Below are 57671 nucleotides of genomic sequence, written 5' to 3' on the forward strand. Positions count from 1 at the left end.
ATAATATTAAAAATTTAGGTAGGTATTTAAGCACCTACTTCAAAACAATATTAGCCTTACCTACTATTTAAAAATATTTAATTTTGCAAACAGCTGATTGATGTACTGCGCTCCCCAAGGAAGATATTCGGCAATAGTTAAACCAACTAGAGAATAATTATCTTGTAGTTCAGACATAACCTCTTGGAGATATGCTGGTGACATTTTACCAGCAGAAGCTGGGAAATCTTTACGTCCAGGTTCTGCAAAATAAACATCTTGGAATAATACCGGACTTAGCACATCTAAATCTAGGTGAACAGCTAAATGGGTAAAACCATTTTGCTCAACCCAAGCTTTTATTTGCTCTACACTTAACATTTGTTGATCTTGTACTTGATAATCAATACCTAATCTTGCTAACTCTTGCACCTCATTTTCAAGTAGAGGCTGTAGACCTACATATAGAATTTGTTTAGCTGTTAAAGGATTTTTAACCAAGCTCGCAACTTCTGGATCACCAGCCTGTAAAAGATTACCTAATACCATTGCATGCTCATTGAAAAAGTACTGCGGTGTAGTGACATCTGGATGAGTATCAATCCAAATAACTCCTAATTTGTCACCGTACTTACCACTTAAGTAATCAAATGGAGCTTGAGATACTAAGCAACTACCTCCAAAAGTAATTACTTTACTCGGTTGTTTTTGCGCTAATAAGTCACTAAATTCGCTAATATACTCTTTGAGCTCTGCTTGCGCATTTACTCCATTTTGTTGTTGCACTGGTGCATCAACAGGTTGAGTTTTTACGGTTACCGTTTCTTGATTAGCATTCTCAGGAGCTAAAAATGCTAAAAGATTTGCTCCTAAAGTATACAGTGGGTTATTACCACCCTGCCAATCTGGCACAATTACTCTTAAAGTTTTATCCGTTGAATCTTTAACGCCTTTATCCATGATTAAGTCTCCTAAGTTTATAATTCCAAGAGATATACAATCTAATACTATATCTCTGCAGGTACGAGATTATACAACATAGTCAAATGAGAAATAAATACACGATTATAATCAAGTTATATGAATAACCAGCTTTAGCCCAGCTTAAGGTTAACTTTAGCTTAGCCTAAAATCAACTTTATCTCAAGATCAGCTTTAGCCTAAAATCAACTTTATCTCAAGATCAGCTTTAGCCTAACTTAGCTCAACTTAGCTTAACTTGCACTAACGCAATCTCGTTAAAACAAGGGCAATGAGGCGCATGAGGATTTACTACCCCAACAGCCTCTAAAAAAGACTGCACCGTTGTCGTACCGACAAACTTAAAGCCCCATTTTTTTAATTGACGACTCATCTGTAAGATAATGTCAGATTTAACTTCAAGCTGAGGAACAAAATCTACCTGTTGCCATACCCAAGTAGCAAAATCAATCCCTTGCTTTTCTAAGGCAATAAAGGCTTGGGCATTAGTACGCATCGCTTTAATCTTGCCTAAATGACGAATAATTTCCGGATTAGCCATTTGCTTTTCCATGTACTCTTCGCTCATTTGCGTGAGTGCTTGGCAATCCCAATTAAAGAATGCTTCATTTAAAGCTTGCTCTTTACGGAGAATTATCTCCCAGCTTAAACCAGCTTGCCAGCACTCCAGCATTAACATAGCAAACATATCTTGCTTATTGGTTATTGCTCTCCCCCAGCGTTGATCGTGGTAGGCTTTAGCAGTGTCAGACATTTTCATGTCACACCAATATTTTTTATCTGTGGTCATTTTGTAATGGTACCTTGGGCAATTTCAAATTGCATCTAAATATGAAAAAAAGAGAAAGCTATTTAGCTTTCTCCTCATGCTTATATTATAAATTGAATGGAAATTCCTTCAATTTATGATGAAATTAATAAATCTTGCTTGATAATAGTTTGAACTATTAGTTAAAAACTGTACGTAATTCGTCACGTAATTTTTTGCTAACAACTTCAATCTCGTCATTACCGTCAATTTTTAAGAAACGAACTTTACCTTGTTTCGCTAAATCACGGTAGTAACTTACTAAAGGAGCTGTTTGTGTGTGGTACACTTCTAAACGTTTAGCAACAACTTCTTCAGTATCGTCTGGACGAGTTACTAAAGGTTCACCTGTAACGTCATCTTTACCTTCTTCTTTAGGTGGATTGAATTTTACGTGGTAAACACGACCTGAAGCAGGGTGACTACGACGACCTGTAATACGTTCAACGATTACTTCATCAGGAACATCAAACTCAATTACTAAGTCTAAATCTAGGTTAGCTTCTTCTAACGCGTGTGCTTGCGCTAAGTTACGTGGGAAACCGTCTAATAGGTAACCTTCTTTACATTCAGGTTTAGCTACTTTTTCTTTTACTAAACGAGTTACGATCTCGTCTGAAACTAATTGACCTGATTGCAAGATGCTAGCTAATTCTTGACCTAGTGCAGAACCTGATTTAACTTCAGCACGTAATAAATCACCTGTTGAGATTTGTGGAATGTTAAATAAGTTCATGATCATTTGTGCTTGAGTACCTTTACCAGCACCTGGAGCACCTAATAATAGAATACGTTTCATAATTCTTTAACTCTCATTATAAAGTTTCACTACCGATCATTTCTTTTAATTGATCAGCTTGGAACTCTTGGATAATCGGTGTAATTAATTGATCAAGGTTACCATCCATAATATCGTCAAGACGATATAAGGTTAGGTTAATACGATGATCTGTCACACGTGATTGTGGATAGTTATATGTACGGATTTTATCCGAACGGTCACCCGAACCTAAAAGGTTACGACGTGTCTCTGATACCTCTGCATTACGTTGGTCAATAATGCCTTGTTGGATACGTGAAGCTAGCACTGATAAAGCTTTAGCTTTATTTTTGTGCTGTGAACGTTCATCTTGACACTCTACCACAATACCTGTTGGTAAGTGGGTAATACGTACCGCTGAGTCAGTTTTGTTAATGTGCTGACCACCCGCACCAGAAGCACGGAAAGTATCGATACGTAAATCAGCAGGGTTGATATCTGGCATTTCTGCTTCAGGAAGCTCAACTAGCACCGCTACTGTACACGCTGAAGTATGGATACGACCTTGTGATTCAGTTTTTGGTACACGTTGTACACGGTGACCGCCTGACTCGAATTTTAAGTTAGAGTACACCATGTCGCCAGAAATGTGCATTACGATCTCTTTGTAACCACCTTGATCTGATTCAGATGAAGAGATTACTTCGTAACGCCAACCACGACGTTCACAAAAACGTGAATACATACGGTAAAGATCACCACAGAAAATAGCAGCTTCATCACCACCTGTACCTGCACGAATCTCTAAGAATACGTTGTACTCATCGTTTGGATCTTTTGGAATTAAGTGAACTTGTAAAGCATCTTCCATCTTCGCAAGCTCTTCTTGATTTTGCTCAATCTCTAATTGAGCTAACTCAGCCATATCTGGATCAGCTAGTAACTCTTGAGCTCCCTCAATATCACTTTTTAGCTGTTGCCAATGCGTAAAGTCTTTTACTACTGGCTCTAAGTTAGAGTACTCCTTTGAATAAGCACGGAATTTATCTTGATCACTAATAACTTCAGCATCACCTAGTAACTGCTGTAATTCTTCATAGCGCTCAACTAGTACTTGGAGTTTTTCAACTAAACTTTGTTTCATAGAAAAAATAAAAAATCAGGTATGCCAAACTAACTAAAGTTTATTACTTGATAAGCATACACAAAATAAAAAGTTAAACCGTTTACTAAGTCTAATATTATAGCATAAGCCTCAAGAAAATGATAAAAAAGCAAGAAGTCCATGGTGAGAAATTACCATGGACTTCTTACTTAATTTAGTGATTAGTTGAGAGACTAATCTCGCTTCTCAAACTGCGCTGTACTGCAAACCATACAGCACCTCAAAAAGCACTGTACTGCCAACTATACAGCACCGCAAACTGCACTGTACTGCAAACTATACAGCAACGCAGATATTTACTTCTAGCTTAAGTAATTAAACTTTGAAGTCTTTATTGTCGACACGTAGAGGGTTAAAGCTTTGCGCTGTTGGCATTACTTCTAGAGCATTAATATTAACATGCTCTGGTAAGTGTACTAGGTAAGAGACAATATCAGCAATATCTTCCGGAGTAATGTAAGCAATATTTTCATAAACTTTACTTGCTTTATCACTATCCCCACGGAAACGTACCACAGAGAACTCTGTATCACCACATAAACCTGGTTCAAGATTTGTCACTCGTACCCCTGTACCAACTAAATCCGCACGTAAGTTTAAACTAAACTGACGGACAAAAGCTTTAGTTGCGCCATAGATATTACCGCCTGGGTAAGGGTAAGTACCAGCAATTGAACCTAAGTTAATTACATAGCCACGATGATTTTCTACCATTTTTGGTAATAAAAGATTAGTTAAAGAAACTAGTCCTACTACATTGGTGTTAATCATTGTTTGCCAATCCGCAAAATCAGCTTTGTATGCTGGCTCTAAACCTTTAGCTAAACCAGCGTTGTTTACTAGGACATCAATATTGTCACGTAATTCTGCAGGTAAGCTTGCTAATGCTTGCTTAGTCGCCTCATGATCTTGTAAATCAAAAACTAATGGGGTAAAAGTTTCTGGATAAGCTTGAGCAATTTCTGCAAGTTTTTCTAGACGACGTCCAGTACCAATAACTTTATGTCCTTCTTTAAGTAAGCGTAAAGAAATCGCTTTCCCAAAACCAGCGGTTGCCCCAGTAACAAAAATAATCATTTTTACCTCCTGTTTTTTTATTTTAACCTAGGTATTTACGACCAAAACTTGCTAAAAATTGTTTATAGTTTTTCTCATCGAGAGGATTAGCTGTTGCACGGTTATACTCTGCTTTGATTTGTTGTGCTTGCGCTAAATCTTCAGCAGTGTCTACACCAACAAAGCCACGACCTTCAATCATCATTAAAGCAATCTTGTAACCATGTTCAAGAACTTTTAATTGCTCTAAAGATTCTGCTGTAGCTAGAGGAGTCATAGCTAGAGCTTTGTACTCACGTACAAATTTAGCACGATAAACATACACCCCTGCATGTTTAATGTACTTAATCTCATTTTGATCTACTGAACGTGGGTATGGAATTGGATTACGTGAGAAGTAAAGTGCTAAACCATACTTGTCCGTTACCACTTTAACTGCATTTGGTGAAGTTACCTCTTCACCTTGCGCTAGTTGACCAATGGTCGCCATTTTTATACTTGGATCTTTTGCTTCAACTTCAACAAAGTGCGCAACTAGATCATTAATAATTTGGGGATTAAAAAATGGCTCATCACCTTGGACGTTAACAATGATTTCATCATCGTCAAGTGCAAGTTTATCAATCGCTTGAGCAATACGTTCAGTACCATTTTCTAATGCTGAATCAGTTTGCACAACTGTAACTCGATCTTTTACTTGTTGTTGCGTAGCAAACTCGTTAATTGAATCTTCGATCTCTTGCGCATCAGTAGCTACTACAACTTCTAAACCAGTTTGCAGAGCCGAGTAAACTACAGTATTAATTAAATTCCAATCATCAATTTTAGCTAAAGGTTTATTTGGTAAACGGGTAGAAGCTAAACGTGAAGGAATAACAATACGGTAATTGATTTTACTTGAAAGTAAACGGAAGATTCCGTTTTCAATTAAGTAAACATGAGTTTTATCAGCTGTAGCAACGTGAGTTTCATCTAGTTGATATAAAGGTTGCTTGGTAATGGGACAAACTAGCCCAGAAAGTTTATTCATATTTTACCCCGCTTGTGTAAATGTTAACTAATTTATCCTTAAGACTATCTAACCAACGAGTGTGTTCGTCAAAGTAACCTTCACGCTCAAGGAAAAATGTCATTGGCGGTAAATCTAATGATGCTAGTTTAATCGCATCTTTTTCCGTAACTAAAATAGGTAAATCTGCTAATTCAGGATGCTCTTTTAGCAATTTATCTATGTCTTCTTGTTTAAATTGATAATGATCTGGGAAAGCGAAAATTGCCTCAACCGTAAAACCAAGATCAGTTAAAGTTTTCTTGAAGCCCTCTGGGTAACCTATAGCACACAGAGCGACAACTTTAGGAAAGACTTTTTGCATACACTCTACGAGGATATGCTCTGATGAAATTAATGAGCGAGATTTAGCCAGTAAGTATTTTGAAGAAAAGACTGTCGGTGGTATTTGACTATCAAGGTAATCTAAAAACTCTTCAGCACTCTCAAAGTTGTGATGACTTTCTAGCTCTAAAGCTTGTTGTGATTGAGTTACTGTTTGAGCTTGAGTTTGTGCTTGAGACTCTACTTGAGCGTGTGCCTGAAGATGTTCCGAAACATTAACGACATCTTTTTCTTTAGCTAGGTTATTTTCTTTAGCTACCTCATTGTCTCTAGTAGCCTCTTCCTCTTTAGCCAAAACATTTTCTTCAGAAACTTCTTTTGCAACAACGTTTTCTTTAGAAACTTCTTTTGCAACAACGTTTTCTTTAGATAATTCACTTTCTGTTGCCATATCTGTACTAAACAAAATACTATCTTGTTCAGTAACTGGAACGCCAACAACTTCAAACGGAGGCGTTTGTTGCTCTTGAGAAGCTTGTACCTGTACAGCTTCTTGCGATTGTTGCGTAGAATTAACAACAGTTTGCTCTTGTTCTAATTGAGCGCCTCTAGCTACTTCTGTGTTTACACTTGCTTCACTTGCGTTCGTAGCATGACTAAAGAGCTTAGAAGAATGTTTCTCTGTTGCTTTGCTTTCAGATTTGCCTAACTTATGTACAACCTTTTGTAACTCTTCCGGTGTTAAAAGATGCACATGCTCTTCAATTTTTGCCAGTAATTGAGGATCATCAGGATCAAGCTCACCTAGAGTTGGAGAGCTTTGGCTGTTTGTAGTTGCTGAAGAATTATTAGCATCAGTAGCATTAGCTTGATTAGCAAGATTTACTTGCTGCGCTAATTGCTCTGGAGTAATTTGCGCTGCTTGTAAATCGAGTACTTGTTCAGGACGATTAAACTCTGCAGTTAAATACTCTTTACGCGTATCTAAGGTAAAAGGAGCATAATGAGTTTCTAACTCGGCAATAAAAGCAGGATGGTGCTTGATATACTCTTGCCAAATAATTAAACTTTGCGGAGCTTGTTGCTGTAAAAAATTATCCCAGTTTTGCAAAACTGAGGTAATATTTTGCGCAACCTCACCAACTTGGTTTATTGCCTTAACTGGTAAAAATCCAAGATAAGCGTGCTTCATTTTATACACACCAAAATCTGGATTATCTGAGTTATTAATTACAAAATCTACTTTACGTAAACGTTTTGCTTCTTCACGTAAAGGACCTGCCGGAATAAATAATTTGTTACCTAAAGCTAGAGGACCAACCACTGCTATTTCAAGATGACGTGGTAAAGCATAGTGCTGTAAACCATCATCAGAGATAATAAAGTTACAACCTAATTCTTGGGCTTTTAAAGCTGCTTGAATACGCTCACGACAGACAACAAATTCAACATCATGTAACCCTTGACGTTGGCAGTAGGCAAACTGCATAGCTACTTCATCACCAACAGTTAAAGCAGTGTCTTCAGCTGTTACATGATGTACCCCTTTGTAATTACCACCGTAACCACGGCTAATTACCCCAACTTTAAATCCCATTTCACGTAAGTAACGGAAAAGAAAACGCACCATTGGCGTTTTACCAGTACCACCTACGGTAATATTACCCACAACAATTACAGGAACTTGTAATTGTTGTGCTGGGGAGTTAGGGGCACTTAAAGAATTTAAGTCTTTTGCATACTTGCGGTAAGCAAGCTTTTTATAAAGTAAACTCAAGGGCCAAAGTAAAGCCGCCGTAAAAGTTACTTTAGGTTTATACCAAAACTTCATTTTTACTTTTTTACAACCTGTTTATTTACAACAAAGGCATATTTTGCTAAGCAACTGACGTTGCTTTGCACAATCTATAATATTTTTTAAGCTGATGATATAATAAAAAATTCAATGGTAATTACCGTTATAATTGTAATCACACTGATATTATACAGGTTTTTATGAGTTTACAAGCATATAACACTGAACACGTGCCTCTGGAGATTCTCTACGCAGATCAGGATATAGTTATAGTTAATAAACCTTATGGTTTACTCTCTGTTCCCGGAGTTGATGAACGCCTCCAAGACAGCGTTGTCACTCGTGTTGCCAAAGACTATGAGTTTGTTGAAGCTGTACATCGCCTCGACATGGCAACTTCCGGCATTATCGTCCTCGCAGTTTCCAAACTTGCCGACTCCGAATTAAAAAAACAGTTTCGCGAACGCGAAACTAGTAAAGCTTACTATGCCATTGTGAGAGGTATAGTAGAGCGTGACCACCAATTTATTGAACAACCTCTCGGTTGTGATTGGCCCTTACGCCCTCGTCAAAGAGTTGATTATAGTGCGACGGGCAAATATGCCTTAACCGAATGCACAGTGCTCGAAAGAAACCTAGACAACAATACTACTTTAGTTAAGCTAACTCCGCATACTGGACGTTCACACCAATTACGTGTTCACATGCAAAGCTTAGGGCATGCTATCCTTGGGGATAAATTCTACGATGTTGAATTTAAAGCTAATCCTTACTTTAGATTATGCTTACATGCTGGGCACTTAGGTTTTTACCACCCACGTACAAAAGAGTATATGGAATTTAGTGCGGAGCCCAACTTTACACTGGATTATCAAATTCCGGAGTTTGTTGAAAACCCAGAAAACTAATTGGGGAAAGAAAAGCAAGCTAACAGAGAATGAGAATTGCAAATTGGGAATTGCAAGCTAATGGAGAGTGAGAATATAAATGAGAATGTAGTTGGAAAGTTTTGCTACCTTTTCTTTCTCCATTTCTACGTAATCTCCACATAATTTCCACATAACTCAAGTTTTTATTAGCCGAGATCAAGCTATTTTCAATAGCTTGATCCTTTTTTAAAACTTTTAAGCGATAACTCGGTCTAAATAAGAGTAAAAAAGTATTTACATAATTTAAACCTTGCCCTAAGTTTACTTTATCTTTGAGCTCAAACCTAGGATAAACCTAGGTAACAACTTTAGGATTAACCTTAAGCCCAACTTAGCAGGCAATTAGCACACTTTGTCGGATTGTTTTTTAGTTTATTCTGGGGTTAAGAAATATTTTTTGACCACTTTCACTCCCAAAACAAGCCGATTTTCCTTACACTCGCTCATAAAATGTCTAATTTCTCCCTCACTAAAGTCGAGAAGTTAGGCGGAGAAACGATTTATAAATTATAATATAAGTAACTACGTTATAAATTTGAGTGTAACTTTTAATTACGCAGAATTTCTATGGAATATCCATACCTATCTCAAAGCCTACAATTAAGCTTTGTCGGCTTTTCCCAGATTATTTCTTATCTAATTAATGCGCAAAAGCAATTAGATACTAAAGAGCGTTACACCCGTTTAAATCCGCACCAAGATTTAAGTGAGTTAGCTTACGCTCCACCAGACCCAGAGGCTCATTTAACCTCTCAAGAGTTCAACTCTTTAATAGGGAAAACACCTGCCGAAATTTTTAACGTTGATGCCTTAAAAGCAAACTTTGCTTCTTATTTAAGTGATTCATCAACACCAATTCCGGTAATGTCAAATCCGGGTCTTTACAGTATTCAAGTTATCGATCTACGTAAGCTCCCAGTTTTCCAACTAATTTTAACCACGCCAAAAATGGGTTTAAACTTACTTAACTCAATTTTTGGATTTGATAAATTCGATCGTAACGCTACAGTTCACCCTGCGGTGTTAAATCTCTTATCAACTACGGTTAGAGAAGAGCTTAATCAGTATCTCGAAAAACAAGTACCAAATGAGCGCGCTAAAACTATTGCCGCCCTTGATGGACTTTACCGCTTAACCCAATTAAATCTGCAAGTTATTGCATATGGGCAAGCACAACTTTATGATCATGCTTTAATTATCGATCCAACTGTAAGTTTAGTTTCAGACTGGAGTTACAAACTTAACCACGTTATCAACTTTGCTGAGCAACAAGAAGAAAGCTACGGCATGGTGAACTTTGGTTATTTTGAAAGAGATAGCCGTGACTTTATGTCACTTGACTACTTACGCGATCAGCTTGGTCTAAAAATTGAAGAACAGCTAATGTTCCACTTCCAAGAGCAAAAACTATTAAACATCGATAAATTCGATGAGCAAGTATTTGCTACTTGGCAAGAAGATCCAAGTAAAATTGGTTCAAGTTTCATGTTAATGCGTGGGCAGTTAAATGAAACTAAACCAGATGGACGTGGATCAACTGGTTATGTGCTTAACTTAGCAGCATTACGTAAGCTAGGCAAAAAAGAAGTTAAAATGACACCATTTACTTCAATTAACCCTACTGCTAACGTACAAAAAGCTTTACAGTTCTCTCAAGCTAATTCAAAAAACCAAGGGGAAATTTCTGGCTCGAGCCTAAAAGGCGATAGTCAATTTAACTCTGCTTGGGAAAAATTAAAAGTTTTACTAAATTGGAATATGCTGGAGGTAATGTCTCCGTCTTTCCCATTAGTTGCTAAAGTTAACGCTAACATTTTCGGGATTAACCGTCCTTTACTAAACTACTCGCAACAGATCTTTATTTACACCAAAAAACCACATTTCTATGTGAGTTTTTACAATGTAAGACAACACCGTAACTTAAAGTCATTCTTAGGAGCAACTCCAAGTAATATTACTTGGTACTTACGTCCATTACTTACTTTAAATGACTATAATCTTGAGTATCGTGAAGATCACTTCGAGGATTACTACCGTAATCTTAGTCCAGAGTTAGTTGAACTAACGCTAACGGTTAAAGATCTCTTTAAACGTATTCTAGAAAATAAGCGTATTAAAGAAGACGATTACATCTTTATCACCAATACGCATCAACAACTACCGGCAAATGTTTTTCAGTCAGTAGAAAACTTCCTGACTAAAGGACAGGCAGAGCCTGCCTTTAGAACTCCATTAAGTATTGCCAACAGCCACTTAACGCACGTAAATACTTATGGTAGTCTGGCAGTTGCAAGTAGTGAAACTTTTGAAACAAAAACACGTTTAAGTCGTAAAAAACGTCAACAACTTGAGGCGCAACAACTTAATCAAACTTTTAATCAAAAGCTTGAGCAAGCGCTAGAAGCTTTAGAGAAAAACTCTGCAAGCAAAACTAGCAAAAAAGAACCAAGCCAAGAATTAAAAGTTGAAGACTTTACGCATAATGAAGAATTATCTTTACTTGAGCTCATTAAGCAACAAGATGAAAAAGATAAAGCTCACTTTAAAGCAAATCTAAATACTAAAGTAGATAACAGCTTAGTAAGAACTGCTAACTTAGGGCAAATCATTGAGCAAAGTCTTGACCCGCAAGCAATTAAAAAGCATATTACGGGAATTGAAGCAGCTGTTCCATTAATAGTTGCTGATGGTTTTACTGATCTTGATTTACTAGATTTAGTAAACAAAACACAAATACCTTCTTGGAAAAACAACCGTATTGTTTATCCTCTAGTTCGTACTAACACCTTGTTAGGCGTACCTAACTTTAGTAAGGTAATTACTCAAACTAATTACCAGATTACGACCAAGGTAGCTACAGGTAGCGACGGTAAAGCCCAAGCTGCATTTATTCGCATGCTTAACCATACTAATGTGTTAACCGCTAATGAAAAAGAACAGCTTGAGCACTTTTTAAAGGTACAAGTGGCAAATAACGAAAAAGCTTCAGTTGAGTTTGATAAATTTGCTTTCGTTCCTGCAGACCTCTGGCAAGCTTTAAAAGCTTCGCAAAAAGAACTGATCAAAAATGCTTACCGTGCAAAACAAAGCATTCAGTTTATGGACGAGGAGATTAGCAAAGAAGATATCTACTCTCTTGAAGATTACGAACACTTTGATTCGCAAAAATACTTTGAACTTGCGCAAGAACTCGGCATGGAACACTTTATCACGCCTATGTCTTCAAAAGTTGAAAGTTACCTTGCGGAAATCTTTAAAAAGACTAACCGTAAGTATGGTCCATTCCCTTATCAGTACATTAAAGATAGTAAAATCAACCATGCTGAACAAGAGCGTATTCAACAAGTACGTAATTGGGCAAAAGAAAATAACTATCGTGTTGTTGGCTTAGGGCAAAGACTTTACTTTGCTTCTCCTGATGCGCTTGAAGGGGTTAAATTACTGTTCCAATTTGCTAAGTTCTACCAAATTCAGAAGTATAAAACTTTAAATGAAGGACTTACTGATGGCGCAGTAGTTCAAGAAGATTTAAACTACGATAACCTAGCTATTTGGTTAGACTACAAGAAAGTTTACACCCAACCAGTAATGGCGAACATTGCCCTAGTTAACCGTAACCTGTTAGCTAAATGCTATCACTACGATGTTACTAGTCCAAAAGATCTCAACCGCATGCTCAAATTTATGACAGACGAAGGCATGCGTGGAGATGAAATGTTCTTTGGTGGCTATAACCGCTACTGTCCAATTGGTGGGTTAGCGCGTCCATATGTTGCTAATCTCCTAGTACCGGTACAAAGTGATCCATACATCAAGTACCAAGAAAAAGCTGCAGCTCTTGAGCTTCTAACTCAAGCGCCTCTGACAGCTTCAAACCAAGAGTTCCAATACTTAGTTGCTTGCCAACAAGCAATTCAACCTTGGAGCAACAAAATTAGCTTCTTAGCTAACGGTTACCGCTATCCAACGGTGCAACTACCACTGTTTGAGCAACTACAAAGTAAATATCGTCCACGTATTGACCAAGCTAACCGCACTATGGTTGCCCAAGTACGTCAGTACTACCTCAACCACCATCAATTACGTGACGATGTTATCTTACTAGATAACGTTGCTTGTGTACCTCAAGGTAGAGCCTTAACTCTACAAAGTGGTAATGACTGTTTAAGTCATCGTAAAACACCAAGCACTTGGATTATTAGTAAAAGTTTAATTCGTCAAAGTGCGCCTATCTGGCAAGAATCTGATTGGCATTTAGGTAAACTATATCTACTTGTTTCAGCTAACCAACGTATTGGCTTTATCAACCAAAGTGGAGTAGAGCCATTACCGCTTGAACGTATTATTGATCATGGCGTAGTTTATGATCAACAAAGTAATACCCCAAGCATTGCTAGCCTCCTTAACTGGGGACGAGAAAATAAATTTGCTAGTCAAACAGTTTCGCAAATCCAAGATAACCAGCAAGAATACCTTGAACATATTTCTAAGGCATATGAGCATACGCCTAAGTATCCAAAACCACAGAAACAAGTTCAAGTTAATGTTGCAGAATTTAACGAAGGTAAATTCTTCTTAGAGGATGAGGAAGAAAGCGGTCTATCTTTAACTACCGGTTTCCGTGACGAAATCTTTGACGAACAAGAAAACTTCCATGTGGTACAAACTACTTCTTTCTATAACGAAGAAGATAGTGAGCAAACAGACCAAAATTCTGACGCAAATAATAAAGCGCAAAAAGCTCCACAGGAAAAAGTTACAGTTGAGCCTCCTCGTAAGAAAGGAGCTTGGTGGAAATTTGGTTTCTTCTCTGATGAGGAAGAGCCTGAACCAGAAAGAAATGTTGATAAAAGCAAACATGGTACTCCAGTAAAAGCCATGAGCTTCGATGTCAATAATCGTAATGTCCAAGTTAATTCTCAAAGTAATAAAACTAAAACTTTTGATGATTTAAACATAGGTTCAGATTTCCAAACCTCAACTAAACAAATTCAAACGCAAGCATTTGCCTTTACTGCAGGAATTAAAGCTAAACCTGAAGAAATCATTGCTGAGGCAAAACCTGTCTTTGGTGGTAGTACGCTAATTCAGCGTGCGCAACACTATGTAGCGCGTAAGCTCCAACAAAATGAAGCTACTATCTTTGCTAAAGGCATGGCAACCACCACTAACTTTGATCTCGGGGTTAAAGTAAGTCCTGCAAATGACTATGCTAAATACTTAAAACGTGTTTATCGTCAACTAGCAAATGAGCAAGGTCATGACTTAAAAGCCGTTGAGCAACAAATGCTGGGTGACTTAAATAATCTTGTTCACTCTTCAGCATTTGCAATTTATCCAAGTCTTGAACAACAAGCGAGTGATGTCGGTTTAATTACTTACAACCGCAATACCCCGCAAACTTTAAGTAAACTTAAAATTAAAGTTCTGAACTTAGATACCCAATTCTACCGTTGGGAGAAAATGCTCAACCAGTTAGAGGACTCTTCTGTTGCCTCAATCCAACGTATTGATGGTATTCGTGGAGAAGAGCTCAGTGCTGAAGTTATTAAAGAGAACTTTGCGCAAGACAAGTTCATTCGCTATAACCATCGTTTTGCAACTCCAAGAGAAATCGGGATTGCTTTAGCTCACCGTAAAGCTCTCTTAAGTGCACTATACGATGAAAGCATTGATCACAATGACTTTGTCCTCATCTGTGAAGATGACATTATCTTTAGTCCTGAATGGCAAAGACGCATGGCGCGTATCTTGCTCCAAGCAAGTAACGAGCCAATCGATGCAATTAACTTACTGCATCCAAAAATTCTTTCTAACCTAGTGTCACCGTTAGAGTTACATCATGCCCGCGTGCTTAACTTATCAAGCTGGCATTATGTTGCAACTCCTAACTTACCACAACTAGTTAGCTCACCAAGCTACCAACCTCTAACTTCATCTTGCTACCTTGTACGTAAAAGTGCAATTGCCAATGCCGTACAAAAAGGAGTTTTAGATCAAGTTGGGGCTTCAGCTAGCGACTTAGTGAACTTCCTAGAAATTTGGCCAGATAGAATTCGTACAGCAGTGCCAACCTTAGCGCACCTTAACCATGAAGTTAATACTATGGATTCAATCCTGCATAATGTAAGAAAAGCGGGTGCTATCTATAACTTCGGTTATCGTCGTATTAAGTGGACTAATAGATAACGCCAATTAGTCTAGACAATGGCGTTTTTGTAAGAATAATTTTTAATTCTTTATTATTTTTATCTTGTACTTGGATCAGGTTGCTTAGGCAACCTGATCTTTTTTGTACTAAAATAGTCAACTTTATCCTCTTAGGTCTCTAGAATTATCTAGCTTAGCTTGCATTAGCAAGAGCTAATCTTCTTAACCGCCAAGCTCTATCTTCTCAACAGCAAAGCTTTATTTTCTTAACAGCAAAGCCCTATTTTCCCAACAGAAAATCTCCCTCTTCTTCCCTGCATTCGCAAAATTTTCTCCTCATCTACTATTACAAACTTCCTCTGATCTATCCCTAGTTACCACTTCCTAGTAGCACAAGACTACTAACTATTTAGGTGGTATCCTGCATTTGTCAAAAAGTTTAGCTATAATATAAAACAGTCTTAACGAAATTTTAAAGGAAGACAAACATGGCAAAATCTAAATTATTTACTCCGGTAACAATTGGTGCAAATACTTTTAAAAACCGCGTATTTATGTCACCTATGTGTATGTATAGTGCAGAACCTCATACAGGTTTACTAAATCAAAAACATTTTGATCACTATCTTAGCCGTGCCTTAGGAGGCGTTGGTGCTATTATTGTTGAAGCCACAAGCGTACAACCTCAAGGTGGGATCTCTAAACTAGATTTAGGTCTGTGGAACGATGAACAAGCACGTGCTTTTTCAGGCTTAACTGCAGCTGTACATAGCTATAATTGTAAAATCGGTATTCAGTTATCACATTCAGGTCGTAAAGGGCAAGACTGGGAAGTAGTATATGCTCCTTCAGCAGTTGGTGCTTTTTCTCCTGAATACAAAGAACCAGTTGCGTTAACTACTGAACAAGTAGAAAAATTTATTGAGGATTATCTCGCCGCTGCTAAACGTGCAGAAATGGCTGGTTTTGATTTTATTGAAATTCACGCAGCACACGGTTACTTAATTAACCAATTTTTATCACCGATTACTAACCAACGTGATGATCAATTTGGTGGTTCATTAGAAAAACGCTATGAACTTCTTGGTCGTCTTATCCGCGGAATTAAAGCTAATACCTCTTTAGATGTGTATGTGCGTTTTTCTGCAAATGAGGTTGAAGAAAGTGGTAATAGCTTTGAAGAAATGCAAATGCTGTTACATCTAGCTTACGCTGATGGTGCGGTATTCTTTGATATCTCTTCAGGTGGCATTACGCCAACATCTCCAGAAGTATTCCCTGGTTATCAAGCATTATTATCAGCAGAGTTCTCTAAAGCAGGTTTACCAGTAGGTGCAGTTGGTTTACTAGATACTCCAGAATTAGCAGAGTATGTTTTACGTGCAAATCATGCGCAAGTAATCTTTATTGGTCGTGGTTTACTAACTAACCCTAACTGGGCTTTAAACGCTGCCCATAAACTGCACGCGCTTGAGCAATATGATTTTGCTATTGACTCTTATAAACGTGGTATTAAGTAAATATACCTCTAGAGTTAATTGCAACCTTATTAATATGCAACCTTATTAATAAAGGTTAATTCTTTTACTTTCTTAGTTGATTGCATACAAATAACTAAAGAAATGGACAAAAAATAAGTTCAGTAAATTCTTGATTTACTGAACTTATTTTTTTATCTTTCTCTTTTTGACAGTGGTAAAATATGCTTTATTATTGCAAGGTAATTTAACCAGAGCTTAAGAAATTTACCAAGAGAAAAGACAAGTTAATCATAAGCTAATTACAAGCTAGAGAAGGAAGAACGAAATAATTACTTTAACAAGAGCACAAGACACATAAACTCATCTTGTCGCTATAAGCTCGATCTAGCTTAGGCTAAAATTACCCATTTTTAAGTAAATTCCCCAATGCAATAATTGATTTTTGGTTTTTAATTATTTTTTAGTAGAGACGTTTTAGAATTTATATGAAAGTTATCGCTTTTACCGGAGCAGGAATTAGTAAACAGTCTAATATTCCTACTTTTATGGAATGCCCAGAAGTAAGAGACAAGTTACACCGTTGTTTTGCCCAAAATAATCCAGAGGAGTACCGCAAAACTATCTCGCAGTTAAAGCACAACATGCAAAACGCTTTTCCTAATCCGGCTCACTTAGCTTTAGCTCAATATCAAATTCCAATTATTACCATGAATATTGATGGTCTACATACTTTAGCTGGTAGTAAAAAAGTGTTAGAGCTTCATGGAGGCTTGCCAAATGAAGAAGAACTTGCGTACGCAGAGCAACTACGTAATAAACCAGTTCTTTACGGTGATCCTGCGCCTAACTACGAGAAAGCTTTTGATATGGTAACCCAATTAGATGCTAATGACATTTTTATCGTTGTCGGTTGCTCTTACCATACAGCTATTGCTAATGACCTACGTCGTATTGCTGAAAATATTGGCTGTCGTATCTATGAGATACAAGATGACGCAGCGCATAAAGTTCCTGCATTACTAGAAAAACTTTTTGGAGCAACAAATGAGTGATCTCAGTAAAGGGATTATTTTGGTTTGTATTTCAGCGCTTGCAAGTGCATTTATGGCACTGTTTTACAAGTTAATTAATACCGACATCTCTATTTACGAAAAAGTATTTGCCCGTGGCTTATGCAGTACAATTGTTGCTTTTAGTTTAATTGCTCATCTACGTAAAAAACTAAATAAGAAAAAAGCTCTTGGCACTTTAAAAGCAGATGCAATTTACCCTGCTTTTATCTGCCAACCAGGCAATGCGAAGTTAATGCTCCTCCGTTGCCTAATGGGAGCTTCAGGAATTATTACCTATGTGTACATGGTAAACTACATGAGTTTAGCTGACGCAGATATGTTCACTAAGCTAACCACAGTGTTTATCATAATTCTCGGTTTATTTTTCCTTAAAGTAGACAAACTCAATGCAGTGCAAGTAGTTGTCGTGGTTATTAGTTTAATCGGAGCAGCGCTAATTATTAAACCAAGTTTTAATAACCCTTTACTATTAGGTTATTCAATTGGTTTACTGCAAGCACTCTTTGGTGCTCTAGCTTATATTGCCATTCGCTTTCTCTTAACGCAAAGTAAAAACAAAGAGCATCCTCTAACAATTGAAAGCGCTTTAGCTTTAACTATTTTGCTCTTTTCAGCATACCCAGCTATGCAAACTTTTACTGCATATAATGGGCATGAGTTAAATTATCTATACTTAGCAATTGCAACAGTTTCTGCTTTAGTAGCCCAATATACTTTCTCTTTTGCCTTAAAGTATGCTCCTGCTGTCGAAGTTAATGTTTACCAATATTCTTCTTTACTTTGGAGTAGCTTATTTGGCTTTATCTTCTTTGCCTTTATCCCTGACTTAATGTCATTAACCGGTTACTGCCTAATTGTTTGTGGTGGCTTACTTCTCTACTTCCACAATCTTAAAGTTTACCGTAAACAGCAAAAGCTAAAAAAGCTTGCACAAGAGGCAAAATAAGAGAAAAAAGTAAGTAGTAAACAACTCAACCTATAGCCATAACATGGCTATTCTGGTTATTTTGAATTTCCGATTTTCGATTTTCGATTTTCGATTTTCGATTTTCGATTTTCGATTTCACTCCTAATAAAAAAAGAGTAGGCAACAGCCTACTCTTTTTGCGTTTGTACTTTTTTGCTTTTTGCTCTTATGCGCTTTGAGCTTTGAGCTTTGAGCTTTACTTTTTTGCTACAGTGTCTTTACTTACACCGGAAAATCATCAAGATTAGCTAGTAAATTCTCAATAGCTTTTTTCGGAATCCCTAGTTCTTTTAACAGTACTTCAGGATTTGCTGAACTACGTAGTTGCGTAATGATTTCTCCGGTATTACCAAAAGTAGCATAAAGACGTTTAATACTAGTTGCCCCTAAACCAGGAATTGCTTCCAGCATTTCTTTACCAGTTACTAAGCCAGAATCACGTTTTGCTTGACGCTTACGATTCGCGTAATTATGCGCTGCATCTCTTAGTTTAAGCAGGTGAATTAGCTCTGGACTTTGTGGTTCAAGCATAATCTCTATTCCACTTACCCCATCAATAAACTTTTCCGCGCCATAACGACGGTTATCTTGTTTAGTTACCCCTATAGTTTTAATTGGATATAAAAACTCGGCAAAGCAATAAGCATAAACAATTAACTCTTTAAATTTACTTACAGTTAAATTTAAAGGAAGTTTATCTAGCCAGCTAAACTCATGAGCGGTAAGATCTTGCTCTTCTAGAGATAGATCTGCAAAGCTAGTTAAACTTACTTGCTCACCAAGTGCTACTTGCTTAGATACTTGTTCACTTTGTTTTTGTAACAACAGGTAAGCCAATGCTGTACTTTGAGTAGTACTTTCAGCATTACTTTCAGTAGTACTCTCACTAGCTTGTGCTTGTGCACTAGCTAGGTAAGTTTTAATTAGCTTCGCGCAAGATACAAATTGTCTCGTAAGAGATGAAGAATTGTCTGGTAGAGTTTGCTTAATGTAAGCTTGATACAAAGCTTGCCCTGCATTTAACGCTAAGCAGTTAGCAGCTAGACCTGGAAACAGTTGCTGATTTTTATTAACCAGATGATTAATAATATTACGTCCAGCAAAAACAAATGTTGAGAAAACCTCAATTGCACGTAATTGATAAAGAATTGGCGCTAAAACTTTATTTGCTACTTTTATTTGCTGTTTCCCACCGTCAATTAAAATTACTAATGGCATATTTGCCAATGACAATTGCTTGTAGTAACACTTGTTGACTGCTTGCTCCATAGCTGCATAATCATCGCCTGGAGTAATACCCTCAATGTTAAAGTGACGATAATCTGCAGCTAACACTCCTTCCTTATTAGCAGCTACACATGACCCCTTAGCAAACATCCCACGGTCATGGGAAATATCAAAACAGTGGATTTTATTAAGGATTGCATTGGAACCAAGGAGATCAGAGAGGTTATTCCAAGAGTTGCCTGTTATCTCATCTTCACTTAAGAAACTATATTTACTTGCCTCTTGTGCTTTAGCATTACCCCCTTGGGCAAAGGCTAAAGTAAAGTTGTGCTGTAGTTGACTAGCCTCTAAGTAACTTACTAAAGGAAAAAGTTCACTTAACCCTTTGCCCTCGTCGAGCTCTGTTAATTGCTCTTCAACTAAATCTAAGCAAGAGCTTAAATACTTCTCTTGAGCTTGCACAAGTTGGCTTTGCTTAAAGAAATCACGCGCTAAATGGTGCAGAGCTGGTTGGGCTACCTTGTACCAATCTTTTGCGCCAAATGCTTGTTGCCCTAGATTATGCCAATCAGCTGAGCTAGCCAAAGTAGCACTCTCTCCTGCAAAGATAGAACTGCTGTTTGCTTGTGCTTTCACGGCGTAACTCACTAGAGTTTGCTCCAGTAAACGCTCTGCTTGTGCTTGTAATTTTCTTCTTTCTTCAGGCGCTAACGAAGCTAAGTATTCCTTAGCTTTAGCGCTCAACTCTTTGCCTTTAGCACTTAAACTAAAGTCCTTATCCCAAGAGGCAAAAGCAAACTCATCATCTTCACCTGCTTGCGAAGTTAATCCTTGCTCTTTCTCTTCCTCTGACGTTAAACCTTGAGCGCTAGATAAATGGTCGTAACCATTAACTTCCTGCTCACTATCAGCAAAGTCATCAAAGTTTTGTGCTTCAAGTTCTTGGTAATCAACTCCCTCTTTATAGTCAAAAGCGTCCCAATTACTTTGGCTCTTGCTAAACTTTGTAGAGATAACTTTGGAAGCATCAAACTCCTCTCCCTCATCGAGCTCCCATGAGTAATCTTCTTCATTAAATGCCAGATTATCTTCATTGGTACTAGCTATCTCAGCTTCATCACTAGCCAAATAGCTAGCTTTTGCTAGGATAGTTGCTTGACTTGTTGCTTTGCTTGTTCCTTGACTAGCTACAGATCGAAGTTCTTGCTCTTGCCAATATTGCCCTAGCGCTTCAAGGAGTTCCTTTTGCTCTAAAAGTTGCTTGAGATCAAGCTCTTGCTCTGATAAATTTTCCAGCACTAATTGCGCAAGGAGCTTATCGCCATTTTGCTCAAGAAATACTTGGGGCAAGAGACGATTAAATAAATTTATTTCTGCAGTTAAATACAACTGTAAGGCTGATTTGTCTGTCATCTTGCTTTCCTTTACTACTTCTTACTGCTTAGTTTTTTACGTTTACTTGCCGTACGCTGTAAAATTAAATTTGCTCGCTGCTCTAAAGCGCATTCTGCGTTAAACTCTGCGAGTTTAATCAGATTACTATAAGGAGTTCTTGCTCCTAAAATCACATTGTAACCAAAAACTTGCGAGAGCTCTTTTGAGAGAGCTTTAGCTTGCTCGGGTGTAAAAGCAGAGTTATGGAGAATAATCTTACGAGGATGATGTTTTAACAGATCATGGTTAGACGGTAAATAATCATCTTGACGCACTATTTTGTAATAGTCGAGTAAAAAGCCAGCATACAATTGACTATTGCTGAGCTCGGCGCCTCGACGACGAGCTAAGCCTAAATTAGTACTTTCACTCGCATCTGCCAATAATAAATTACGAATATCAATAACCAGTCCATGACAAACTTCAACCACAGACATACAAGTCCCTAACTCATTGCGATACAGTACCACCAACTCAAAATTATCACTAAAATCTAGCGTATCTAAAATTGAACGAGTGGCAATATTTGCCTTGGTTACCGGCATTTTGTCCGCAACTTGTTTAAACAGCTTTTTCCCCGCTACGCCTTTATTGAGAAAGATCTCTTTAATTGGTTGCCAATAAGCTTGGTAATCAATTGGCGTTGTATAGACACAATGACCTTTACATAAATCAAAGTCATACTTGTCACAAGGGTGTTTATAAATTCTTTGATGTTTAGCAAAAATACTCGGCTTACAGCTTGGTATTTTAAAAGTCTCTTGGAACTCTTCAATAATTTTATTGGCTGTACTCCCCTCAATAAACGGTCCAATCATCTCGATTTTACGCTTAAGTTCACGACTTAAGAACATTAAGTCGCGACGATAAGCCCCTTGAAAATAAATACTTTGATAGTTTTCATTCGGGGTTAAATAGAGGTAACGAGTTTTCTCTGGACTGGTTTTATTGTAGTAAGGTAAATAGAATTTTTGGTAAACATTGTATTCGAGCTCATGTGCTTCACTGTCGAGAAAAACAAAAATAGTTTGTACGGAAGCAATACGTGCTTCCATTTCTGGACGATGTGATTCCCCACCTTTGAAATAAATCGGTAAACGACTCGGTAAGTTCTTTGCTTTCCCGACGTAAATAACTTTACGTTCACGGCTAAGCATACGATAAACTCCAGCTACTGGTGGAGTTGCGTTATAAAAACGTACCGGATCAAAAGGGATATCTTGGTTCATGAGCCAGCGAACTTTATTCTGTTGATCAGTAAAATCAACTAAAGTTAAGTTAGCCATAATTTTTGCTTTTGTAAGCGAAAAAAGTACAAGCCAAGGGCATGTACTTTTTTCTCAAAATTAGTCTGCTTTAGCCAGCAACTCAAGCGTTGCTTTAGCTGCTAAGACATCAGAATCTTTTTGTAATTGTAAATGTTTAAAATAATAAATTTGACGCACTTGTAAGTTGTAAGCATAGTCAAGTAAAGGTTTGATCTCACGCACTAGATTAGCAGCGGTTAGATCTTCTTGGATTAACTCTTTAGCTAACTCTTGCCCCATGACAATATTTGCGAGAGCAACATATGGAGTTTTAATTAAGCGTTTAGCTAAGAAAAAGTTAATGCTACCTAGACGATAACCTACAACCATTGGCGTATGACAAAGGAGAGTATCGAGCGTAGCTGTACCAGAAGAAACAATTGCTAAAGCCGAGGTCTGCAGTACTTGATGCGCATGGCGATCAACAAATTTAACTTCAACTTCTGGGTAATCTGCTACTGCTTCAAAGAGTAATTTTTTTAATTTCTCTTTAGCCACCGGAACAACTAGTTCTACATCTGCTGGTAAAACTTGTTCACGAATTGCTACGCGAATAGCACAGATATACCATGCAAAAATATTCTCGATTTCCGCACTACGAGAGCCTGGAAGAATAGCAATACGTACTTTAGAAGAGTCTAAGCTTGCCTCTCCTTGGTAAGTGTAAACATTTGCTTTTGCTAAGTCCTCTTGCGCTTTTTGAGCTGAAGGTAAGCTTTGGACAAAATCTTGAATTTGTCTTGCATTAGCAAGGTAATCAAAGCTTGGTGCCTGTACTTGCTCTTGGTTATCTTTTACAGCAAAAGTTTGCGTAGATGATAAAGCCGAAGAAGCAGGTTCACCTGCTTTAGCTTTTCCAGCTGCAGAAGTTTTTGCTGTCTCTTGCTGTAGTTGCGCATACTCTTCAGGAGTAACTGCTAAATAGTATTTACCATCTAGTCCTAAGAAAAAGTCTTCAGGTTTTACCTTAGCTAAACTAAAGTTTGCTTGTGCTTTTTGAGCATCTTGCGACACTTCTTTTGCAACCTGTTTGCTAGCTTGTTCTTTAGTAGCTAGCTCTTGCTCTTTAGGTGCTTGCGTTGCAGGTTTACTCTGAGTTGCTTGTTCTTGCTTAACTTGAGAGTTAGAACCTTCGCTTGCTGCTTTTGCTTGTGCATTTTGTTCTTGAGCTGGTGTAGTATGTGTAGTAGCAGAAGAATTTACTTTTGTTTGTTCTTGCTGCTCTTGCGCTTGAGCTTGTTCTAATTGCGCTTGCGCTTCTCTTTGTTTTTCTTCTTGTTCAAGAATTTCGCTATAACTAGCTTTTTCTTTGCGCGCGTCCATTAAACGCTTAGCTTGAGAAACAGAAACTTGCCCACCAGTTAAATGGTGTAAACGTTGCTCTGCTTCTTGGTTTAAACGAGCTTGTAAAGTTTGCGCGTCTAGGCTTAAACTTTCTCCGAGTTCATTCGCTAAACGATGCCCTACATAAGTAGCAGCTTGCGCATGTTGATCATAGAAATCTTTTTCAAATGGTAATAAACAAAGCACTAGATCACATGCTTGTTTAATAGTTTCAATACGTCCTTGACGCCAAGCCCATACAGATGGACTCACGTATTGAATGGTTTTAATGCCAAGTTCTTGCTTAGCATAGGTCTCAAGACGTAAATTAAAATCTGGATTATCAATCCCAATATAGAGCTGGGCTTGTGACTCTTTTAGTTTAGTTTTTGTTTGCTTAATTACACGAAGAATCTTCGGTAAACTTAACACTACATCGACTACCCCAAAATATGAAAGATCACTTATATCGTACCAAGTAGTAACCCCTTGAGCACGCATTAAATCGCCACCTATACCAACAAATTCTAAGTCAGGACGCACATTTTTTAATTGTGCTACTAAACCTGCCCCTAACTGGTCACCACTAACTTCTCCAGCAACAATGCAAATCTTGGTATTGAGGGGGATTTGCGCTAGAGTTTCAGGCGTAAGTAGGTTGGAATTAAGCATAGATATACCTTCTTTTTTTAAATAAAAGTTATGGAGTTCGCCTACTTATATTATAGCCGAAAGGGAATTTTTTATTGCTAAATTCTCACAAATAACAACCCGCAACCCAAGGAAAAATTTTTCAAAAATTCCTCCGGTTTTGGAGTATACTCATAAAGTGCTGACCAAACCGCACGCAGGTTTTTATCTGAATTTACTTTGTTGGAGTTTAACTCTATGAAAAATGTTCTAACAATCCAATCGCATGTCGTATACGGCTATGCGGGCAATAAGGCCGCAACTTTCCCAATGCAACTTTGTGGCGTTGATGTTTGGCCTCTAAACACCGTTCAATTTTCCTCTTCTACACGTTACCCAAAATTTGCAGGCCCAGTTACTACTAATGAGGACCTAATTAAGATCGTTCAAACCCTCGCCGATCCTGAAGTTAATTTCTTACACAAAGTAGATGCAGTACTATCTGGTTATTTAGGTTCTGCTGAACAAGTAGATGCAATTCTTGAAATTGTTGATACTGTGCGTGAACAAAATCCTGACGCTGTTTATTTACTTGATCCTGTAATGGGTAAAGCTGGTAAAGGTTGTATTGTTGCTCCTGGTGTAGCGCAAGCAATTCGTGATAAAGCAGTATCACGTGCTAATATCACTTGCCCTAACTTAGAAGAGTTACAAATTTTACACGGTAGTGAGTTAAGCTCTTTTGCTGACGCAGTTAATGCAACGGTAGAATTAGCTAAAAAAGGTCCATCTATTGTGATGGTAAAACACTTACATCGTTGTGCTTTACAGCCAAACGAGTTTGAAAGTTTACTTTATGATGACAATACTGGCAAGTTATACCATTTAACTCGTCCACTAGTTGATTTACCACGTGACCCTGTAGGGGCTGGTGACATGTTAACTGGGGTTTTACTTGCTTGTTTATTAACGGGTAAAACAGCTTTAGAAGCTTTTGAGCATGCGCAAAATGCAGTTTACTTAGTGGTTAAAGCAGCTAAGGACGCTGGAGAATTGGAGTTACAACCAATTGCAGTGCGTCGTGAGATTATGGATCCGCCTCTAACTTATCGTGCGGTAGAACTTAATCCTGCTGATTACCAAGCAAAACAAAAAGCTCTATAAAGCAAAGCTCAAACAAAAAGCTTTTTAAACAGAGTTTGCTACTAAAGCTTGCTAAGCAAAGCTCTAAGCTAAAGCTCTATAAACCCAAGCTTTCTCAGCAAAAACTTTGTTAACTAAGATTATTTAGATAGATCCCAGCCTAAGCTGGGATCTATCTTTTTCTTTATGTTAAAATAGGAAATAAAATTTTCCCAATCAACAATAATAGCTTATGCAAAAACACCTCTTTCTGCTGACTTCAGCTACATGCGCTTCTTTAGTAGCTTTAATTCAGCAACGTAAAGAAATTAATCCTGCAAATATCTACGTTCTTTACAACGAACAAGCAGCTAATAGCTTGCTGAACCTAGATATCCCTGCGCAACAAATGATTGCTATTGACGATTATATTGCGCAGTTTACGCAATTACGTAACCAATTTTCCTTAGACCAGTACTTTGCCAGAGTACAAAACTATTATCAATTAATAGCTAACCTTCTCAGCCAAGGTCAGCAAACACAAGTTAGTGCGCAAAGCCTAACTCTTGACGGTTTTCATGTCTATGTGCCTTGTTTAGACACTATTGAGGCGCAAACTCTAGCTAATCACCCGCAGTGTGAAAGCTTAACTTTTATTGAAAGTGACGTTTACGCTTACTTTCCGGAAAACCTAAAAGAAAACCCTGCAGTTTTACAAGAGTTTACAGAATTCTATCAAGATTACCCTGAAGCTAATTACTATGCTACAGGGATTCCACCGTTTACAGTATGTAAAGCCAATGACTTAGTTGGCTTAATGAACCCACGTCTGGGTTTAGATAGCAATCCAATTACTTTTTTCCGTACCAATCAGGCAGCTTACTACTGGCTCAATGGTCACAGCTACCAAGGTAGACGCGTTGCTCTCTATACTCTAACGAGAGAAGAGTTAACTAGCTTACCACAAGCACGTGAGTTTACCCAGTTATATCTAGATAACCTCGTAAACCTCCGTCGTGCACGTGTTAACTACTATATCCAGTTAAAACCAAACCTTTGGGTAATTGATAAATTAACTTTAGAGCTTTTAACTCCAGAAAACTTCGCTGATTACCTTATCCGCATGGCGGAAAAGTTCTCTAGCCACAAGTGCAAAAAGCTCTTAGTTAAGCTAACAAGCGCTGCTAGTGAAACGCAAAGAAAACAAATTACTCTGGCGTTAAACGAATATAAAATTGAAGCGATCTTCTTAGATGAGGCAGAGTTCTTACTGCCAAGCTTACTTAGCTTACCAGCTAATGCTATTAGTATTCATAGCTTAATTGCTCCAGAGTTAATCTACGCATTAATAGCAAAACAAAATTATATTAGTGATCTCTTTATTGCTAGTAACTACCCAGAAGTGTCTGCTTATCTCGATCATTACCAATATAATTTTACCAACCTCTTAGCTTCTTTACAAAAACAGCAAGCTAACTTTTATAAAGAAACGGATGCTGCTAAAAAAATTGTGCAGTACAACAAAGAGCAAATGCTTAACTCTCACTGGCATGGCTTAGTAGAGCAAGCTTTAGCTGACTATGATGATTTAATCTATCAGCAAGTACAAAAACTTGTACAAACAGATCGCGCGATTGTTGTTCCTAACTACTTCGATCCTTTAGTCCAAACTACTATAATCGAAGAAAGTTTTGCCGAAAAAGAACAACATAATCGTGAACAATTTGCTCCGAGCAAGGTAGAAGAAAGACGTGCTCTGGCTGCTAAAGCCCAGCAAGCTGCAAAACAAATTAGTGCTCTTGATGCCGAAGATACTATTCTTGGTAACGCGCAAGAAACAACAGCGCAAACGGCAACTGCACAAACTGCTACTGCGCAAACAGCTGACGCTAACCAAGTTGCAAATGCAAGTAAGCAAGCTTCTGGCACTAATGACAAAGCTGAAACTACAAGCAATAGCAACCAAGCTTCAAACGTACAACTTGACTCTGAAAATCTAAATCACGATCGTACGTTTATTGGACAAAATCATGACGAAGAACCTGAAGAAGTAGTGGTAGATAAAGCTCAACTTCTCAAAATGCTTAAAGAAAAAGCTCTTGAAGGTTCACCGTCAGATTTAAAAATCCAAGCGCAAGCACGTAGCTTAATTGGCAACACTAAAGCTATCCGCTTTATTAACCCACATGCAAAAAGTAATGATGTAAACCGTGAGAGTAATCTGTCAGTCGCTTATCAACTAGCAGAACAACGCTTAGATAAAGAATCTCAAGCTGCTGCACGTGAAATTCGCAATCCTTTTGCGCAAGGCGTAAACGACTATACGAAAAAAGTTGAGTTCAGCCTTGATCTGTTACAAAAGTTTATTGCCCGCAAAATGCCAAGCGATTTATTGTCGCCTCTAGGTAAGACTACACTTGGCGAGCGTAAAGCGCAAGCACAACAAGCCCAAGGCTTTACCTGCTTAAGCAAAGATAAGTTTACTGCATTGCCTCCATATGCTGTACTTGAGCTTTACTACTCAAGCTTAGAAGCACGTAAGCATTCAACGGGTAAAATTGTAGTAATTGACAATGAGCAAATGCTGAAAGACTTTACCGTATGGAAGAGATTTAGCGGGTTTGCGATTAATGAAATGGTGATTTTAACCACGCAACCACAACTGGTGGATCGTGTGAGCTATGCAGCTAATCGTGTAATTGACATCTCTCCTTATTTTGAAGAGCTTGAAGCTAAACCTTACTTTAACATTCAAGATCTAATTAATGTCGGCTATAAACTGCAAAACCGTATTCAGATCTTGTTAGGTTTTAGTCCAGCAGAGCTTTATGTACCACAATTTAATAAATCGTTGTACTTTGCTCTGTTAGCTAACTTACCTCTAGTAAAAGTTAACGTGCTCCAAGAAAAAGGTGTATCTCTCGAGTACCCTGAACTAGGTTTAAGTGCCTTACATAAGCTACTTGACCAGTTCCAAGCAAATTACCCTTGCTTAGTACCAAAACCTTTACTGGTTCAAGAAAAACATGGTATTGATGATATTCTTTACCGTGCAGATAATGAAACTGAAAGAAACAAATACCTAAGCTATAAAATCCGTGGCAAGATCTACAACATTACCGAGTAATCGGAGTTGTATTTTAAGTTATATCGCAGCAAGAAGTCCCAAGATCTCAATCTTGGGACTTCTGCTATATTAGATATTAGCCATAAATTGCTCAAGCAACTGCTTTACATCTTATTTCCTAGGTAGCTACCTCTACTTAAAGCTCTTACCATATCTTAAGTAGAACAACCAAGCTCCAGTAAAACTTAATAAGATTAACCCCGCATTTAATAACAAGAGGGTAGCCCCCGCTTGACGTGGTAAGGTAATAATAAAACTAATTAAAATTCCTGGAACTAAGAGGCGAATAAAGGTAAGTAAAGAGACCGCGGTTCCGGTCATCTGCGGGAAATACATTAGGTAAGTTACCGTCATATTCCCAATTTGAAAGCCATTGAGTGTCATGTTTAAGCCAAGGGCAATAATAATTGTCCCCACACTTAACCATGCGGGATTTAAAGCAATGGTAAAGTTTACCATGGTAAACAGCGCTTGCAAGCTTGAAGCTACCAGCCACACTTTAATTGGTGAGTAACCTCGTTTTACTGAGATTTTATTTAGTTGTATCCCAACAATTTGCAGTAAAACTAAAGCAAAGGTATAGTAACCTAAATGCTGGGGAGCTACTTGGTAGTCCTCCAAATATATCGCTGGTAAGAGAGTAGGAAAACCAAAAACTGCACAAGTTAGAATTGTGCTATTTGCAATTAACAAAAGAGCCGGAGCTGTTGTTAAGATAGTGGCAAAGTTTGCCAAGATTGGTTTAACTTTTATTGACTGTACTTTAGTTGGATCTAAAGTTTCAGGGACTAAACAACTAACTAACACTATAGCTAGCATTAAAGCAAGGCAGACAAAGTAAAAAATCCAATGCCAGCCCAAGTATACAAAGATGTAACCACCCACTAGCGGACTTAAAGCTGGTCCAAAGAGAAAGAGAGTTATTAGCCACGCATTGTAAATTACAAAACGTCTTGGACTAAAAATATCTTTAATCATTACCTCGGGGATTAAACTTATCCCGCCAAAGATAATTCCTTGACAAATACGAATAACAATCAACCAAGAATAGCTTGGGGCGTTAATCATTGCCAAGTTAACCCCTATTCCAGCAAAACACAAGCCCAAGAGAATACGACGACGACCAAAGCGGTCAATTAAAGGACCAAGGAGCAAAATACCTATAGCCATGCCAATAAGGTTGTAAGATATTATCTTCTGCACTTGTTCCAGACTTACCGCAAAGTCCTGCGCCATGGTTTGCAAAGCTGGAGAAAAGGCGTCATTTACAAATGATGACAGAATAGTTAAGATCGCTAGCAATGGAATTAGCAAACTTATTGCTGGCAGTTTTTGCTGGAGCTGACTTTGCCATGGAGTTAGTTGCTCAAAATCATTTTGTTGCATATGACAGGTTTGAAGTTATTGGTCGAGATACACTAAGTTATTGGGCAACATGTACTAACTTAGTGCTCGACATGCATTAAGTAATTAGGCAGATACACAAAAACTCTTTAGAGTTGAGCTCTAAAGAGTTTTTGTTATATCTAATTTATTTGATGATAAATACTAGAGTAACACGGTTTACTTGACTCATAAAATCATTTGAAGGTGGTGTTACACGTACAGTATTGATAATTGCTTGCTCACCAAGGGCACAAACATTTGCTTGTCCATTTTGTGAGCCATTGTAAATAGCAATCGAACCATCAGAGGAAATACGTACATCTATTGCACAACGTTTCCCAATAAATGCCGGATTATAACTAAAATTATTATTTATCTCATTTTGGATTTTTGCTTTATAACGCTCAAAATCCCCAGCTGAAGCATTGGTAGTACGACTACCATCACCACCACCCTCACCTAAAAGGCTGGCAAAAGCATCATTGTATTTTGCATTTTGCTCTGCTTTTTTAGATGGTTGGCTTTGTTTGGTTTGCTTCGCTTGTGATTCTTGAATAATTTTACCTAAATCATCCTCTTTGCTTTTTTTAGCAGCTTCAGCTTTGGCTTTAGCTTCGGCTTCAGCTTTTGCCTTAGCTTCCGCTTCTGCTTTGGCTTTAGCCTCGGCTTCAGCTCTAGCTTTGGCATCTGCTTCCGCTTTGGCTTTAGCTTGCTCTTCTTCAGCACGAGCTTTAGCTTCTGCTTCAGCTTTAGCTCTTGCTTCTTCAGCAGCTTTAGCTTTAGCAGCTTCCTCTGCTTTAGCTTTAGCCTCTTCTTCAGCCTTGGCTTTAGCAGCGTCAAGTTTACGTTTGGCGATCAGTTGACGGGCATCAACCACGTCACCTGTATCTAGTGAAATTTTTATTGGTTCTGGTGCGCCATTATTTCCCTCTACTAAAGAGATATCTCCTTGCATGCCTGAAGCCTCTTGAGGTTTTTGCATATTCGACCAATTGATTAAGCCGACAAGGAGAAGACTGGCATGGAGAACAATTGCCAGAAATAATTGCCACCATAACCCTTTACGATTTGAATTCATAATAGGTTATTCGATAGGATTAGTTATTAAACCAACATCAACTAGTCCGTAAGCTTTGAGAATTGTTAAAGCTTGCACGACATTGTCATAGATCGCACCTTTATCAGCAGCAACTTGGACAATTAGATTTGGAGCAGTTTTACCTGCAAGAACTCTATTTAGTTCACCTTGCAGAGCACCACGATCTAATGAAGTATATTTTTCTGAATTAAAGAGCAAAGTAAAGCTATTATCCGCATGTACTTCAACTACAACTATATCTTTTTGGGTATTTTGCGGAGTTGCTTTCGCAACTTTTGAATTAGGAACAGTTACGTCAATTGAACTATTTACCGCTGGCGCCGCAATCATAAAGATAAGTAATAGAGTTAGAAGAACATCAAGAAACGGAATCATATTGATTTCGGTTTTACGACCAGGACGAACTCCCGCGCGTCTTCTATTATTAGCCATGGTTAATTATTCCTTGGTGGTTTGAGCTTGACGTAAACGACGGTGTACGTCTTCTTGGATTACACCTGTAAATGAATCTTGGAAGTTGTAGTAGTTAGTTTCGTTGAAGTTAACACGACGGTTAAAGATGTTATAGAAAACTAACGCAGGAATAGCTACAAATAGACCCATAGCTGTCGCAATTAGCGCTTCTGAAATTCCTGGAGCAATTGCTTGAATGTTTACTTGTTGTAAAGAACCAAGACTAGTAAATACTTCGATAATTCCCCATACTGTACCAAATAGACCAATGTAAGGAGAGATACTTGTAATAATTGATAGAATGTTTAAACCATAGTCTTGATCTTCAACTTCTTCAGAAATTGTTGAAGTCATTTTACGGTTAATTAAATCCATTAAAGCTTCTGGAGTTTGGTATTTGATGTTAGAGATAGTTTTATATGAAGCTACCCCTTCAGAGAATACACGGCTCATACCAACTAAATCACCTTGTTGCTCTGTGAACTCGATTAATTTAGAGAAGCCAACACCTTGGTTATAAATTTTTGTAAAAGATTTATCTTGACGTTTTACGCGTCCTAAAGTAATAAAACGATTAATTACTAGGGTCCATGACCATAAAGATAAAGCTAGTAGAATAATCATTACTACTTTTACAACTAAACTCGCATTTAAGAAAATGTGAAAAATAAAATCTAAATTCATATTTGGTAAATCAATAGAGTGGAAAATTATAAAATCTTTAGTTCTAAATTATACTATAGGTAAGCTTGTTATTGACAGATGACGCTAAGCTTTTCTTGCATATCTTACTTACTTTTTGTGAATTAATTTTTGACCAGGGCAAGAATTAACTCTTTATTTAACAAGAAGTATATCGATTTTTCTGGTTAAGAAATCGTTTCTTATTAGCTTGCAATTAACTACTAATTAGTTTTCAATTGTCTTTAAACCAGCTTGCAATTAGCTCTCAATAAACTTCACCACATGAGTAAATCTCTATCTTCTCTTACGCTTATGGTAAAATTACCTTTAAAAATTTACTACGGAGTTTTATATGGCTAAAATCAGCGTGATCCTTGCAAATCTTGGAACTCCAGAAGTCCCAACCTCTCAAGCGGTATCGCAATACCTTGGAGAGTTTCTTTCTGACCCCCGAGTTGTAGACGTTTCCCAACCAAAATGGGGAATTATTCTACGCATTATTCGTTTCTTTCGTGCTCCTAAGGTTGCTAAGATCTACCAATCAGTATGGACTGAACAAGGGAGCCCTTTATTAAGTATCTCTAATCAACAAAGAGATCAACTACAAGCAACCCTAAGCAAACAATTCCCTCAACATGAGTGGACAGTAGTACTTGGTATGACTTACGGGCAACCAAGCCTCAAAGAGGTTACCACTCAAGTATTTAACCACGAACCGGAGCATGTAATTGTTCTACCTTTATACCCACAATTTTCTTCAACTACAGTTCTGCCTGTAATTGACGCTTTTAATCGTGGCTATGCAGATAAGAACCAAAGATTTGTTCCGCCTTTTAGTATCGTAAATAACTATCACTTGGATGCTAGCTATATTAAAGCTTTAGTGCACAGCATTAAAGCACATATTGCTAAACAAGAAAATTTAACTCTTGAACAAGTGGAACCGGCGAAGTACTTTAGTGCAACGAACAAGTTGTTTCTAAGTTACCACGGAATTCCAACTCGCTATGCGCAAGAACTTGCAGATCCTTATCCACAACAATGTGAAACTACCACGCAAGCAGTAGTTCATGCTCTTGGTTTAAATGCAGAACAGTACCAAATGACTTACCAGTCTGTGTTTGGTAAAGAACCTTGGTTAGTGCCACAAACCGATCAAACTCTGACCAGCTATGCCCAAGCTAATCCAGGAGCAAGCGCTATGGTGATTTGTCCAGGATTTGCTGCAGACTGTATTGAAACTTTAGAAGAAATTGATGAAGCTAACCGTGAGCTCTTCTTGCATCATGGTGGGAAAAACTACTCTATGGTGCCATGCCTCAATGCGAGCCCAGAACATCTAGAGATGATGGTTTCTTTACTTCAACCTTACATTGCTCTAGTTGAAGCGCAAAACAGCAATCAATATAAAATCAACTAATTGAGAGCACTAACGAACTACTAGCTAAACACTAGTTAGCCTCTAGTTAGCTATAGTCAACTACTAATTAACCAGCTTTACCTAAGTAAATTTGAGAACCTAAGCTCTGATCCTTATTTGACAGCTAGCTTTGCTATAACTCTCATAACTTAGGAAAGAATTTTTTCTCTTTTATTAGAGGGTTTCATTTGCTCCTTTCGTAGACAAATGAAGCCCTCTAACTCTTTATAGTTATCGCAGTTAATTCCCAAATTTCAATCTTATAGACAAAATTTTTATTTCCAACTTGTATCTTCCTTGTCTATTTCTTGCGTCTTCCTTGTCTCTTTCTTGCGTCTTCCTTGTCTCTTTCTTGTGTCTTCCTGTCTTAAGAACCAAGATTTTATTTCTACCAAGTAGAGGAGCAGCAAAAGCTAATTGTAAAAATCAATAACTGCACCTATTTCCAAGTACTAATTGCTAATTACTAGTCACCAACATAAAGTTATACCCTTACAAATAGTAAGTCTATTCCCCTAAAATGAAAATCAACTCTCTAGAACCTACAAATAACTAGAGCCTACCTCATAAAACACTTCCAGCAAGACACTCCTTTACCCTCTAAATCCTTCTCCAAAACTCTCTAAAAACTTAATTCTTGAGTGCTATGGTAAAAAATTAAGGCAAATAAATTTGTAAACGTCATTATAATTTTTTGCTTTTTAGGCTAGGTGTTAAAAGCATAATACGCTAATTTACTTTTGTTTTTCAATTAGTTAGAATTCATTAACTTGTTAACTACGTGTTAAATTTCTTTATATTTGTGAAAAAATTATAAAATTCTTCTTAGATCTTATTAATTAAATGCGCTATAATATGCGAAATTGACAAACACATTGGAGTTTAATTCATGAACATTACTCTTTTTAGCTCAAAATCATACGATAAAGAATTCTTTGATAAAGTAAATGTAGATGGTGGTTACAACTACAACATTTCTTACTTAGAACAACGCTTAGAACTAAGTACTGCTTCATTATTAGCTGACGGTACTGATGTAGTATGTATCTTCGTAAACGACGATGCATCTCGTCCAGTTTTAACTGCTTTAAAAGCTAAAGGCGTTAAAATCGTAGCATTACGTTGTGCGGGCTTCAATAACGTAGATTTAGAAGCAGCTAAAGAATTAGGTTTCCAAGTAGTGCGTGTTCCTGCTTACTCACCAGAAACAGTTGCTGAGCATGCTGCAGCGTTACTATTTACTTTAAACCGTAACACTCACAAAGCTTACAACCGTATTAAAGAAAACAACTTCAACCTAGAAAACTTAACAGGTATTTGTTTATACGGTAAAACAGCTGGTGTAATTGGTACTGGTAAAATCGGTCTAGCAATGATCCGTATCTTAGTAGGTTTAGGTATGAAAGTTGTATGTTACGACCCATACCACACTCAAGCTGCTGTAGATGCAGGTGCACAATATGTTGAATTAGATGATTTATACAAAGTTTCTGATGTAATCTCTGTTCACTGCCCATTATTCAAAGAAAACACTCACTTCTTAAACAAAGAAGCTTTCGCGAAAATGAAAGATGGTGTTATCTTAATTAACTCAAGCCGTGGTGGTTTATTAAATACTGAAGATGCTTTAGACGCATTAGCTTCAGGTAAATTACGTGGTTTAGGTTTAGACGTATATGAAAGAGAATCAGCGTTATTCTTCAAAGACTTATCAACTCAAGTAATTGAAGACACTGTATACGCTCGTCTAGTAAACAACCCACGCGTATTATTAACAGGTCACCAAGCGTTCTTAACAGAAGAAGCTTTAACTTCTATTTCTAACACTACTTTAAGCAACATTAAAGAAGTTGTTGAAACAGGTAAAGCAACTAATACAGTATTAAACTAATTTAGTCGCACTAAAGTCCTTAGGAGAAAGCTCCTAGGGACTTTTGCTTACGCAAAATTTATCTCCACTTTCTTTGTACCTCTTTTTTTCAGAAAATTATACGATTAGTTCCCGCTAAATCGCTTTTATGTGTTACAATTTATAAGGATCTAGTTTTTTATAAAAAATCATGCAAAATAATTTTTCTTATAGCTAAACTTTAACTAACCTTTGTTTCTTTTGTTTATTTTGCTTATTTTGCTTATTTTGTTTATTTTGTTTCTTCCTTTTTTCTCTTAAGTAGTAACTTAGAGGAAACAACAAAGGACAAAGTAAGGGCAAAGTAAGAACAAACTAAGAGCAAACTAAGAAAAAGTGTGTTTATTAAGGCAAAATTAGCTTTTGCAATTTTACATAGAGCTAGCTCCGTATAGATATAGTTCACTATTGAAGCTATTTCAATGGATAATTTAAATTTACGTTTAGCCTAACAAGCTCCAAGTAAGATCTCTAATTTGTAGGATTACCATTTACTAAGGGTAACTCTCGAATTGCCGAGATTTGCCGGCTGTTGTTAGTTTAGAGGTTAATGCTGGTCAACGCATCAACTGGTGAGTACACATAAATCTGGCTAGCTAAACATAACCTAGCTAAAACACTCTAGCAAAAATAGCTTAAGGTAAAGCATGCCTTGGCATAAAATGCTTTAGCACAAAATACCTTAGCAAAAATAACGTGGAATAACTTAGCAACCTCTAGATAAACAAGAATTTATCGCTATATTTATAAAAACAACTTTCAACATCTGCACCAAGGTTACTACCTTGTAGGTGCGGAGACAATCCAACAGGGTGGCAATTTTGTAGTGTAGATAGTTTCCTATTAAACACAAACAAAAATAAGGATACATTACATTAATGCACCATGATACTCCTCTGATTAGTATTATCGCTATTGGCTTCATGCTCGCATATATTTTCGGTATGATCGCTAATCGCCTTAAACTATCACCAATTATTGGTTACCTATTTGCCGGAATTCTGTTAGGTCCTAACGTAAGTTTTGTGTATAATGCCGACTTAGAGTTAGCTAACCAAATTTCAGAAGTAGGGGTTATTCTCCTAATGTTCGGTGTGGGGTTACATTTCTCTGTTAAGGATTTAAATGAAGTAAAATCTATTGCTATACCTGGAGCAATTGCCCAAGTATTAGGTACAATCGGGATAGTTGCCCTTGTAGGTCACTTCATTGGTTTATCTTGGTTCCAAGCAGCAATATTCGGCCTGTGCTTATCAGTAGCTTCAACGGTAGTATTATTACGTGCTCTAGAAGATAATAATATTACTCAGACCCCTCGCGGAAAAATAGCAATCGGTTGGCTAATTGTTGAGGACTTATTAACAGTTATTGTATTAGTTCTTCTGCCAACTATGTCATTCATGTCAACAGGTGAAGGTTTTGACCTAGGTACTTTTGGCATGAACTTATTCTGGACAGCAGTTAAGTTTGCGGCCTTTGTCTTTGTAATGTTCTTCTTTGGTGGCAAAATTATTCCTGCAGCTATTTATCGTTCAGCAGCTACTGGTTCGTCAGAACTCTTTACTTTAGCAACCCTGGCTATCTCGCTAGGGATTGCGTATATCGCAGTAGAAGTCTTTAACGTATCTTACGCGTTAGGTGCATTCTTTGCGGGTATGATTCTTAACGGTTCGGAATTATCACACCGTGCGGCAGATAATACCTTACCATTACGTGATGCGTTCGGAGTGTTATTCTTCGTAGCCGTAGGTATGCTATTTAACTACCAAGTTATTATTAGCAACCCACTAGGCGTAATCGCAACTGCTCTAGTTATTATTGTGGTTAAATCTCTAGTTGCTTATGTGTTAATTAGAGGTATGGGTAAATCTAACCGTACAGCTTTAACCATTTCAGTATCTCTAGCGCAAATCGGTGAGTTCTCGTTTATCCTTGCAGGTCTTGCAGTAGGTTACGGTTACTTAACCGACAGCATGAAAGACTTAATTCTTGCTGGTGCTATTATCAGTATTGTCTTAAACCCATTCTTATTCTTAGGAATGGAAAAATTCCTAATCTGGTACGACAACCGTGTACGTGCTGCATTAGAAAGCAATACAGTAACTGCTCCAGTAGCGCAAGAAGAAGCATCTCCAAGTGTAACTTGGGAAGCTTCACACAAACCAGCGCATGCTGAAGACAAAGTTGTAAGCGAAGAAAAAGACTTAACAAATCCAGATGTTGAAATCATTTCAGGTGCTTCATCAGTAATTCCTCTTTCAGAAGAAGAACTTGATAAAGCCTTTGAAGAAGATCACGCCTTTACTAATAGCCAAGTATTAATGAGCAAACACACCATTGTGGTTGGTTATGCTTCTATTGGTAAAGCAATCGTTAAACGTCTAAATAAAGCAGCTATTCCTTTAGTTGTAATTACTAACAACCTCGACGAGTTCTATGAAACTAACCGAGACGGTGTGCATGCTATCTTCGGTGACTTTAAAAACACTGCTCACTTTGAAGAAGCAAACATTAAAGATGCACTTTCTGTAATCTTTACTTGTGAAAACATCTTCGAAATTGGTTATACCGTAGACAAGATCTTTGTAACTCACCCAGAACTATTTGTTGAACCTAAATTTAATATTTCAGCAATTGCTTCATATGATGATGAAGTTGAGTTCTTAGAGAAACACCACGTAACTGATATTATCAACTTACGTGACTTAGCTTCTTTAATCTTATTTACGCGTTCAGTAGATAGAGATGCAGCTTATAAAGAAAGCACTGAAGGTTATACTTTACAACTTGAAGTAGATGCTGAAAGAGTAAAAAATAAACGTGCTAAACGTCAAGCTCTAATTGCGAAAGCACAAATCTTAGTTGATGAAAAATTAGCTAAAGAGAAAGTTAAAGCTGATAAAGAAGCAGCTAAAGAAGCTGAACAACAAGCCGCTTTAGCAGCTCAAGAAGCGCAAAACTCTGCAGACGAGCAAGCACAACAAGTAGCACAACAAGCTCAAGAAAAAGCTGAACAAGCACAAGCTAAAGCTCAAGAAACCATGAACTTGGCAAAAGAAGAAGCAGAAAAAGCTTCTGCTGTACACCAAGAAATGGCAGAGAAAAAAGAGCAAGCGCTTAATGTTTTAAAAGAGCAAGGCGTTGTTGATACTGCAACAGACAAAGCTGAAGCAGCTGAAGAAGCTGAAGAAAACAAATCTGAAGCAAGTGAAGAAGCTCAAGCTAAGTCTGAAGAAACAACAAAAGAAAATAAAGAAGATAAGTAACTACTTTACTTTCTTTTAAGTGCTAGACTTAAGCGTTAAACTTAAGTGTTAAACTTAAGCACAAAAACTTAAGTGTTAAACTACTTTTTACTCTTTGCTTATTAAACTGTTACTCTAACAGTTAATCAGCAATAGACTATAACTAAATTAAACTGTAACTAATAACCGGGAGGACCTGTCCTCCCGGTTTTATTCTTGTAAAAAATACCCGCTTGTGCTAAAATACCTGCGTAATCCGAGTAATCGCTTGCAAGTATTTGTAAGAGGAAAGTCCGGACTCCATTGGGCAAAGTGCCAGGTAACGCCTGGGAAGTTTAGGCTCAAGCCTAGATTGACGACAAGTGCAACAGAAAGTAAACCGCCTAGTTTACTAGGTAAGGGTGAAAGGGTGAGGTAAGAGCTCACCAGACAGTTCAGTAATGGCTGTGCTAGGTAAACTCCACTCGGAGCAAGATCAAATAGGTGTTAATATAGTCCGCCCTGACTTAACACGGGTAGATCGCTTGAGGCTAACAGTGATGTTAGTCCTAGATGAATGATTACATAAAACAGAATCCGGCTTACGGGGTTACATTTTAAAGACCTTGAGAAAAATTTCTCAAGGTCTTTTCTTTAAATGCTAAAATAGACTAAAAAAATTCATTTAACGACATGGTCACAGAAACGGGATTTGTTAGTCGCCTCTTACTTCTTTTGCTTGTATTATTTGGCGGCATAACAATAGTCAGTATTTTAATCTTTAATCCTTATTATTCAGGGATAACTTACACTACCAGTTACTATTACAATCAAGCTACCTGGAGAACAATTTTAACAGGTTTAGCTGACCTTAACTTCTTTAGCTTTGGCAAATTTGCGTATGTCATTACCGTGTTCTTTACGTTAATGCACATCTTTTTCTTATTCCAAAGAACACGTAAAGGTTTTAGTTGGTTAGCTTGGCTAGGCTTTATCGTTGCAAGTAGTATTACTTTTAGTGGGATAGGTATTATCTATAACGCTATTACCTATAATCCGCATTTGTTATTTAACATCTATGATGAAGGTGGCTTTGTTGCTAATCTAATTTCTTACTTTACATCTAGTCGCTTAATGCAACTCCTTATTGGCGTGCTAATTACAGCAGCGGGAGTGATCGCTATGTATTACACTATGATTAAACGTCTAGTGGCTGATTACTACGCATTCTTAAGTACTGCCGATTATCAACAGCGCGATCTCGAAAGCTACCAAGATAGCTCAATTAGCTCTTCAATTCTTGATGAATCTGAACGCTTACAAAGAGAGCGTGAACTAGAGAAAAACAAATACCTACGTGTATTTAACCTACCTCCACTCACTTTAAAAGACAAGTTTAACCAACAACGTCAAGAAGTTGATGGACTGGCAAGTCTAATTAACGCTTACTCTAACTTGGCTTCTCCAAGTCAAGCCCAACAAGACACTTTAGAGTTCCTATGGCGTCAATACGATCTCAAGTATCAAGAGCTCTTACAAAGTCAAAAAGCTTATAGCAAAACTTCGCTTTTAACTTTATTAAAACGTATGGTTGTTTCTGGTTATTCTCCGAGTATAACTACTCTCAACCTAGACAGCAATGGATCACAAGCTCCAGTAGCGATTTCTTCGTTAATTCCGCAAGGACAAGAAGAGAACTACTTCACGCTTACCCATGATTTTCCTGAAGGGTATGTTCATGAACAAACTCTAGACATAGACAACTCTGCAATTATAAATGACATAAATTTAAGTGCAGAGCAAAGCTATCCTGAACAGAGTTATCAAGAAGTGAGTTATCAAGAACAGAGCTACCAAGAACAAATCATCTCTGATCCAATTCCACCAACTAGCGAAGATTACTCTTGGGAAGATCAAGCTGAAGTAGCTGGTCAAGATTCTAGTGCTCTACAAGTACAAGCTCAAGAACAAAGTGCTCCAGCTGTACAAGCACAAGAGCAAAGCACTCAAATGCAAGAGCAAAGTGCTCCAACTCAAGCACAAAACGCTCAAGCTTCTCAAGATAACCAAATATCTTACAACTCTCAAGCCCCAGCTGATAGCTACGAAATTCGTCAAGCTAAACTAGCTGCTAAAAAAGCAAGCTTAGCTGGTCTACAAGCTTTAAAAGCAAAAGTACAACAAAAAGGTAGTCATAAGTAAGTGACTACCCTTTTTTATGGCAATTTAATATATAATATTAGCTAAGATCTAATCTAACTCAAAGATAATTTTATGGATAAAAAACCATCATTAGATGAATTATTTGCTTTAGATAAAGAGACCAAGCAAACAGATTCCTCAACAGGACTGTTAGCTTTAATCTTTGGTAAAAAACGTAAAAGCAAAAACTCATCAACTACACCGAATTCTCCTGTAAAGAAAGATGAAGACCTTTTTGTCCAAAAACAAGAAGAAGTTGAAGCAACTTCTGAACTTGATCTGGATAACTTAGGCAAAAAATCTTCCGAAACTACAGATTTAAACGATCTCTTTGTTCAGCCAAGCAAAGAGAAAGAAGATAATCCTTTTGCACTAGATACAACAAAAATATCCCCTAAGCAAGTTGAAGCTAAAGAAGCTAAACTTGACGAGAACCCAGGTACTGCAACTAGCCAAGCAAAAGAGAAAGCTGAAGTAAAAGAAACTGCTGAAGCAAAAGAAGCTTCGACTCTAGCTACTAGCGAAGCAGAGCTTGCTGAAGCTGCTACTAACGAAGAAGTTCAAGTAGCAACTCAAGAACAAGATCAACAAGAAGAAACATCTTCTCAAGAGCAAAGTCAGGAGCAAATTCCTGCTCAAGATCAAGAGCACAAACAAGCACCAGCTCAAGAACAAAGTCAAGAACAAGCTCATGCTCAAGAACAAGAAGCTAATCAAGTACACTCTGCTTTAGAAGAAGAGGCAACTGACGAACAAGTAATTAAAGAACTTGCAAAAGTTGCTCAGCAAGTAAAAAACCCAGAACTTCTTTCTGAACAAACTTCTGCACAAGACACTGAAGATCAATATTCAGATGACTTGTTACGCAATATTGTTTTTGATCTAAAACGTGGTGAAGATCTTGAAGAGCTTTTCCAATTAAAAGAAACTTCAGCTGGCTCTCGTCTGGATATCTTTGCTGAAGAAAAAGCAGAAGCTACAAATGCCCAAGAAGATTTTGACTTCTCTGAAATCGATAAATCTCTAGCAGCTAATGCTAATAAAAAAGCTAATAATAAAGTACCATCTGTTTACCAAGCAGATGAAGATTTAGAAGAAAAACCAGGTAACCCTAGCATTGAAGTTTACCAAACCCAAATAGTTGGTGATGCTAACCGCTCTTTCTTTGTCAGAATCCCTACAAAGAACAACGAAGTTGCTCAACAACTTACTAACTTTAATCGTTTTGAAGAGCTCAATAAAGCTTTAAAACTAGCTAAAGGTCCTGACTTTAGTCAATTACAAAATGATTTAATTATCGGTAAAGAAGAACATATCCATGCTAACCTTTCTTCTCTTACCCAAGCTGTACTAAATACCTTAAAGAAAACCAGCCGTCCAGTGCAAAACATGCTCCTAAACGGCATTAGTACTCGTCAGCAAGAAATCTTAAACTCTCTAGCAGGTACAGGTTTAACTTTAGGTGAATTACAACTCCTAAATGCTCATCAAGAAACTTATGGGGTTAAAAGCGTTCCTCAACTTACCAAACGTGACAAACGTAGTCATGATGAAAAAGTTGTAGCTATGCGTATTCGTAATCGCTATGATGGAGAATACTTCCATCTTATCGATGATAATCTAATCCCACAACCAGAGCTTCCACGTCTAGAGTTTTTAAGAATAATCTTGGAAACAGAAATGCTAGACGATGCTTACTTAGAGCAACTACGAGAACTTCTTGCAAAAGAAAATACTCCAGCTGAACTAAGTATAGCTCCAGGATTAGCACGTGTAACTTTTGTCCAACTTGAGCAAAGTGAAACTCCGGTTGTAGTTAGTCAACAAGGAGAAATTAACGCAAAAGCAACAGTTCACTATTTTGTTCCAGAGTTACTTGTAAGCCAAGAAGTAAGCTTAGAAGCAAACCAAGAGGAAAGCTTAGAAGAAAGCTTAGAGGAAAAAGCTGAAGAACAAAATACCCTAGAGCTAGCGTTAGAGCAAATGCCTCAAGTAGAAGTTGCAACAGCTACCCAAGCTGTTGAGGTTGAACAACCAACTGTAGAAGAGCACACTGTTGAAGCTGAAAAACCAGCTGTAGAAGAGCAAACAGTGGAAGTTGAACAACCAACTGTGGGAGAACAAACAGTTGAAGTTGAACAAGCTCAAGAACTTGAGCCACAAGTAGAGGTTGAACAAACTGCTGAACTTGAGCAAGCTACAACTGAAGAAACACCAGCTACTACTGATGTTACAAACTCAACAGAGACAGTTAACCAAATTGTTGCGCAACAGTTTACTATACCTACAGCTCTTCCAGTAATTGACCTCTTCTCTTTTGATATGCCAGTCACTGATGAAGAGTTTGAAGCACAGGCTAAAGCTCTAGCACAAGCTGAAGAACTTGCTAAGGCAGAAAAAGCCAAAGCAGAACAAGAATCTGAGAAAAATACTTTTACAGATTTTAAAGGGCAAGACGTAAGTAACTTACAAATGCCTAGTTTTAATCTCAAAGACTAAGTAGATATTTGCTAAGCCAAGGTAAAACCTTGAGCTTAGCAAATTATTCCTTACTCTTTCATTTCTGTATAAAGACAGACTAGTAATATATGCAAAAGAAAAAAGATGATACTCAAGAAGAACAGGATAATTCTTCGTATGATTTCTTTGCTTCTTTAGATGATTTTACTGACTTTACCCAAGTCCCTGAACCTAGCAAACCAAAAATTGCAGAGAATGCTAGCTTCACTCATCTTGAACAAGAATCCCCTTCTTATCCCATTACCTATAACCTAAATAAAAAAGTTGAAGTAAAACCTGAAGTTATTGAACAAATTACTTCTACTTTACAAGCGCAACAAGAACAAAAAGCAACAAATACAGAGAACAAATTTGTTGACTTAAATGCGCTTGAATATGTTGATCCTTTTACTAGCCAGTTAGATTTACTTCCTGAAGAGAAAACTCAGGAAGGACTTGATCATGCCTCAAATCTAGAATTTGTTGCCAATACTTTACCAGATCAAGTAGATCCATTTGTTACCACTAATTCAACCAACGACGTAAGCTCAAAAGCTCAAGAGGAAGAGCCTTTTGACTTCTTTGCCGAATTTGATGAAGTAGAGCAAATTATTCCAGCCCCAGGAATATTTACAACCCCAAAACCGATTTTAAGCCAAACTAGCCAAGCCAGCCAAGATATTCAGGCTAGTCAAACGCAAGAAACAAATCCAGTTGTTTCTGAAGGTTTAGCTCTTAACTTAGCTCCAAACTTTAGCGAGGATACCTCGACTAATTCACAAGAGCAAACAAATACTGTTGATTTAATCAGTGCAGTTGAGCAAATAAATTTAGCAGAGCAAGCTCAAGCTATTGAAGCTGAACAAGAGACAAACAATAATGAGCAAGAAGTAGAAGCTCAACTTCAAACTCCTCACCGAGAAACTCAAGCTAACACCGAAGAGCCTCTAGCTCAAACTACAGAGCCTCTAATTGAAACTACAGAATCGCTACACTTTAATGACTTTACGCCAAATCTAGTTGAACAACCTAATTTTGTCAACATCAGTGAAGAAAGCAAAAACAGTGAAGAAAGTGCAGAAGTAGAAGAAAAAGAAGAGCAAACTCCTGTAGACTTTTTAGACGTCGAACAAAGTTTAGAAGCAGAAGATGATCAGGCGGAGCATGATGAGGCTGATTATCTTGAACTCTTTGGTGACCTTGACGAAAACTCTCAAGTAGAGCTATACCCTCAAGTAGAACTACAAGAAGATGAGCAAGTACTCACAACTAACGAACATAGCTTACTGGAAGAACCTGATCTAGCTGATGAAGATGAACCTCTATACGCAGAGCCAGATAACCTAGAGGATCAAGAGCAAGATCAAGATCAGGAGCTGGATCATGATCAAGATCACGAACAAGAACTTGACGCTAGTCAAATTCTCAGTCTGCTAGATCTTCTTCCTGAAGAACAACGTGAACAGTTTTTAAGTTACTTCCAAGATACTTCAGAACTGCAGCAACTTACAGCTGAAGACCTTGATCAATACATTGCTAGTCTTAGTGCAGAGATTGAACAAGAAGAAGCTGAACTCGAACTAAATAGCTATCAAGAAAACGCCCAAGAAGACGATTATCTTGAGCAAGATTTTGCTGACACTGGCAACTGCGATCAAGAAGATCTAGAGCAATTTAGCCAAGAACAAGTTGCTGACTTTGAGCAGGATCAAGTTGAAGAATTTACGCAAGATCAGGTTACAGAATTTGCCCAAGATCAAGCTACAGAATTTGCACAAGATCAGGCTGCAGAATTTGATCAAGAGATAACTGAAGAGTTTGCAGGAGATCAAGAGCAAGATCAACAAACCTCAACTCAAGCTGAGTATGATCTTGACTTACAAGACCATGAAGCAGACACAACAGAGCAAGAAATCTGGTCGCAAACTCTTCCAGAATCTTTAGATGAACTTGATTTAAGTTCTATTGCCAAAGCATTCAAAGTTGAAGAGTATGATCAAGAAGAGTTAGAAAGAACTTTAGCGCAAGCAAAAAACTATATGCAAGGCATTAAAGAAGATCGTGCTTACCTAGCAAACTCTTCTAATCCTTTAGCGCCTATGTTTGCTCTACGTGTTGATAAGAACTCGCATGGCTTCAAAGAAGATGACGAGCTCTATTTTGACAACCAGTCACTTGCTAGTCTAGTAATGCGTGAGCAAGAAAGACAAGCTGAAGAAGAAAGACAACGTATCAAGAAACTCCGTGAGGACTACCCTTACGAAGTAGGCGAGGTTATTCTTCCTGAAGAGGTTGAACAAGTTTCTTTTACAGACTCTAGCAACGATAGCAACGAGCAAGGAAACGTAAACTCTCCAGAGGCGCAAAGTTCTTTAGAGCAAGTAGAGCTTCAAGAAACTACTAAACCTCAAGAGCAAACTACAGATTTCTCTGCAGAAGAATCTACAAATGAATTTGCAGATCAAACAAGTAGCGAACTTGAACAAACTGCTCATACAACAGTTCAAGCTAATGATGAAATCGAGCAAACTGCTAGTGATTTTATCCCTGAAGACGATACTGCAAATGCAGATGAAGATACAAACACCGTTGAAGATCATAATGACAACAGTGAAAATGATCTTGCTGAAGATGAGCAAACCTCTGGTTTCTCTTTAGCACTTGATACTTCTGAAGCTCAAGCAACTAATCAAGCTTTTAACGAAGAAGTTGATTTTACTTTACTTGACGAACAAGGAGATGAAGAAGTTGATGAAGAAGTTGATGAGCTTGGTAATGAGGAAGTTGGTGAACAAGTAGATCAAGAAGTTGTCGATAAAGTAGATGAGCAAGATGTAATTGCGGATAACTCGCAGGCTGACTTGCAAGATCATGCGCATGAAGCAAATATTGCTTTATCAACAGCTGATCAAGAGCAAACTTCTGCAAGTTACTTTAAAGCTACAACCCAACCTGCAGCTATTAAACAAGCTACAAGTAAACCAGCTTTTGATTTACCTGAAGAGCAACTAGCTTATGAAGAGTTAGCTATCTTAGGGCATCGTAATCCACAGTTTAAAGCGGTAAATGAAAGAGGCGAAATTGACTTCTCTTTTATGGAACAAGGTGGAGCTGTTTATCAAGATCCATTTAGCCAAGAAGAACGTACAAAAGTAGGTTCTATCTTTGCTTCTCAACAGGCTCTTGAACAACAAGCCCTAGCTAATAAAGAAGAAAAATTAGCTTCTCACAACGCTCAAGCTCCTAGTCAAACTACAGCTCTCCAAACTTCTGTTGTCGAGGCACAAGAAGCTGAGGTTAAGCAGCAAGATTCTACGGTAGAAGTGCAAGCCTCTACAGTAGACAAACAAGAGTCTGCAGTAGAAACAAATGTTGCTCAAACAAAACCAGATCTAGCTTCAAATGAACAAGCTCTAACCCAAGTTGCTAAAGCTTACCAAGAACAAGAGGAAGAGCATGAGCAAGAGCAAGAAGAAAAAGAGCAAGCAGTCTCTACTACAGAACAAACTGTTGATACTGATGAGCAAATCTTAACTGAGCAAGTTGAAGATACTGCTAGTGAGCAAAGTATTACCACTTCATCAGAATTTGTTGAAGCTCAAGCTGATCCAAGCAATGCGTTAAGTCAGTCTTTTGCGAATGCTCATGCGGGAACATTTAACCTGTCTAATCTAATGCAAAAAGCTGAACAACAAAAAGGTAATAAAGTACCATTTAAAAACCTTTTATTACCTTCACAAATTTTTGCTGAAGACAACAAACAGTTAAATGACTACATTCGCTTCCTCATTAAGAGCTTAAATAAAGTTACTTCTGGAGCGCAAATTCTTTCGCGTAGCAAAGTAGCAGAAGCTCATCGCTATGAAATCAAACTTTTACCAACTGTTGATCCGAAAAAGTTCGTTAAAGATTTTAACCGCAACTATGATCGTCGTAAGTTAAAAGCTTTAATTGATCCAAACGACAACAAACTTTATGTTGAACGTTACATCAACGCCCAAGTAAACTTAATTGATCTTTTCTCAGACAACCAAGAAAGTACCGCTATCGGAGTTGGTTTAGATAAAGACAATCAAGTTCTTAAGGTAGATTTTGAGCAAAGTAATAGCTTAATCATGGGATCACAAAGTGAAGCTAAAAGTAATCTCCTCACCGAAATTATGATGGGCTTAGCTTTAACTAAGAGTCCAAATGAAGTTGAGTTTTTAGCTTACTGTGATGACTCACGTCATCAAATCTTTAAACTAAATGACTTACCTCATTTAATTCACCCCGTACTTGTTCGTGAACAAGTACAAGGGCTAATTGCTTTAGTGTACAGTGAACTAATGCGACGTCGTCGCTTATGTTCACAGCTAAATGCCGGAGATTATATCAATTACAATCATTTCCTCAGTTTAGGAAACCAATACTCTTCAGTACAACTAGAGAAAATCAAACCTCTCTATGTCTTTATCGACAATATTGATGATAGTATGATTGCTCATTGTATAACTCTTAATGTTCCAAGATATACTCTAGCTACTTTAGTTTACTTACTCAAACAAGGTAAGCGCTATGGCATTAACTTCATTATTGTTAATAACATAGATAAACTTAAAGTACTTACTTACGATGATCTGTGCCAATACCAATTTAATTTACGTAGCATGGCGCATCGTGAGTTAAAAACTAATGAGTACTACTTTAATGAGAACACTAACAAAGCTTACACTAGCGCAGTGGTTGACGATCAAGAGATGTCTAACCTTGTAGAATACTGGGATCAACAAGAAGTTAGTAGTAATGAACGAGATTATGATCTCGCAGAAATTACTACTCCAGAGTATTACAAATTTGTTGTTGCCGATGAACTTATCTTCTCTGGCAACTTAAAAGACAAAAAACTTGCGCAATACTTAAACTTCGAAGTTAATGGCGAATTCCATCGTCAACTAATTAGTGAGCTTGAAAGTCAAAATGTTATTGTTAAACGTAATGATCGTTACTTTATCAATGGCAGCTACTCGACTTTCTTAAAGTCACCTCTAGCAAATGAATACCCATTCATTGGCTAATTTGGTCTCTTACTTATTCACAGCTTTGATGATCAAAGCTTAAGTTCTACTTTAAGCTTTATCGCAATGCTACTTTGTTAGTTAACTGCTTGTGCTTAATTGCTTAATTGCTTAATTGCTTAATTGCTTAATTGCTTAACTGCTTAACTGTAAGCTACTTAACTAGCAAAAGAAACAAACTAGTTAACTAGTTTGAGTTGTAGCACCTAAATTTACTTTTTACTTTTGTTAACTTACGGCAAAAAATGTTATTTTTCTACCGTAAGTTGCAAAAGAATTTGTGAAAAAAGTCACAATAAAAACTAGGTAAATCTCTCCCTTTTATCAAAAGGTTAGCTCCAAGAAAATTTTTAGCAAAAATAAAAAATCAGATTTTCTTCTTGTTTTTTCTAAAACAAGCGTTATAATGTTTATAGCAATAGAGAAAAGGTTTTATCGCTACTTCGGTAAGTGGATAAAATATTTTTCTTCATATAGCTAACCTTAAGAAATCAAAATTATTTAATCTTAATCTTCAACAGCGAGCACAACTCGCTGTTTTTTCTTAATAATTCAAAAAGAAATCTAGGATTTTGCTTTTAGCTTAGCTCAACGAGCTCTATCCCTGTCGGGGTTAGAAAAACATAGTTAGCTTCAAAGAGCTAACTAAGTTAGTTGCAAAGTAAGGTAGCAAACTCATCTTTTACAAAAATATAGATAAGTAAAACCTAAGTATAAATTTACTTAATCACCTACTCATAGTAAGGGTTTAACAAAATATTTAACCACAAATTCCGGTTATTTTGTCCGCTTAAAGTACAAGTTTAAGTTTTTTGCTCTGGAGATTTTTCTCTAGCTGATAAAAAGAGTATAATAAAAAGATCAAAATACACTCTACTATAATAATTTAAAGGACAGTTATGACTGAATCTATTACAGTTTACGGGATTAAAACTTGTACAACCGTAAGATTGCATATTAAAGTTCTAAAAGAACAAGGTTTTAACGTAGACTTTCATGACTACCTTAGCCAAGGGGTAGATAAAGATAAATTTACTCAAGCCTTACAAGACTTAGGTTGGGATCAAGTGATTAATCTAAGAGCAAGAAACTTTGCTACACTTGGAGCAGAAGCTAAAGAGTACTTCAAGCAATTAGCCCAAACTAAAAACCATGAGTTTGATGAAAAAGGTTTTGCTTTAGTGCAAGAGCAACCGAGAATTATTAAACGTCCGCTGGTTGAAAGAAACGGGCATTTTCAGCTCAACTAATCCCTAGCTAATTCTAGATTAAACCTAGGCTAACTCTAAACCGGCTAACATGAAACCAACTTAGCTTAGTTACGCAGTTAGATTACTACCAATATGCTAGGTTAAGTTAGCAAAAGTACTAAGTTGAGTTAGCAAAGAACTAAGTTAATCTACTCAAGTAAAAATAACTTTTAAATCTCGGAATCTCCTCTGAGATTTAAAGTTATTTTTAATTATTATTAACTTATGTTATAATGATTAGGTGCAAAGAAAAAATATTAACCGGTAAATTTAATTTACCGGCTAAGCAATTATGCTTCATAACCCGCTTTACTTCGGGTTTTATTTTTTATTTAAGATTATGGGCTACCTAATTTTTTTAGGTAGATATTTTTTTAATTAGACTAACAGAATTTATGACTATCGAAACAATTCCTATTACGCAACGTGGGGAAAGACTTTTACGTAAAGAGTTAGAATACTTAGTAAGAGAACGTCGTCCAGCAATTACTAAAGCAATTGCTGAAGCTCGTGAACACGGCGACTTAAAAGAAAACTCTGAGTACCATGCAGCGCGTGAAGAACAATCTTTAATCGAAGCTCGTATTTCTTATATCGAAGGTTTAGTAAGTAACGGACAAGTTATTGATGTGACTAAATTAGATGTGGAAACCGTAGTTTTTGGTTGTAAAGTAAAACTATACAATATTGATACTGATGAAGAAATCACATATCGTATTGTTGGTGAAGATGAAGCTGATGTTAAATCAGGTCGCATCTCTTACAAAACACCAATCGCTCGCGGTTTAATCGGTAAAGAAGAAGGTGACGAAGTAACAATTGTTACTCCAAGCGGTAAATTAAACTTCGAAATTCTTGAAGTTGAATACTCAAACGAGCCTGTAGATGCAGAATAAAAAGAGCGCAAGTAACTTGCGCTCTTTTTAATTAGTTATTTTGTTTGCTTTCCTGAAATTAAGTTCAGTAAAGTTTAAATTAATATTTAAGTTAATCAGCTAAAGCAATCTGCTTGATTAACCAGGTCAATTAACGACCACGAAAAACTTTTAGTTTTTCTTCAACTTTTTTCGCTTTTGAAGGTTTGTAGAACACAGCAATGTTACCTACGATACGAATTAAATGTACACCTTCAGTTTGGCGTAAGATCTCGTCACAGATTGCTTGACGGATTTGTTTACGCTCTTCAGCAGTATCACCCTCGAAAGTCATTTTTACTTTAATTAACTCGTGGTGATCGATACTGTTTACAAATTCTCTAATAACTGCATCAGTTAATAAATTTTGCCCAATCATAACTACAGGCTTTAAGTCATGAGATAGGCCAAATAATTCCTTTTTAACTGCAGTTGTTAATTTTAAAGCCATTGAAACCTCACATTTACATGTAAATATTACAGAGGCGTATTATAGCATATTTTTCCCTATAGCGCTGATAAAAACGCTTATTTTGCATATTTTTATGCAAAATCTTCGCTTTTGCGCTATAATATAGCTTCATGCTTAGTTAAACCTAGGTCTGAGTTAGTGCTTTAGAGCTTCAATCTAACTCTACTCTAGCTAGGTTATTAAGGATGAAATTTTTTATTATTAACCATTAATTTTTAAACTATTTGTATGTTTAGTCTAGTTCATTCGAAAAACTTTATAGCTTTTTAATTATCCCCTTATTTTCTTGTTAACTATCTTACTTTATTGACTAGTTACCTTTACTATCTTACCTAGCTACTTGCTCTTTTTAAATAACAAAACTAGAGCTTAGCTTGAAGAAAGTTAATTTAAAAATGGTAGCTGTATAACAAGTTAATAAGTAACGGTAGACAAAATACAAGAAAAACTTTGATTAAATAAAAGCCCCATAAATTTTTTCGAAGTAACTACCTAATTTTATACACAAGTGTATCCGCTCTCTTGAGAGTACGATTTCTATATACTCTTTTTAAAACAGAGATTTAATACTTAATATATAGAAAAACTTGTTTATTTAACTTAGATAGAATTAGGATTATGGTCAGTAAGCCTCCCTGTAGAAAGGTTATTTGCAAGCGCTTCATTTGTATAGATCCCCTTTTGCTTTTATACAAACATTTAACATCTAACAGCAAATGCAAATATAGAGGTAACTAGGTTCTTACAACTGAATCTTGCAAAGTTAACTTGTGACTTACATAATTACCATGGCTATAAGGATACTCCTTATCCTGGTAAACATGTAGCAAACTAAGAAATTAACCAAGAAGATAAATAAGTAGTTAAATTCTTAACTCCTCCTTAACTAAAGGTAAAGGTAGATTGTTGCAATCTCCAAGCTTCTGGTTATATTTGTTAGACAAACTACAAGTTAACCTTATGTAACTGTTATAGACAACTGTGAAAGTTGCAACTATAGATATAACTAGTTAACTAAAGTTATAAAACTTTACACTAGTTACTGGTTTTTGAGGTAAGGCTTATTAGGATAGCTTTTTAGTTAGGAGAAAAAAACTGCTCTAGAAGCTAACCTAGTTTAACCTTGAGAACTAGCTTAACTTGTTTTACAACTTTGACTTAGTTTTACCCTTTATAAGTAAAACGGTAAAAGTTATAAGCTTTATAACTCTTTCTACATTTACCCCAAAATCTTAATAATGAACTAAGACAATAAACATACAAAGTAACAACAAAGAGGAGATATCCCGTGTCTAAATCAAATGAAAAATTCTTTACAGCATTAGGTTGGGTTGCTACTTGTACTTCAATGTTAATGTACGTTGCGTACATTCCACAAATTGTAAACAGCTTAAACGGGGTTAAAGGTGACTTTATTCAACCAATGGCTGCAGGGGTTAACTGTACTCTGTAGGTACTTTATGGTTTATTTAAACCACAAAGAGATTTACCTCTAGCTGTAGCTAATATGCCTGGAGTAGTGTTTGGTTTCTTAGCTTCTGCTCTAGCATTAATTAATCACTTATCATAAGGTAATTTTCTAAAGAAGCTTAACTCTTTATGGCAAAGAAAAATATTTCAGTAAGTTCTCGTCGTTGGTTAAATGAGCACTTTAAAGATCAATATGTACAAAAAGCTCATGCCAATAAACTAAGATCACGAGCTTACTTTAAATTAGAAGAAATCCAAAAAGTCGATCGCATTTTTCATAAAGACATGATCGTAGTTGACTTAGGAGCAGCACCTGGAGGCTGGTCGCAATACGCTTCTACTGTTATCGGTGAAAAAGGTAAAGTTATTGCCTGCGATATTCTCAACATGGATCCTTTATTCAATGTTGACTTTTTACAAGGTGACTTTCGTGATCAGGCTGTACTTGAAAAGTTAATCGAAATGATTGATGGTCGTCCAGTAGATGTAATTCTTTCTGATATGGCACCAAACTTTTCAGGTAACCCAAACGTGGATATTCCACGCGCTATGTACTTATGTGAGTTAGCTTTAGAAATGGTCAAAGACTGTTTAACTAAAGGCGGAAGCTTTGTAATCAAAATCTTCCACGGCGAAGGCTTTGAAGAATATTTAAAAGAAGTTCGTCGTCTTTTTAAAACAGTTCGTATCCGTAAGCCAGATGCTTCGCGTGACCGTTCGCGTGAAGTGTACATAGTAGCCCTTGATTACAAAGGCACTAATTAATAATTTTTGAGATTATTAATTGTTTCTCAATTTTCATAAATTTAAGACCTAGGGCTTACGCCTTAGGTCTTTATTATTTCTCATTAATTACTGTTATAATCGTTTGCTTAAACTGTTATAATATACTGGCAAGTTTTTGCTCCTTATCTTGTTGGAAAATACTATTGGTTAATTGTATTTTTACAGGTCAATTGTATTTTCACGGGTTTTAATTTTACTATTTAGGAGATTAAGCAGTGGCTGAACCTATTGCTCCTTCAATTACACCTCTTTCGCATATTGCAAGAGAAGGGAATGAACAAACACTACGCGAAGTAAGTAACATTCAATACTGGGGAATGAACTACTATAATGTAGATGAAAACGGTGATATATACGTTTGTCCAAATCCAGACAAACCAAAAAATCGTATCTCTCTAAAAAAACTAGCTCAACGTATGGAAGAATCATACGGCGCACGTTTACCTGCATTATTTTGTTTCCCGCAAATTATTAAGCATCGTTTACGTTCGATTAATAAAGCTTTTAGTGATGTAATTAAAGATTACGATTACAAAGGTGAATATACACTAGTTTACCCTATTAAAGTAAACCAACACCGTCGTGTAGTTGAAGCTCTAAAACATTCAGAGCAAAAATATGGTCTTGAAGCTGGTTCAAAAGCTGAATTAATGGCAGTAATTGCCCAAGCTGGACTAAAAAAACATACTATTGTATGTAATGGTTACAAAGATTTAGAGTATGTTCGTTATGCCTTAATGGCAGAAAAACTTGGACATAAAGTTTATCTAGTTATTGAAAAACTATCAGAAATCTACTTAGTACTCGAAGAATCTGAGCGTCTAGGTGTACACCCTCGTCTAGGGGTACGTGCGCGTCTAGCGTCACAAGGTGCCGGTAAATGGCAATCTTCAGGTGGTGAGAAATCAAAATTTGGTCTGTCATCAACTCAAGTACTACGTTTAGTAGAAATCTTACGTGAAGAAAACAAACTAGATTGTTTACAACTTCTACACTTCCACTTAGGTTCACAATTAGGTAGTATCCGTGATATTGCTACCGGTGTCCGTGAATCTGCTCGTTTTTACGTTGAGTTAGCTAAACTTGGCGTTAATATCAAATGCTTTGACGTAGGTGGCGGTCTTGGGGTTGACTATGATGGTAGCCGTGTAGGTTCTGATCGTTCAGTTGACTATGGTCTACGTGAATATGCCGAAACTATTATCTGGGGTATTGGGCAAATTTGTGATGACAATAACTTACCACACCCAGATATTTTCACGGAATCAGGACGTGCAACTACAGCACACCACGCTATCCTAATCTCAAACGTAATTGGGGTTGAGCGTTACCAAGCGCAAGAACTAGAACCACCAAAAGAGACTGATCCAACAGTACTACACTCTTTATGGGAAACTTGGGAAAGTATTAATACTAACCGTGATAAACGTGCTTTACGTACGTGGATTCACGAAGGTCAATTTGACCTTGAAGATGTGCACCAACAATACATTGTGGGTACAATTAGTCTTGAACAACGTGCATACGCTGAACAACTTTACTTAAACATTTGTTCAGAAGTAGCTAAATTATTTACTACGCAAAACCGTTCACACCGTCAAGTTATTGACGAGTTACAAGAGCGTTTTGCTGATAAAATCTGGGTTAACTTCAGTTTATTCCAATCATTACCTGATGCTTGGGGGATTGACCAACAGTTCCCAGTAGTCCCAATTAGCCAATTAAATGATCCAATTGAACGTCGTGCAGTTTTACTAGATATTACTTGTGACTCCGACGGTTTAGTGGAATCTTATATTGATGGTGACGGGGTAGCTACTACTCTACCTATGCCAGATTTTGAAGTAGATAATCCTCCACTAATGGGCTTTTTCATGTTAGGGGCATACCAAGAAACACTTGGGAATATGCACAACCTATTTGGGGATACTACCACAATTGATATACGTATTACGGGTAAAGATGAGTTTGAAATCTTAGATCTATACCATGGTAATACTGTGTCTGATATGCTTGAGTATGTGTATATCGATCCGAAGAAAATTCTGGAAAGATACCGCGAGCAAATTTATGCTTCGAACTTAAGTCAAACCGACAAAGTTAAATTCTTAAAAGAATTAGAACTAGGTATGACTGGTTACACTTACCTTGAAGAAGACACAGAAATCGATTATTAATTTGCTTAAAGAAGATGAAAACAAATACTAATACTTTAAATCATCGTGAAGATATTTCTTTAGTATCTAACAATTTTGGTTTTTTACGTTTACCAATCAACTTTGAACCAGCAACTTCAAATGCAGACTGGGTAATTACAGGGGTACCATTTGATAGCGCAGTTTCAGGTCGCTCTGGTACACGTTTTGGTGCTGAAGCAATTCGTCGTGCGTCAGTAAACCTAGCTTGGGAACACTGTCGTTTCCCTTGGACTTTTGATGTTCGTGAACGTTTAAACATTGTTGACTGTGGTGACTTAGTGTACGCTATGGGTGACAACGCAGACTTTACTGCACGTTTAGAGCAACACGCAACTAATATGCTCCAAGCTGGTAAACGTTGTTTAACTTTTGGGGGTGATCACTTTATCACTCTGCCATTATTAAGAGCGCATGCTAAACACTTTGGTAAACTAGCTTTATTACACTTTGACGCGCATACTGATACTTATGATAATGGTTCTGCCTATGATCATGGTACTATGTTCTACCACGCGCCTAAAGAAGGTCTAATTGATCCTAAACACTCTATCCAAGTAGGTATTCGTACCGAATACGATCGTAACTTAGATTACACTGTATTAGATGCACCTACAGCTAACGATCTAACACCAGAGCAAATTGTTGCGCGTATCAAAGAAGTAGTTGGTGACATGCCGGTATACTTAACTTTTGATATTGACTGTTTAGATCCAGCTTATGCTCCAGGTACAGGTACACCGGTTATTGGTGGTATGACTCCTGACAAGATCTTAAAAGTTATCCGTCAATTATCTGACTTAAATATTGTTGGTATGGATCTGGTTGAAGTATCTCCTGCATTCGATCAATCTGACATTACAGCTCTAGCTGGTGCTACTCTAGCGTTAGAAATGCTTTACATGCAAGGTGCTAAAGTTAAAGCTTAAGCTCATAACAAAACTCAGATAAAACACCACAAATAAAACACTAAGGGAAAAATAATTTAGCCAGTAAAAAACTAAATTACCTTACCCTTAAACAAAACTTAAACAAAAAATGCTCCTTTTACAGAGGTAAAAGGGGCTTTTTTTTGTCAAAACCTTGATATTTATCTGCATTTGGTGGTACACTGAAGTAGTAAAAAAATATCTAAAAAATATAAAAAAATTACTTTATATAAATTACTTTTTTTATATTTAGCATCTCACCGGTACCAGTGAGATAAATTTGGATATTTTTTATCCGAATTTCCATTATAAAAGCTTTTAAAATTTATGAGTAACAATGCAATGTTCATTTTCTTGCTCTTAGTATGTATCGGCATGTTGCTATTTCTCGGATACCGTTTTATTAAACGCAAGCCCCATCAAGATGCAATAAGAACTAACGTAGAAAAGAAAAACTTTCAGGGAGGCGCTCACCTCAAACCAACCGTGAGCCAAAATCTACGTACGCAAAACCTTGCGCAAACCCTGCAAAACAATCTTGAAGCCCTCTATGCTCAAGAAAGTAACAAGAGCGCAAGCTCCACTTCTCCTAAAGTAGACACTACTTTAGGGCAAGCGAGCGCCCAAACTACGGCAAATGTAACCGGAGCTAATGCCAGCTTTGCTGGGCAAGACCTAAAAGTTACCGGAACTACTGCCTCTTCAACCAACAACTCAACAAAACAACCACAAGTTGAATTAAAAGGTAACGCTAATAGTGCTGCTGAAAGCTACTTTGGTAAATCCTACACTGTTACAGGGCAAGCTAAAGAAAGTGCTATTGAGCAAACTAATAAAACTCTAGCAGAAAAAGAGTTTAATATTAATAAAGAGCGAACTATTGCTACGGATAATATTAACTCGGTTTACAAAATTCGCGAACAAAGACGTTTAGCTCGTGAGCTAAACCCAGAAAAAGAACTTTCTTTAACCGAAGAACGTAACTTAAAAGACAAGGCTAAACCAGCAACTAATGTTGCAACCAATGCCACGAATACTCCTAAAACTACTACAGTTAACCCTAGTCGAGGAGCTA

The 57671-nt window shown here is 37.1% G+C and carries 35 protein-coding genes and 1 other RNA gene (1 of these 36 running past the window's edge); 21 read left to right on the plus strand and 15 right to left on the minus strand.

Annotated features, from left to right (window positions below; all coding sequences use genetic code 11):
• Positions 1-63: 63 nt before the first annotated feature.
• From CKF54_RS00005 to lpxK, 7 genes are all read right to left on the minus strand, one after another.
• Complete coding sequence (locus CKF54_RS00005; protein WP_119524141.1) at positions 64-939, minus strand: arginase family protein; 876 nt, start codon at positions 937-939, stop codon at positions 64-66.
• Positions 940-1183: 244 nt separating this feature from the next.
• Positions 1184-1750: a DNA-3-methyladenine glycosylase I gene (locus CKF54_RS00010; protein ID WP_119524142.1), complete on the minus strand. Its 567-nt coding sequence runs from the start codon at positions 1748-1750 to the stop codon at positions 1184-1186.
• 157 nt (positions 1751-1907) lie between these two features.
• Positions 1908-2567: an adenylate kinase gene (adk, locus tag CKF54_RS00015; RefSeq protein WP_119524143.1), complete on the minus strand. Its 660-nt coding sequence runs from the start codon at positions 2565-2567 to the stop codon at positions 1908-1910.
• 16 nt (positions 2568-2583) lie between these two features.
• Positions 2584-3672, minus strand: a complete 1089-nt coding sequence (gene prfA / locus CKF54_RS00020; RefSeq protein ID WP_119524144.1) for a peptide chain release factor 1 — start codon at positions 3670-3672, stop codon at positions 2584-2586.
• Positions 3673-4008: 336 nt separating this feature from the next.
• On the minus strand, positions 4009-4770 hold the full coding sequence (locus tag CKF54_RS00025; protein WP_119524145.1) for an SDR family NAD(P)-dependent oxidoreductase: 762 nt from the start codon (positions 4768-4770) through the stop codon (positions 4009-4011).
• Between the two features lie 22 nt (positions 4771-4792).
• Positions 4793-5779: a 3-deoxy-manno-octulosonate cytidylyltransferase gene (kdsB, locus tag CKF54_RS00030; RefSeq protein WP_119524146.1), complete on the minus strand. Its 987-nt coding sequence runs from the start codon at positions 5777-5779 to the stop codon at positions 4793-4795.
• Positions 5772-7913 carry a tetraacyldisaccharide 4'-kinase gene (gene lpxK, locus CKF54_RS00035; RefSeq protein ID WP_119524147.1) on the minus strand — a complete coding sequence of 714 codons (2142 nt, stop codon included), beginning with the start codon at positions 7911-7913 and terminating at the stop codon, positions 5772-5774. Before lpxK ends, kdsB begins: the two co-directional genes overlap by 8 nt.
• 164 nt (positions 7914-8077) lie before the next feature.
• On the opposite strand from lpxK, the gene CKF54_RS00040 reads away from it, so the two are divergent.
• From CKF54_RS00040 to CKF54_RS00060, 5 genes are all read left to right on the plus strand, one after another.
• Positions 8078-8785, plus strand: a complete 708-nt coding sequence (locus CKF54_RS00040; protein WP_119524148.1) for a pseudouridine synthase — start codon at positions 8078-8080, stop codon at positions 8783-8785.
• A gap of 588 nt (positions 8786-9373) precedes the next feature.
• Complete coding sequence (locus CKF54_RS00045) at positions 9374-14995, plus strand: glycosyltransferase family 25 protein (protein ID WP_119524149.1); 5622 nt, start codon at positions 9374-9376, stop codon at positions 14993-14995.
• A gap of 449 nt (positions 14996-15444) precedes the next feature.
• On the plus strand, positions 15445-16476 hold the full coding sequence (locus CKF54_RS00050; protein WP_119524150.1) for an NADPH dehydrogenase: 1032 nt from the start codon (positions 15445-15447) through the stop codon (positions 16474-16476).
• A 446-nt stretch (positions 16477-16922) separates the two neighbouring features.
• Positions 16923-17489, plus strand: a complete 567-nt coding sequence (locus CKF54_RS00055) for a Sir2 family NAD-dependent protein deacetylase (RefSeq protein WP_119524151.1) — start codon at positions 16923-16925, stop codon at positions 17487-17489.
• Positions 17482-18456, plus strand: coding sequence for a DMT family transporter (locus CKF54_RS00060; protein ID WP_119524152.1), 975 nt, complete (start codon positions 17482-17484; stop codon positions 18454-18456). Before CKF54_RS00055 ends, CKF54_RS00060 begins: the two co-directional genes overlap by 8 nt.
• Positions 18457-18699: 243 nt before the next feature.
• Here CKF54_RS00060 and CKF54_RS00065 read toward each other — a convergent pair whose 3' ends face one another.
• The 3 genes from CKF54_RS00065 to CKF54_RS00075 are packed head-to-tail and all read right to left on the minus strand — an operon-like array spanning position 18700 to position 24440.
• Entirely contained in the window at positions 18700-21117 is a 2418-nt protein-coding gene (locus CKF54_RS00065) for a hypothetical protein (RefSeq protein WP_119524153.1), read from the minus strand.
• A gap of 14 nt (positions 21118-21131) precedes the next feature.
• Positions 21132-22424: a GIY-YIG nuclease family protein gene (locus tag CKF54_RS00070; RefSeq protein ID WP_119524154.1), complete on the minus strand. Its 1293-nt coding sequence runs from the start codon at positions 22422-22424 to the stop codon at positions 21132-21134.
• A gap of 60 nt (positions 22425-22484) precedes the next feature.
• Positions 22485-24440, minus strand: coding sequence for a hypothetical protein (locus tag CKF54_RS00075; protein ID WP_119524155.1), 1956 nt, complete (start codon positions 24438-24440; stop codon positions 22485-22487).
• A gap of 216 nt (positions 24441-24656) precedes the next feature.
• Here CKF54_RS00075 and pdxY point away from each other — a divergent pair, with 216 nt between their 5' ends.
• Positions 24657-25562 (plus strand): pyridoxal kinase PdxY, encoded by a 906-nt coding sequence (gene pdxY / locus CKF54_RS00080; RefSeq protein WP_119524156.1) that lies wholly within the window; start codon positions 24657-24659, stop codon positions 25560-25562.
• Positions 25563-25773: 211 nt separating this feature from the next.
• Positions 25774-28647 (plus strand): hypothetical protein, encoded by a 2874-nt coding sequence (locus CKF54_RS00085; protein ID WP_119524157.1) that lies wholly within the window; start codon positions 25774-25776, stop codon positions 28645-28647.
• 132 nt (positions 28648-28779) lie between these two features.
• Here the strand turns inward: CKF54_RS00085 and CKF54_RS00090 are convergent, their stop codons facing one another.
• The 4 genes from CKF54_RS00090 to CKF54_RS00105 all read right to left on the minus strand — a co-directional run bounded on the left by CKF54_RS00090 (position 28780) and on the right by CKF54_RS00105 (position 32269).
• Complete coding sequence (locus CKF54_RS00090; RefSeq protein WP_119524158.1) at positions 28780-30033, minus strand: MFS transporter; 1254 nt, start codon at positions 30031-30033, stop codon at positions 28780-28782.
• Between the two features lie 145 nt (positions 30034-30178).
• Complete coding sequence (gene tolA / locus CKF54_RS00095) at positions 30179-31111, minus strand: cell envelope integrity protein TolA (RefSeq protein ID WP_119524159.1); 933 nt, start codon at positions 31109-31111, stop codon at positions 30179-30181.
• 6 nt (positions 31112-31117) lie between these two features.
• Positions 31118-31564, minus strand: coding sequence for a biopolymer transporter ExbD (locus CKF54_RS00100; protein WP_119524160.1), 447 nt, complete (start codon positions 31562-31564; stop codon positions 31118-31120).
• A gap of 6 nt (positions 31565-31570) precedes the next feature.
• A complete protein-coding gene (locus tag CKF54_RS00105; RefSeq protein WP_119524161.1) occupies positions 31571-32269 on the minus strand; it encodes a MotA/TolQ/ExbB proton channel family protein in 699 nt (232 codons plus the stop codon).
• Between the two features lie 352 nt (positions 32270-32621).
• Here CKF54_RS00105 and hemH point away from each other — a divergent pair, with 352 nt between their 5' ends.
• From hemH to greA, 9 genes are all read left to right on the plus strand, one after another.
• A complete protein-coding gene (gene hemH, locus CKF54_RS00110) occupies positions 32622-33689 on the plus strand; it encodes a ferrochelatase (protein ID WP_119524162.1) in 1068 nt (355 codons plus the stop codon).
• A gap of 889 nt (positions 33690-34578) precedes the next feature.
• The gene (locus tag CKF54_RS00115; RefSeq protein ID WP_119524163.1) at positions 34579-35580 is read left to right on the plus strand and encodes a 2-hydroxyacid dehydrogenase; all 1002 of its coding nucleotides are present in this window, start codon (positions 34579-34581) and stop codon (positions 35578-35580) included.
• A gap of 896 nt (positions 35581-36476) precedes the next feature.
• Positions 36477-38864, plus strand: a complete 2388-nt coding sequence (locus tag CKF54_RS00120) for a cation:proton antiporter (RefSeq protein ID WP_119524164.1) — start codon at positions 36477-36479, stop codon at positions 38862-38864.
• A gap of 227 nt (positions 38865-39091) precedes the next feature.
• Positions 39092-39443, plus strand: an RNA gene (gene rnpB, locus CKF54_RS00125) — RNase P RNA component class A.
• Positions 39444-39515: 72 nt separating this feature from the next.
• On the plus strand, positions 39516-41024 hold the full coding sequence (locus CKF54_RS00130) for a cell envelope integrity protein TolA (protein WP_147396785.1): 1509 nt from the start codon (positions 39516-39518) through the stop codon (positions 41022-41024).
• A gap of 72 nt (positions 41025-41096) precedes the next feature.
• On the plus strand, positions 41097-43523 hold the full coding sequence (locus tag CKF54_RS00135) for a hypothetical protein (RefSeq protein ID WP_119524166.1): 2427 nt from the start codon (positions 41097-41099) through the stop codon (positions 43521-43523).
• A gap of 89 nt (positions 43524-43612) precedes the next feature.
• Positions 43613-48580 carry an FtsK/SpoIIIE domain-containing protein gene (locus CKF54_RS00140; protein WP_119524167.1) on the plus strand — a complete coding sequence of 1656 codons (4968 nt, stop codon included), beginning with the start codon at positions 43613-43615 and terminating at the stop codon, positions 48578-48580.
• 899 nt (positions 48581-49479) lie between these two features.
• Positions 49480-49830: an ArsC/Spx/MgsR family protein gene (locus CKF54_RS00145; protein WP_119524168.1), complete on the plus strand. Its 351-nt coding sequence runs from the start codon at positions 49480-49482 to the stop codon at positions 49828-49830.
• 401 nt (positions 49831-50231) lie between these two features.
• A complete protein-coding gene (gene greA / locus CKF54_RS00150) occupies positions 50232-50726 on the plus strand; it encodes a transcription elongation factor GreA (protein WP_119524175.1) in 495 nt (164 codons plus the stop codon).
• 130 nt (positions 50727-50856) lie between these two features.
• Here greA and CKF54_RS00155 read toward each other — a convergent pair whose 3' ends face one another.
• Positions 50857-51195 (minus strand): YhbY family RNA-binding protein, encoded by a 339-nt coding sequence (locus CKF54_RS00155; RefSeq protein WP_119524169.1) that lies wholly within the window; start codon positions 51193-51195, stop codon positions 50857-50859.
• A gap of 1309 nt (positions 51196-52504) precedes the next feature.
• On the opposite strand from CKF54_RS00155, the gene CKF54_RS08225 reads away from it, so the two are divergent.
• The 5 genes from CKF54_RS08225 to CKF54_RS00180 all read left to right on the plus strand — a co-directional run.
• On the plus strand, positions 52505-52669 hold the full coding sequence (locus CKF54_RS08225; protein WP_262407781.1) for a hypothetical protein: 165 nt from the start codon (positions 52505-52507) through the stop codon (positions 52667-52669).
• 146 nt (positions 52670-52815) lie between these two features.
• Positions 52816-53451 carry a 23S rRNA (uridine(2552)-2'-O)-methyltransferase RlmE gene (gene rlmE, locus CKF54_RS00165; RefSeq protein ID WP_119524170.1) on the plus strand — a complete coding sequence of 212 codons (636 nt, stop codon included), beginning with the start codon at positions 52816-52818 and terminating at the stop codon, positions 53449-53451.
• Positions 53452-53687: 236 nt separating this feature from the next.
• Entirely contained in the window at positions 53688-55649 is a 1962-nt protein-coding gene (speA, locus tag CKF54_RS00170; protein ID WP_262407782.1) for a biosynthetic arginine decarboxylase, read from the plus strand.
• Positions 55650-55663: 14 nt separating this feature from the next.
• Positions 55664-56596: an agmatinase gene (gene speB / locus CKF54_RS00175; RefSeq protein WP_119524171.1), complete on the plus strand. Its 933-nt coding sequence runs from the start codon at positions 55664-55666 to the stop codon at positions 56594-56596.
• A gap of 327 nt (positions 56597-56923) precedes the next feature.
• Positions 56924-57671, plus strand: the beginning of a protein-coding gene (locus CKF54_RS00180; protein WP_119524172.1) for a hypothetical protein. The gene runs 1307 nt beyond the window's last position; the window shows 748 of its 2055 coding nt (coding positions 1-748); it begins with the start codon at positions 56924-56926; the stop codon falls past the right edge of the window.

This window comes from Psittacicella hinzii, assembly GCF_003585885.1.
GTDB lineage: Bacteria > Pseudomonadota > Gammaproteobacteria > Enterobacterales > Psittacicellaceae > Psittacicella.

Bases quoted from the DNA above. Each gene is read 5' to 3' on its own strand.
- CKF54_RS00050 (WP_119524150.1), top strand. From the start codon at position 15,445: ATGGCAAAATCTAAATTATTTACTCCGGTAACAATTGGTGCAAATACT.
- CKF54_RS00075 (WP_119524155.1), bottom strand. From the start codon at position 24,440: ATGCTTAATTCCAACCTACTTACGCCTGAAACTCTAGCGCAAATCCCC.
- CKF54_RS00085 (WP_119524157.1), top strand. From the start codon at position 25,774: ATGCAAAAACACCTCTTTCTGCTGACTTCAGCTACATGCGCTTCTTTA.
- rlmE (WP_119524170.1), top strand. From the start codon at position 52,816: ATGGCAAAGAAAAATATTTCAGTAAGTTCTCGTCGTTGGTTAAATGAG.
- pdxY (WP_119524156.1), top strand. From the start codon at position 24,657: ATGAAAAATGTTCTAACAATCCAATCGCATGTCGTATACGGCTATGCG.
- hemH (WP_119524162.1), top strand. From the start codon at position 32,622: ATGGCTAAAATCAGCGTGATCCTTGCAAATCTTGGAACTCCAGAAGTC.
- CKF54_RS00065 (WP_119524153.1), bottom strand. From the start codon at position 21,117: ATGACAGACAAATCAGCCTTACAGTTGTATTTAACTGCAGAAATAAAT.
- CKF54_RS00140 (WP_119524167.1), top strand. From the start codon at position 43,613: ATGCAAAAGAAAAAAGATGATACTCAAGAAGAACAGGATAATTCTTCG.
- speB (WP_119524171.1), top strand. From the start codon at position 55,664: ATGAAAACAAATACTAATACTTTAAATCATCGTGAAGATATTTCTTTA.
- CKF54_RS00060 (WP_119524152.1), top strand. From the start codon at position 17,482: ATGAGTGATCTCAGTAAAGGGATTATTTTGGTTTGTATTTCAGCGCTT.
- CKF54_RS00100 (WP_119524160.1), bottom strand. From the start codon at position 31,564: ATGGCTAATAATAGAAGACGCGCGGGAGTTCGTCCTGGTCGTAAAACC.
- CKF54_RS00130 (WP_147396785.1), top strand. From the start codon at position 39,516: ATGGTCACAGAAACGGGATTTGTTAGTCGCCTCTTACTTCTTTTGCTT.
- CKF54_RS00040 (WP_119524148.1), top strand. From the start codon at position 8,078: ATGAGTTTACAAGCATATAACACTGAACACGTGCCTCTGGAGATTCTC.
- CKF54_RS00070 (WP_119524154.1), bottom strand. From the start codon at position 22,424: ATGGCTAACTTAACTTTAGTTGATTTTACTGATCAACAGAATAAAGTT.
- lpxK (WP_119524147.1), bottom strand. From the start codon at position 7,913: ATGAAGTTTTGGTATAAACCTAAAGTAACTTTTACGGCGGCTTTACTT.
- CKF54_RS00115 (WP_119524163.1), top strand. From the start codon at position 34,579: ATGAACATTACTCTTTTTAGCTCAAAATCATACGATAAAGAATTCTTT.
- CKF54_RS00135 (WP_119524166.1), top strand. From the start codon at position 41,097: ATGGATAAAAAACCATCATTAGATGAATTATTTGCTTTAGATAAAGAG.
- CKF54_RS00120 (WP_119524164.1), top strand. From the start codon at position 36,477: ATGCACCATGATACTCCTCTGATTAGTATTATCGCTATTGGCTTCATG.
- CKF54_RS00145 (WP_119524168.1), top strand. From the start codon at position 49,480: ATGACTGAATCTATTACAGTTTACGGGATTAAAACTTGTACAACCGTA.
- adk (WP_119524143.1), bottom strand. From the start codon at position 2,567: ATGAAACGTATTCTATTATTAGGTGCTCCAGGTGCTGGTAAAGGTACT.
- kdsB (WP_119524146.1), bottom strand. From the start codon at position 5,779: ATGAATAAACTTTCTGGGCTAGTTTGTCCCATTACCAAGCAACCTTTA.
- prfA (WP_119524144.1), bottom strand. From the start codon at position 3,672: ATGAAACAAAGTTTAGTTGAAAAACTCCAAGTACTAGTTGAGCGCTAT.
- CKF54_RS00055 (WP_119524151.1), top strand. From the start codon at position 16,923: ATGAAAGTTATCGCTTTTACCGGAGCAGGAATTAGTAAACAGTCTAAT.
- CKF54_RS00090 (WP_119524158.1), bottom strand. From the start codon at position 30,033: ATGCAACAAAATGATTTTGAGCAACTAACTCCATGGCAAAGTCAGCTC.
- CKF54_RS00025 (WP_119524145.1), bottom strand. From the start codon at position 4,770: ATGATTATTTTTGTTACTGGGGCAACCGCTGGTTTTGGGAAAGCGATT.
- CKF54_RS00010 (WP_119524142.1), bottom strand. From the start codon at position 1,750: ATGACCACAGATAAAAAATATTGGTGTGACATGAAAATGTCTGACACT.
- CKF54_RS00155 (WP_119524169.1), bottom strand. From the start codon at position 51,195: ATGGCTTTAAAATTAACAACTGCAGTTAAAAAGGAATTATTTGGCCTA.
- CKF54_RS00005 (WP_119524141.1), bottom strand. From the start codon at position 939: ATGGATAAAGGCGTTAAAGATTCAACGGATAAAACTTTAAGAGTAATT.
- CKF54_RS00105 (WP_119524161.1), bottom strand. From the start codon at position 32,269: ATGAATTTAGATTTTATTTTTCACATTTTCTTAAATGCGAGTTTAGTT.
- tolA (WP_119524159.1), bottom strand. From the start codon at position 31,111: ATGAATTCAAATCGTAAAGGGTTATGGTGGCAATTATTTCTGGCAATT.
- CKF54_RS00045 (WP_119524149.1), top strand. From the start codon at position 9,374: ATGGAATATCCATACCTATCTCAAAGCCTACAATTAAGCTTTGTCGGC.